Origin of the sequence: Streptomyces sp. NPDC050416, assembly GCF_044458845.1 — a bacterium.
GTDB lineage: Bacteria > Actinomycetota > Actinomycetes > Streptomycetales > Streptomycetaceae > Streptomyces.
On sequence record NZ_JBITII010000009.1, the window covers coordinates 56,897 to 112,944 of the forward strand.

51 protein-coding genes, 1 tRNA gene and 1 riboswitch (1 of these 53 cut by a window edge) are annotated in these 56,048 nt (G+C 71.5%); of the genes, 19 read left to right on the plus strand and 33 right to left on the minus strand.

Translation table 11 applies throughout. The features are described from left to right. Positions 1 to 116 precede the first annotated feature (116 nt). Both ACIBL4_RS26570 and ACIBL4_RS26575 read right to left on the minus strand, forming a co-directional pair. On the minus strand, positions 117 to 671 hold the full coding sequence (locus tag ACIBL4_RS26570; protein ID WP_399414269.1) for an ATP-binding protein: 555 nt from the start codon (positions 669 to 671) through the stop codon (positions 117 to 119). 243 nt (positions 672 to 914) lie between these two features. Continuing rightward, positions 915 to 1,292, minus strand: coding sequence for an STAS domain-containing protein (locus tag ACIBL4_RS26575; protein WP_399414271.1), 378 nt, complete (start codon positions 1,290 to 1,292; stop codon positions 915 to 917). A gap of 249 nt (positions 1,293 to 1,541) precedes the next feature. On the opposite strand from ACIBL4_RS26575, the gene ACIBL4_RS26580 reads away from it, so the two are divergent. Beyond that, entirely contained in the window at positions 1,542 to 2,456 is a 915-nt protein-coding gene (locus tag ACIBL4_RS26580) for an RNA polymerase sigma factor SigF (RefSeq protein ID WP_399414573.1), read from the plus strand. Positions 2,457 to 2,527: 71 nt separating this feature from the next. Here the strand turns inward: ACIBL4_RS26580 and ACIBL4_RS26585 are convergent, their stop codons facing one another. The 5 genes from ACIBL4_RS26585 to hutU all read right to left on the minus strand — a co-directional run bounded on the left by ACIBL4_RS26585 (position 2,528) and on the right by hutU (position 8,555). After that, positions 2,528 to 2,851, minus strand: a complete 324-nt coding sequence (locus ACIBL4_RS26585; protein WP_399414273.1) for a hypothetical protein — start codon at positions 2,849 to 2,851, stop codon at positions 2,528 to 2,530. Between the two features lie 67 nt (positions 2,852 to 2,918). Beyond that, on the minus strand, positions 2,919 to 4,208 hold the full coding sequence (gene hutI, locus ACIBL4_RS26590; protein WP_399414275.1) for an imidazolonepropionase: 1,290 nt from the start codon (positions 4,206 to 4,208) through the stop codon (positions 2,919 to 2,921). Next, the gene (locus ACIBL4_RS26595; RefSeq protein WP_399414277.1) at positions 4,205 to 5,617 is read right to left on the minus strand and encodes a formimidoylglutamate deiminase; all 1,413 of its coding nucleotides are present in this window, start codon (positions 5,615 to 5,617) and stop codon (positions 4,205 to 4,207) included. The genes hutI and ACIBL4_RS26595 overlap by 4 nt, the downstream gene beginning before the upstream one ends. Beyond that, entirely contained in the window at positions 5,608 to 6,810 is a 1,203-nt protein-coding gene (locus ACIBL4_RS26600; RefSeq protein ID WP_399414574.1) for an allantoate amidohydrolase, read from the minus strand. Before ACIBL4_RS26600 ends, ACIBL4_RS26595 begins: the two co-directional genes overlap by 10 nt. Positions 6,811 to 6,890: 80 nt before the next feature. Then, a complete protein-coding gene (gene hutU / locus ACIBL4_RS26605) occupies positions 6,891 to 8,555 on the minus strand; it encodes a urocanate hydratase (protein ID WP_399414279.1) in 1,665 nt (554 codons plus the stop codon). A gap of 149 nt (positions 8,556 to 8,704) precedes the next feature. Here hutU and ACIBL4_RS26610 point away from each other — a divergent pair, with 149 nt between their 5' ends. After that, positions 8,705 to 10,096 carry a diaminopimelate decarboxylase gene (locus tag ACIBL4_RS26610; protein WP_399414281.1) on the plus strand — a complete coding sequence of 464 codons (1,392 nt, stop codon included), beginning with the start codon at positions 8,705 to 8,707 and terminating at the stop codon, positions 10,094 to 10,096. A 500-nt stretch (positions 10,097 to 10,596) separates the two neighbouring features. Here the strand turns inward: ACIBL4_RS26610 and ACIBL4_RS26615 are convergent, their stop codons facing one another. Next, the gene (locus tag ACIBL4_RS26615; protein ID WP_399414283.1) at positions 10,597 to 11,181 is read right to left on the minus strand and encodes a hypothetical protein; all 585 of its coding nucleotides are present in this window, start codon (positions 11,179 to 11,181) and stop codon (positions 10,597 to 10,599) included. A 102-nt stretch (positions 11,182 to 11,283) separates the two neighbouring features. Continuing rightward, positions 11,284 to 12,126 carry a MurR/RpiR family transcriptional regulator gene (locus ACIBL4_RS26620; RefSeq protein ID WP_399414285.1) on the minus strand — a complete coding sequence of 281 codons (843 nt, stop codon included), beginning with the start codon at positions 12,124 to 12,126 and terminating at the stop codon, positions 11,284 to 11,286. Positions 12,127 to 12,280: 154 nt separating this feature from the next. Between ACIBL4_RS26620 and ACIBL4_RS26625 the strand changes: the two genes are divergently transcribed. Then, positions 12,281 to 13,198, plus strand: a complete 918-nt coding sequence (locus ACIBL4_RS26625; protein ID WP_399414287.1) for a DUF5134 domain-containing protein — start codon at positions 12,281 to 12,283, stop codon at positions 13,196 to 13,198. A gap of 167 nt (positions 13,199 to 13,365) precedes the next feature. On the opposite strand, the gene ACIBL4_RS26630 is transcribed toward ACIBL4_RS26625, so the two are convergent. The 3 genes from ACIBL4_RS26630 to ACIBL4_RS26640 all read right to left on the minus strand — a co-directional run bounded on the left by ACIBL4_RS26630 (position 13,366) and on the right by ACIBL4_RS26640 (position 16,183). Continuing rightward, on the minus strand, positions 13,366 to 14,079 hold the full coding sequence (locus ACIBL4_RS26630; protein ID WP_399414289.1) for a DUF305 domain-containing protein: 714 nt from the start codon (positions 14,077 to 14,079) through the stop codon (positions 13,366 to 13,368). 88 nt (positions 14,080 to 14,167) lie between these two features. Beyond that, complete coding sequence (locus tag ACIBL4_RS26635; RefSeq protein ID WP_399414291.1) at positions 14,168 to 14,620, minus strand: DUF6153 family protein; 453 nt, start codon at positions 14,618 to 14,620, stop codon at positions 14,168 to 14,170. A 126-nt stretch (positions 14,621 to 14,746) separates the two neighbouring features. Beyond that, positions 14,747 to 16,183, minus strand: coding sequence for an MFS transporter (locus tag ACIBL4_RS26640; protein WP_399414293.1), 1,437 nt, complete (start codon positions 16,181 to 16,183; stop codon positions 14,747 to 14,749). A 107-nt stretch (positions 16,184 to 16,290) separates the two neighbouring features. Here ACIBL4_RS26640 and ACIBL4_RS26645 point away from each other — a divergent pair, with 107 nt between their 5' ends. The 6 genes from ACIBL4_RS26645 (at position 16,291) to ACIBL4_RS26670 (ending at position 21,665) form a co-directional block, all read left to right on the plus strand. Then, positions 16,291 to 16,929, plus strand: a complete 639-nt coding sequence (locus tag ACIBL4_RS26645; protein WP_399414295.1) for a TetR/AcrR family transcriptional regulator — start codon at positions 16,291 to 16,293, stop codon at positions 16,927 to 16,929. A 151-nt stretch (positions 16,930 to 17,080) separates the two neighbouring features. Continuing rightward, the gene (locus tag ACIBL4_RS26650) at positions 17,081 to 17,353 is read left to right on the plus strand and encodes a heavy-metal-associated domain-containing protein (RefSeq protein WP_399414297.1); all 273 of its coding nucleotides are present in this window, start codon (positions 17,081 to 17,083) and stop codon (positions 17,351 to 17,353) included. Positions 17,354 to 17,447: 94 nt separating this feature from the next. Beyond that, positions 17,448 to 19,709: a heavy metal translocating P-type ATPase gene (locus ACIBL4_RS26655; RefSeq protein ID WP_399414299.1), complete on the plus strand. Its 2,262-nt coding sequence runs from the start codon at positions 17,448 to 17,450 to the stop codon at positions 19,707 to 19,709. Positions 19,710 to 19,784: 75 nt separating this feature from the next. Continuing rightward, positions 19,785 to 20,177 (plus strand): BlaI/MecI/CopY family transcriptional regulator, encoded by a 393-nt coding sequence (locus ACIBL4_RS26660; RefSeq protein ID WP_399414301.1) that lies wholly within the window; start codon positions 19,785 to 19,787, stop codon positions 20,175 to 20,177. Then, positions 20,174 to 21,157: a M56 family metallopeptidase gene (locus ACIBL4_RS26665; protein WP_399414303.1), complete on the plus strand. Its 984-nt coding sequence runs from the start codon at positions 20,174 to 20,176 to the stop codon at positions 21,155 to 21,157. Before ACIBL4_RS26660 ends, ACIBL4_RS26665 begins: the two co-directional genes overlap by 4 nt. Positions 21,158 to 21,239: 82 nt before the next feature. Further along, positions 21,240 to 21,665 (plus strand): hypothetical protein, encoded by a 426-nt coding sequence (locus ACIBL4_RS26670; RefSeq protein WP_399414575.1) that lies wholly within the window; start codon positions 21,240 to 21,242, stop codon positions 21,663 to 21,665. Positions 21,666 to 21,680: 15 nt separating this feature from the next. Here the strand turns inward: ACIBL4_RS26670 and ACIBL4_RS26675 are convergent, their stop codons facing one another. Next, positions 21,681 to 22,442: an SDR family oxidoreductase gene (locus tag ACIBL4_RS26675; RefSeq protein ID WP_399414305.1), complete on the minus strand. Its 762-nt coding sequence runs from the start codon at positions 22,440 to 22,442 to the stop codon at positions 21,681 to 21,683. A gap of 145 nt (positions 22,443 to 22,587) precedes the next feature. On the opposite strand from ACIBL4_RS26675, the gene ACIBL4_RS26680 reads away from it, so the two are divergent. Beyond that, positions 22,588 to 23,475: a helix-turn-helix domain-containing protein gene (locus ACIBL4_RS26680; RefSeq protein WP_399414307.1), complete on the plus strand. Its 888-nt coding sequence runs from the start codon at positions 22,588 to 22,590 to the stop codon at positions 23,473 to 23,475. A 369-nt stretch (positions 23,476 to 23,844) separates the two neighbouring features. Here ACIBL4_RS26680 and ACIBL4_RS26685 read toward each other — a convergent pair whose 3' ends face one another. Continuing rightward, positions 23,845 to 25,233, minus strand: coding sequence for a cystathionine beta-synthase (locus ACIBL4_RS26685; RefSeq protein WP_399414309.1), 1,389 nt, complete (start codon positions 25,231 to 25,233; stop codon positions 23,845 to 23,847). Positions 25,234 to 25,461: 228 nt separating this feature from the next. Here ACIBL4_RS26685 and ACIBL4_RS26690 point away from each other — a divergent pair, with 228 nt between their 5' ends. The 3 genes from ACIBL4_RS26690 (at position 25,462) to ACIBL4_RS26700 (ending at position 28,915) form a co-directional block, all read left to right on the plus strand. Further along, positions 25,462 to 26,487, plus strand: a complete 1,026-nt coding sequence (locus tag ACIBL4_RS26690) for an SGNH/GDSL hydrolase family protein (RefSeq protein ID WP_399414311.1) — start codon at positions 25,462 to 25,464, stop codon at positions 26,485 to 26,487. A gap of 154 nt (positions 26,488 to 26,641) precedes the next feature. Beyond that, positions 26,642 to 27,859 (plus strand): acetyl-CoA C-acetyltransferase, encoded by a 1,218-nt coding sequence (locus ACIBL4_RS26695; protein ID WP_399414313.1) that lies wholly within the window; start codon positions 26,642 to 26,644, stop codon positions 27,857 to 27,859. Positions 27,860 to 28,132: 273 nt separating this feature from the next. Further along, a complete protein-coding gene (locus ACIBL4_RS26700; RefSeq protein WP_399414315.1) occupies positions 28,133 to 28,915 on the plus strand; it encodes a hypothetical protein in 783 nt (260 codons plus the stop codon). 82 nt (positions 28,916 to 28,997) lie between these two features. On the opposite strand, the gene ACIBL4_RS26705 is transcribed toward ACIBL4_RS26700, so the two are convergent. Further along, the gene (locus tag ACIBL4_RS26705) at positions 28,998 to 29,303 is read right to left on the minus strand and encodes a hypothetical protein (protein ID WP_399414317.1); all 306 of its coding nucleotides are present in this window, start codon (positions 29,301 to 29,303) and stop codon (positions 28,998 to 29,000) included. Between the two features lie 101 nt (positions 29,304 to 29,404). Between ACIBL4_RS26705 and ACIBL4_RS26710 the strand changes: the two genes are divergently transcribed. Further along, positions 29,405 to 29,635 carry a DUF4287 domain-containing protein gene (locus tag ACIBL4_RS26710; RefSeq protein WP_306966512.1) on the plus strand — a complete coding sequence of 77 codons (231 nt, stop codon included), beginning with the start codon at positions 29,405 to 29,407 and terminating at the stop codon, positions 29,633 to 29,635. A 70-nt stretch (positions 29,636 to 29,705) separates the two neighbouring features. Here ACIBL4_RS26710 and ACIBL4_RS26715 read toward each other — a convergent pair whose 3' ends face one another. From ACIBL4_RS26715 to ACIBL4_RS26725, 3 genes are all read right to left on the minus strand, one after another. Then, complete coding sequence (locus ACIBL4_RS26715; RefSeq protein ID WP_399414320.1) at positions 29,706 to 30,599, minus strand: Bax inhibitor-1/YccA family protein; 894 nt, start codon at positions 30,597 to 30,599, stop codon at positions 29,706 to 29,708. Positions 30,600 to 30,825: 226 nt separating this feature from the next. Further along, complete coding sequence (locus ACIBL4_RS26720; RefSeq protein ID WP_399414322.1) at positions 30,826 to 32,001, minus strand: 4-hydroxybenzoate 3-monooxygenase; 1,176 nt, start codon at positions 31,999 to 32,001, stop codon at positions 30,826 to 30,828. Positions 32,002 to 32,147: 146 nt separating this feature from the next. Then, positions 32,148 to 32,231 (minus strand) — tRNA-Leu (locus ACIBL4_RS26725). Positions 32,232 to 32,671: 440 nt separating this feature from the next. Here ACIBL4_RS26725 and ACIBL4_RS26730 point away from each other — a divergent pair. Both ACIBL4_RS26730 and ACIBL4_RS26735 read left to right on the plus strand, forming a co-directional pair. Further along, positions 32,672 to 33,472, plus strand: coding sequence for an ABC transporter ATP-binding protein (locus ACIBL4_RS26730; protein ID WP_399414324.1), 801 nt, complete (start codon positions 32,672 to 32,674; stop codon positions 33,470 to 33,472). A gap of 39 nt (positions 33,473 to 33,511) precedes the next feature. Beyond that, positions 33,512 to 36,040, plus strand: a complete 2,529-nt coding sequence (locus ACIBL4_RS26735; RefSeq protein WP_399414326.1) for an ABC transporter permease — start codon at positions 33,512 to 33,514, stop codon at positions 36,038 to 36,040. 228 nt (positions 36,041 to 36,268) lie between these two features. Here ACIBL4_RS26735 and ACIBL4_RS26740 read toward each other — a convergent pair whose 3' ends face one another. From ACIBL4_RS26740 to ACIBL4_RS26805, 14 genes are all read right to left on the minus strand, one after another. Beyond that, a complete protein-coding gene (locus ACIBL4_RS26740) occupies positions 36,269 to 37,561 on the minus strand; it encodes a class I SAM-dependent methyltransferase (RefSeq protein ID WP_399414328.1) in 1,293 nt (430 codons plus the stop codon). Positions 37,562 to 37,805: 244 nt separating this feature from the next. Next, the gene (locus ACIBL4_RS26745) at positions 37,806 to 39,194 is read right to left on the minus strand and encodes an NAD(P)/FAD-dependent oxidoreductase (protein ID WP_399414330.1); all 1,389 of its coding nucleotides are present in this window, start codon (positions 39,192 to 39,194) and stop codon (positions 37,806 to 37,808) included. A 420-nt stretch (positions 39,195 to 39,614) separates the two neighbouring features. Further along, on the minus strand, positions 39,615 to 40,556 hold the full coding sequence (locus ACIBL4_RS26750; RefSeq protein ID WP_399414332.1) for an exopolyphosphatase: 942 nt from the start codon (positions 40,554 to 40,556) through the stop codon (positions 39,615 to 39,617). After that, positions 40,553 to 41,083 (minus strand): DUF501 domain-containing protein, encoded by a 531-nt coding sequence (locus ACIBL4_RS26755; protein ID WP_399414334.1) that lies wholly within the window; start codon positions 41,081 to 41,083, stop codon positions 40,553 to 40,555. Before ACIBL4_RS26755 ends, ACIBL4_RS26750 begins: the two co-directional genes overlap by 4 nt. 45 nt (positions 41,084 to 41,128) lie before the next feature. Continuing rightward, positions 41,129 to 41,605: a septum formation initiator family protein gene (locus ACIBL4_RS26760; RefSeq protein ID WP_399414336.1), complete on the minus strand. Its 477-nt coding sequence runs from the start codon at positions 41,603 to 41,605 to the stop codon at positions 41,129 to 41,131. Between the two features lie 104 nt (positions 41,606 to 41,709). Next, complete coding sequence (gene eno / locus ACIBL4_RS26765) at positions 41,710 to 42,990, minus strand: phosphopyruvate hydratase (RefSeq protein ID WP_356028655.1); 1,281 nt, start codon at positions 42,988 to 42,990, stop codon at positions 41,710 to 41,712. A 278-nt stretch (positions 42,991 to 43,268) separates the two neighbouring features. Beyond that, entirely contained in the window at positions 43,269 to 43,949 is a 681-nt protein-coding gene (locus ACIBL4_RS26770; protein WP_399414338.1) for a transglycosylase family protein, read from the minus strand. Positions 43,950 to 43,953: 4 nt separating this feature from the next. Further along, a riboswitch (cyclic di-AMP (ydaO/yuaA leader) is annotated at positions 43,954 to 44,119 on the minus strand. Positions 44,120 to 44,347: 228 nt separating this feature from the next. Beyond that, positions 44,348 to 45,274 (minus strand): transglycosylase family protein, encoded by a 927-nt coding sequence (locus tag ACIBL4_RS26775; protein WP_399414341.1) that lies wholly within the window; start codon positions 45,272 to 45,274, stop codon positions 44,348 to 44,350. Between the two features lie 128 nt (positions 45,275 to 45,402). Continuing rightward, positions 45,403 to 46,701 carry a cytochrome P450 gene (locus ACIBL4_RS26780; RefSeq protein WP_399414343.1) on the minus strand — a complete coding sequence of 433 codons (1,299 nt, stop codon included), beginning with the start codon at positions 46,699 to 46,701 and terminating at the stop codon, positions 45,403 to 45,405. Positions 46,702 to 47,124: 423 nt separating this feature from the next. Then, on the minus strand, positions 47,125 to 48,093 hold the full coding sequence (locus ACIBL4_RS26785) for a nucleoside triphosphate pyrophosphohydrolase (protein WP_399414346.1): 969 nt from the start codon (positions 48,091 to 48,093) through the stop codon (positions 47,125 to 47,127). 86 nt (positions 48,094 to 48,179) lie between these two features. Further along, positions 48,180 to 48,827 carry a SurA N-terminal domain-containing protein gene (locus tag ACIBL4_RS26790; RefSeq protein WP_399414348.1) on the minus strand — a complete coding sequence of 216 codons (648 nt, stop codon included), beginning with the start codon at positions 48,825 to 48,827 and terminating at the stop codon, positions 48,180 to 48,182. Positions 48,828 to 49,200: 373 nt separating this feature from the next. Continuing rightward, complete coding sequence (locus ACIBL4_RS26795) at positions 49,201 to 49,944, minus strand: N-acetyltransferase (protein WP_399414351.1); 744 nt, start codon at positions 49,942 to 49,944, stop codon at positions 49,201 to 49,203. Positions 49,945 to 49,984: 40 nt separating this feature from the next. Beyond that, positions 49,985 to 51,193 (minus strand): MFS transporter, encoded by a 1,209-nt coding sequence (locus ACIBL4_RS26800; RefSeq protein WP_399414576.1) that lies wholly within the window; start codon positions 51,191 to 51,193, stop codon positions 49,985 to 49,987. Positions 51,194 to 51,228: 35 nt separating this feature from the next. Beyond that, positions 51,229 to 52,005: an HNH endonuclease family protein gene (locus tag ACIBL4_RS26805; RefSeq protein ID WP_399414353.1), complete on the minus strand. Its 777-nt coding sequence runs from the start codon at positions 52,003 to 52,005 to the stop codon at positions 51,229 to 51,231. 161 nt (positions 52,006 to 52,166) lie between these two features. On the opposite strand from ACIBL4_RS26805, the gene ACIBL4_RS26810 reads away from it, so the two are divergent. The 3 genes from ACIBL4_RS26810 (at position 52,167) to ACIBL4_RS26820 (ending at position 53,625) form a co-directional block, all read left to right on the plus strand. Beyond that, entirely contained in the window at positions 52,167 to 52,352 is a 186-nt protein-coding gene (locus ACIBL4_RS26810) for an antitoxin (protein ID WP_399414355.1), read from the plus strand. 113 nt (positions 52,353 to 52,465) lie between these two features. After that, positions 52,466 to 53,227, plus strand: a complete 762-nt coding sequence (locus ACIBL4_RS26815) for an SDR family NAD(P)-dependent oxidoreductase (protein WP_399414358.1) — start codon at positions 52,466 to 52,468, stop codon at positions 53,225 to 53,227. A gap of 26 nt (positions 53,228 to 53,253) precedes the next feature. Beyond that, positions 53,254 to 53,625 carry a MerR family transcriptional regulator gene (locus tag ACIBL4_RS26820; RefSeq protein WP_399414577.1) on the plus strand — a complete coding sequence of 124 codons (372 nt, stop codon included), beginning with the start codon at positions 53,254 to 53,256 and terminating at the stop codon, positions 53,623 to 53,625. 13 nt (positions 53,626 to 53,638) lie between these two features. Here ACIBL4_RS26820 and mfd read toward each other — a convergent pair whose 3' ends face one another. After that, positions 53,639 to 56,048 carry the 3' portion of a transcription-repair coupling factor gene (gene mfd, locus ACIBL4_RS26825; RefSeq protein WP_399414361.1) on the minus strand. 1,124 nt of this gene lie beyond the right edge of the window, so the window shows 2,410 of its 3,534 coding nt (coding positions 1,125-3,534); the start codon falls outside the window, past its right edge — the gene reads right to left on this strand; the stop codon is at positions 53,639 to 53,641.

Sequence of the window (56,048 nt, forward strand, 5' to 3'; positions counted from 1 at the left end):
CGGACGGGCGCCCAGGAAACAGCCCGAGCTCGCCCCGGACGGGCATCCAGGAACAGCCGAAGCCACCGCCACCCGGCGCGCTCGCAGCGCCCCGGATCGGCCAAGGCGGCTCCGGATCAGGCAGGAGCTCCCAGTTCGGCCCACACCGTCTTGCCGGCGAGGCCCGGCGTGCGGACGACGCCCCAGTCCAGGCACAGCCGCTGGACGATGAACATGCCGTGACCGCCGGGGCGGCCGGCCCGGTGCGGGGTGCGGGGCGACGGCTGACCCGTACCCCGGTCGGCGACCTCGATGCGGATCACCTTGTTGTCGCAGGTGATCCACAGCTGGTCCGGCCCCTCGGCGTGCAGACAGGCGTTGGTGACCAGCTCGGAGACGACGAGCAGGACGTCCTCGGCGGCGGCCCGCTGGTCGGCCGAGGCGGCCGGCAGCCAGCCCCACGCGTACAGCGCCTGGCGGGCGAAGTCGCGGGCGAGCGGGACGACACCGCTGGCACCGTCGAAGCTCAGCCGCCGCACCTGCCGGCCCCCCGGCGGTGCCGCGGCTCCGGACGGCGCGGCCACGCCCTCGCCGGACGCATCGCCCGCCGGTACGCCACCCTGGGACGCCCCGGAAGCGCCGCTGGGCTCCGGCCCGCGGTCGCCCGGCGAGTAGGGCCGGGTGGTGCTCATCAGCGCTTCACCTCACCGATTCACCAGTTCACGATTCAGAAAATTCACTGCACAGTCAGTCACGCAGTGCGCGGCACGACGGTTTCGCGGCGCCCCCGCCGCCCTGGCGGCCGACCGTTTCACGATGTCTCCTGCCCGGGCGGCTCGGGGGAACACCCCCGTATTCGGCGCGAAAGACGCGACGGGGGCGGGATACCGGTCACAGAGGGATGGCCGAGGCTCGGCGCGCCGACACACCGCGGCTCAGCCCGACTCGTCGGCCAGGGCCGCCTCGAGCGTGTCATGGACGCGGAAGACCGCATCCGCGCCAGTGATCTCGAACACGCGCGCTACCACCGGCTGCATCCCGGCGAGTGTCACGCCACCGCCCGCGGCCTCGGCCTTCAGGCGGGCGCCCAGGAGCACGTTGAGCCCCGTGGAGTCGCAGAACTCCAGCCGCGCGCAGTCGATGACCAAGCGCTTGAATCCCTTGGAGAGGCAGTCGTCGAGTGGCTCACGCAACAGATCGGCGGTGTGGTGATCCAACTCACCCGCCGGGGTCACGACGGCATTAGAGCCCTCTTCCCGCACCTCCACCAGAAGCCGGCCAGACTGTGCGCTGCCGACTGTCCCGCGGTCCATGCCGTCTCTCTCTCCCGACGTCGTGACTGCTACTGACGCCCACGAACACTACGCCTTCCCTCCACGCTTCGACACCCGAACAACCGCACACAAACGGACATATGCCCACAGAACGCACTTGCGGTGGGCTCAGGGAAGCGGGTAGGCCTAGTAGGACACGTAACCGACACGGCCGGCTTTGGAGGCGCCGCACACCGCAGTGCACGTACTGGCTCCGGCAGCCATATGCCGAGAACGATGGAGGACACCATGTCACCCCGGCTCGACGCATCGCGTACCCACAAAGCGACGTCGACACCCCCTCCGGAACATCTGGATCCCATCGAGCAGGTTGAGATGCTCGTCACACAGGACGACCTTCTCGCCGGACTTCCGGACATCCCCCCGTACGAGGAAGTCGACGCGGTCGACGCACGGGCCCTGTCCAAGACCCTCTTCGAGCGCCTGGAGTCGCTGGAGGAAGGCACCCACGAGTACTCGTACGTCCGCAACACACTCGTCGAACTGAACCTCGCGCTGGTCAAGTTCGCCGCCTCCCGGTTCCGCTCCCGCAGCGAGCCGATGGAGGACATCATCCAGGTCGGCACCATCGGCCTGATCAAGGCGATCGACCGCTTCGAGCTGTCCCGGGGTGTCGAGTTCCCCACGTTCGCGATGCCGACCATCGTCGGCGAGATCAAGCGCTTCTTCCGCGACACCTCGTGGTCCGTGCGCGTTCCGCGGCGGCTCCAGGAGCTGCGGCTCGACCTGGCCAAGGCCGGTGACGAGCTGGCCCAGAAGCTGGACCGCGCCCCGACGGTGACGGAACTGGCCGAGCGCCTCGGCATCTCCAACGACGAGGTCGTCGAGGGCATGGCCGCGTCGAACGCCTACACCGCCTCCTCGCTGGACGCCCAGCCGGAGGAGGACGACTCCGAGGGCGCGCTCGCGGACCGCATCGGCTACGAGGACCACGGGCTCGAAGGCATCGAGTACGTCGAGTCGTTGAAGCCGCTGATCGCCGAACTTCCGCCGCGCGACCGGAAGATCCTGTCGCTGCGCTTCGTCGCGGGCATGACCCAGTCGGAGATCGGCGAGGAACTGGGCATCTCCCAGATGCACGTGTCGCGTCTGCTCTCCCGGACGCTGGTACGGCTGCGCAAGGGGCTCACTGTCGAGGAGTGATCCTCACCGGGTGATCGTGTCCTTCGGGGGCGGGCCGCAGGGCCCGCCCCCAGGCGCGTGCCGCCGGCCCCCTACCAGGGGTTCAGGATCAGCGCGGCCGTCGGGGCGAGCGGGGCCGCCAGGCTCAGCAGCCAGTACCTGCGCGGAGTGAGGGCCGTCCGGCGCCGCAGCGGCAGGTTGGCGAGCCACCAGATCAGGCCGTACAGCGTGACGACGGGGACGACGATCACGAGCCAGAGGGCCATGCCGTCGTTCTCCGTCGGTTCCCGCACGGTCCAGCCGAGCTCGGCGAGCGGCCAGTTCACCACGAGGTACCACAGCAGCCAGAACGGCACCACGCCCGGGACTCCGAGCAGCACGTTCACCAGCAGTGGTGCCGACCAATGCCTCGCCATCCGTCCCCGCCCTCCGCCGGTGCCGGTCGTCCGCCGGCGCCCCGCCGCATTGTCCCGGAGCCGACGGTCACACCACCCGCTCTCCGCGCCGCCAGACTCCGGTGACCAGCGGGACACCCGGCCGGTAGGCCAGGTGGACGTGGCTCGGGGCGTCGAGAAGCGTCAGGTCGGCGTACGCGCCCGGGGTGAGGCGGCCGACGTCGGTGCGGCGGAGGGCCGCGGCGCCGCCCGCCGTGGCCGACCAGACGGCCTCGTCCGGGGTCATGCCCATGTCCCGTACGGCGAGCGCGATGCAGAACGGGACGGACGAGGTGAACGACGAGCCCGGGTTGCAGTCCGTGGACAGGGCCACGGTCACGCCCGCGTCGAGGAGACGGCGGGCATCCGGCCACTCGGCGCGGGTGGAGAACTCGGCGCCGGGCAGGAGGGTGGCGACCGTGCGGCTGTTCGCCAGCGCGTCGACGTCCTCGTCCGTCAGGTGGGTGCAGTGGTCGGCGCTGGCCGCGTCGAGTTCGACCGCCAGTCGCACGCCGGGGCCGTAGGAGAGCTGGTTGGCGTGGATACGGGGGTGCAGGCCGCGTGCCTTGCCGGCGGTGAGGATCGCGCGGGCCTGGTCGCCGTCGAAGGCGCCCCGCTCGCAGAAGACGTCGATCCAGCGGGCGTGCGGGGCGCAGGCGTCGAGCATCTCGCCGGTGACGAGGTCGACGTAGGCGGCCGGGTCGTCGGCGAACTCGGGGGCGACGATGTGGGCGCCGAGGTAGGTGACCTCGTCGGTGTGGCGGGCGGCGACGCGCAGGGCGCGGGCCTCGTCGCGGGTCGTGAGGCCGTAGCCCGACTTCGTCTCGAACGTGGTGGTGCCCTGGCGGAGGGCCTCGGCGAGGTAACGGGTGACGTTGGCTTCGAGTTCCTCGTCCGTCGCGGCGCGGGTGGCCGCGACGGTCGTGCGGATGCCGCCCGCGCTGTACGGCCGCCCCGACATCCGGGCGTTGAACTCCTGCGTCCGGTCGCCCGCGAAGACGAGGTGGGAGTGGGAGTCGACGAAGCCGGGGAGGACCGCGCGGCCGCCGGCGTCGACCCGATTGTCAGTGGCGGGTGCTTTGCTTTGATCACCGGTCCACGCGATGCGGTCGCCTTCGATGACGACGGCCGCGTCCTGGACCAGTCCGAGGGGGGATCCGTCACCGAGGGAGGGGTCGTTGGTGACCAGGGCGGCGATGTTGGTGATGAGCGTGCTTGCGGTGCTCGCGGAGTGGGCGGGGCTGACGGTCGTCGCGTTGCTCATGGCGTCCTTGGTGGCCTGGTCGGCGGTGGGTTCGGGTGCGGGGGCCGGCCGCTCGCAGGAGCGGTCCGGGGTCATCCGCGCAGGGCGTCGACGGCGTCCGCGAGGGCTCGTGGCACGTCCGGTACGAGCGAGTGGACCCCGTCCCGTACGACGTGCCGGCCTGCCACGACCGTATGCGACACGTCTGCTGCCGACGCGGCGAATACGGCCGTCTCGGCCCCGAGCCGCGGAAGCGGCCCTGCCGTCCTGACCGAGTCGAGCGCGATCGTCGTGAAGTCGGCGAGCGCGCCGGGCTCCAGGGCCCCCGCGTCCTGCCAGCCGAGTGCCGCGTGCCCGTCCGCCGAGGCCGCCCGCAGGAGCGCCGCCGCCGTCCAGTGGCCTCGGGTACGGGTGCGCAGGCGCTCGTTCAGCTCCATGGCCCGCGCCTCTTCGAGCAGGTCGATCACGGCGTGGCTGTCGGAGCCGAGACAGAGCGGCGAGCCCGCCTGCTGCAGGGCGACGGCGGGCCCGATGCCGTCGGCGAGGTCCCGCTCGGTGGTGGGGCACATGCAGGTGCCGGTGCCGGTGCCGCCGATGAGGGAGATGTCCTCGGCGGTCAGGTGGGTGTTGTGGACGCCGGTGGTGCGCGGGCCGAGCACGCCGTGGTCGGCGAGCAGCCGGGTGGGGGTGCGGCCGTGGGCCTCCCGGCAGGCGTCGTTCTCGGCCGTCTGTTCCGACAGGTGCACATGGAGCGGGGCCCGCCGCTCCTCGGCCCACCGGGCGACGGTCGCCAGCTGGTCGGCGGGCACGGCCCGCACGGAGTGGATCGCCGCTCCGATCCGCGCGTGATCCCGTTCCTTGAGAACTGAACAGCGTTCGGCCCAGGCGTCCGCCGTGCCGTCGGAGAAGCGGAGCTGAGGGGTAGTGGGCGGCTGCCCGAAGCCGGAGGAGAGGTAGGCGGTGTCGAGGAGGGTGATGCGGATCCCGGCTTCGGCGGCGGCCGCGATCAGGGCCTCGCCCATCGCGTTGGGGTCGGCGTAGGGGGTGCCGCCGGGGGCGTGGTGGACGTAGTGGAACTCGCCGACCGCCGTGATGCCGGCCAGGGCCATCTCGGCGTATGTCGCACGGGCCAGCGAGAAGTACGTGTCGGGGGTGAGTCTGTCGGCAACGGCGTACATGACGTCTCGCCAGGCCCAGAATGATTCAGGCGCCCGCTCGCCGTCTTCACCGCTTTGTCCCTGCCGACGCGGGGGTTGTCCGGTGCCCGAGCCCACCTGCACGGTGCCGCGAAGAGCGCGGTGGAAGGCGTGGCTGTGGGCGTTGGCGAGGCCGGGGAGGGTGAGGCCGCGCAGGACCTCGGCGCCCGGGGTCGGGGCGGGGGTGCCCGCGTGGACGGCGGCGATGCGGCCGTCCCGGACGTCCAGGGCCACGCCCGGCTCAACGTGCGTGCCGAGCCAGGCGTGCTCCAGCCAGTACGTGCGCGTGGCTGCTGTGGTCACCTGCACGCCAGTCCTTCCAGTACGTCGGCGAGTGCGAGTACCCCGGCGACGCAGTCGTCCTCGGTGGCGGACTCGGCCGGTGAGTGGGAGACGCCGGTGGGGTTGCGCACGAACAGCATGGCGGTCGGGATGCTCCCGGACAGGATCCCGGCGTCGTGTCCGGCACCGGTGCCCAGGACGGGGACGGTGAGGCCGGTGTCCTTGCCGAGGATGCGGCCGAGTTCGTCGCGCAGGGCGTGGTCGAACTCGACGACGGGCGTGAACGACTCGCGCACGACGGCGAGATCGACACCGTGGGCGGCGGCGTACTCCCCTGCCGCCTTCTCGACGCCGGCGACCACGGCGTCCAGGCTGTCCTGGTCGGCGGCGCGCGAGTCGAGCCAGCCGCGCACCAGGGAGGGGATGGCGTTGACGCCGTTCGGCTCGACGGCGATCTTCCCGAACGTGGCGACCGCACCGGCCAGTTCGGCCTCGCGGCGGGCGGCGAGGACCGTCTCCGCGTAGGACAGCATGGGGTCGCGCCGGTCGGCGAGCCGGGTGGTGCCGGCGTGGTTGGCCTCGCCCCGGAAGTCGAACCGCCACCGGCCGTGCGGCCAGATCGCGCTGGCGATGCCGACCCGGTCGCCGGACAGGTCGAGGGCCCGGCCCTGCTCGACGTGCAGTTCGACGAAGGCGCCGATGCGGGCGAGCCGCTCGGGGTCGGGCCCGATGGCCTCCGGGTCGTATCCGGCGGCCTCCATGGCCCGGGGCAGAGTCACGCCCTCGCCGTCGGTGAGCCGGTGCGCCTGTTCGCGGGTGAGCTGCCCGGCGGTGAGCCGGGACCCTACACAGGCGAGCCCGAACCGGGCGCCCTCCTCGTCACCGAAGTTCACGATGCCGAGGGGGCGGGTGAACTGCGCGCCCCGGGCGCGCAGTTCGTCCAGCGCGGCGAAGGCGGACACGACTCCGAGGGGGCCGTCGAAGGCGCCGCCGTCCGGCACGGAGTCCAGATGCGACCCGGTGACGACGGCGTCCCCGACGGCGGGGTCACCGAGCCAGGCCCACTGGTTTCCGTTCCGGTCGACCTCGTGGATGAGGCCTCGGGTCTGCGCCTGGGTTTCGAACCAGGCCCGGCAGTCACCGTCGACACCGGTCCAGGCGAATCGGCGGTAGCCGTCGGAGGCGGGGTGGCGGCCGATGGGGAGCAGGTCGCGCCACATCTGGTGGAAGGAGGAGCCACCAGTCGAACCCGCACGCGGCGACGATGCGCCCGCCCCCACCGGAAGGTTGCCGTCACGAGTCACGCCGAGTCACCTTCACGCATCGGAACACGGACGCCCTTCTCCTGCGCCACCGTCTCCGCGATGTCGTACCCGGCGTCCACATGCCGGATGACCCCCATGCCCGGGTCGTTCGTCAGCACCCGCCGGATCTTCTCACCGGCCAGCCTTGTGCCGTCGGCCACCGTCACCTGCCCCGCGTGGATCGACCGCCCCATACCGACGCCGCCTCCGTGGTGCAGGGATACCCAGGACGCCCCGGACGCCACGTTCACCATCGCGTTGAGCAGCGGCCAGTCGGCGATCGCGTCGGACCCGTCGAGCATGGCCTCGGTCTCGCGGTAGGGGGACGCGACGGAGCCGCAGTCGAGGTGGTCGCGGCCGATGACGACCGGCGCGGCCAGCTCCCCGCTCGCGACCATGTCGTTGAACCGCTCGCCGGCCTTGTCCCGCTCGCCGTAGCCGAGCCAGCAGATGCGGGCGGGCAGGCCCTGGAAGTGGACCCGCTCCCCGGCCATGCGGATCCAGCGGGCCAGGGACTCGTTCTCCGGGAACAGGTCGAGGATCGCCTTGTCGGTCTTGGCGATGTCGGAGGCCTCACCGGACAGGGCGGCCCAGCGGAAGGGGCCCTTGCCTTCGCAGAACAGCGGGCGGATGTAGGCGGGGACGAAGCCGGGGAAGGCGAAGGCCCGGTCGTATCCGGCCAGTTGCGCTTCGCCGCGGATGGAGTTGCCGTAGTCGAAGACCTCCGCGCCGGCGTCCATGAAGCCGACCATGGCCTCCACGTGCCGGGCCATGGACTCGCGGGCTCGGGTGGTGAAGCCGGCCGGGTCCTTGGCGGCGGCGTCGGCCATGTCCTCGAAGGCGGTACCGAGGGGCAGATAGGCCAGCGGGTCGTGGGCGGAGGTCTGGTCGGTGACGATGTCGATCGGGGCGTCCATGGCGAGCAGTTGCGGCACCAGCTCGGCGGCGTTGCCGAGGACGCCGATGGACAGCGGACGGCGGGCGTCCCGGGCCTCCACGGCGAGCCGCAGCGCGTGGTCCAGGGAGTCGGCCTTGACGTCGAGGTACCGGTGCTCGATGCGCCGCTCGATCGCACGCGGGTCGCAGTCGACGCAGATCGCCACACCGTCGTTCATCGTCACGGCGAGCGGCTGGGCGCCGCCCATCCCGCCGAGACCGGCGGTCAGCGTGATCGTCCCGGCGAGGGTGCCGCCGAACTTCTTCGCGGCGACGGCGGAGAAGGTCTCGTAGGTGCCCTGGAGGATGCCCTGGGTGCCGATGTAGATCCAGGAGCCGGCCGTCATCTGCCCGTACATGGTCAGGCCGAGGGCCTCCAGGCGGCGGAACTCCTCCCAGTTCGCCCAGTCGCCGACGAGGTTGGAGTTGGCGATGAGGACGCGCGGGGCCCACTCGTGGGTCTGCATGACGCCGACGGGCCGGCCGGACTGGACCAGCATGGTCTCGTCCTGCTTCAGCCCCCGCAGCGTCCGCACCATCGCGTCGAAGGAGCGCCAGTCGCGGGCCGCTTTGCCGGTGCCGCCGTAGACGACGAGTTTGCCGGGGTGCTCGGCGACCTCCGGGTCGAGGTTGTTCTGGAGCATGCGCAGGGCGGCTTCCTGCTGCCATCCCAGGGCGCTTCGTTCCGTACCGCGCGGTGCTCGGACGGGGCGGGGTCCTGACATGGTCTGCCTCCTGGTGGGTGCGTGGTGCTCCCGGCGCGTGGTGCTGCGGTCATTGTTGCTATGGCTATTCACATCCTGGCCTTCTGAATAGAGCTAGTCAATACGTCCGAGGTTCGGCGCGGCGCCGGCGTGGATGTTTGGCTGGATGCATGGGCGCACACATCGAGGCAGAAGAAGCACACGACTCCGCCGCCGGGCGGGCGACCCGGCGGCACGAGGCGGTACGGGCCGCCGTCGAGCAGGGGCTGCTCGGGCCCGACAGCCCCATCGTCGGGCTGCTGGACGTCACCGGCATCCGCGAGTCGGCGGCGGAGCTGCGGGCCGCGTTCGACGCGGTCGTGACGCCCGGCACGCCGGTGCTGCACGCCTTCGCGGTGAAGGCGACCCCGCTGGTGCCGGTGCTGCGGCTGCTGCGCGAGGAGGGCATCGGCGCGGAGGTGGCGAGCCCGGGCGAGCTGGCACTGGCGCGGGCGGCGGGGCTGGGCCCGGAGATGACGGTGCTGGACTCGCCGGCCAAGACGCCCGGGGAGCTGCGCGAGGCGCTGGCGCTGGGCATCGCCGTCAACGCGGACAATCCGCAGGAGCTGGACCGCATCGACGCCCTGATGAGGTCCGCCGCCAGCCGGTCCCCGCTCGGGATCCGGGTGAATCCGCAGATCGGCGGGGGTTCCATCGAGTCGACGTCCACGGCCACGGCGACGTCGAAGTTCGGGGTGGCGCTGCGCGACGAGGGCGCCCGGGAGTGGGTCGTGAGGGCGTATCTGGACCGGCCGTGGCTGACCCGGCTGCACGCGCACACCGGGTCCCAGGGGGTCCCGCTGTCCCTGATGGCGCGGGGGGTGACGGAGACGTACGAGCTGGCGGAGGAGATCAACCGGCGGGCGGGGCGGCGGCAGATCGACACGCTGGACATCGGCGGCGGACTGCCGGTGAACTTCGCGTCGGACGCGACGACGCCGACGTACGCGCAGTACGCGCGGATGCTGGCCGAGGAGGTGCCCGGGCTGTTCGACGGGCGGTACGGACTGGTGACGGAGTTCGGGCGGTCCCTGCTGGCGAAGCACGGCACGGTCGTGGCGCGGGTCGAGTACGCCAAGAGCGCGGGCGGCCGGCCGGTGGCGGTCACGCACGCGGGCGTGCAGGTCGCGACGCGGACGGTGTACGCGCCGGGGGTCTGGCCGCTGAGGATCGCCGCGTACGACACCAAGGGGCGTCCGAAGGAGGGTCCGGCCGTGGTGCAGGACGTGGCCGGACCGGCGTGCTTCTCGGGCGACCTGCTGGCCGAGGGATGTGCGCTGCCACTGCTGGAGCAGGGGGACTTCGCGGCGGCGCTGGACACGGGGGCGTACTACTTCGCGCACCACTATGCGTACAACTCGCTGGTCAGGCCCGCGATTTACGGCTTCGGGCCGGGCGGGGAGGGGCGCGTCTCCTTCGCGGTGGTGCGCCGGGCGCAGACGGTGGAGGAGGTCGTGGCGGAGTCCGGCGGGGCGCAGGCCGATGCGCTGGTGGGCGGCCGGACGCCGCGGGGGCTTCCGTAGCGCGCCAGCGACCCCGGTGGCGGCCGGAGTCACGACGGGGCGCAGGCCGATGCGCTGATGGGCGGCCGGGAGCGTGGGGGCTTCCGTAGCGCGCCAGCGGCCCCGGTGGCGGCCGGAGTCACGGCGGGGCGCAGGGCCGATGCGCTGATGGGCGGCCGGACGCCGCGGGGGCAGCCGTAGCGCGCCAGCGACCCCGGTAGCGGCCGGGGATGGGGCGTCGGGGCGCAGGCCGATGCGCTGATGGGCGGCCGGACGCCGCGGGGGCTTCCGTAGCGCGCCGGCGGCCCCGGTGGCGGCCGGAGACAGGAGCGGCGGGGGCTTGCGTAGTGCGCCGGCGGCACCCGGTGGCGGCCGGAAGCGCCGCCGGAGTCACAGCGGCGGCGCGGTAGGCGATGCCCGCTGCCGCCCATTGCGGGTTCGTCGTAGCCGGTCGCCCCCCACGCGGCGGGGCCGCATGTCGCATGCGGCCCCGCCCTGAGTCGCTCGCTCTCCCTGCCCGGTTACACGAGCGCCGGCGTCTTCTTCCTCGCCCCGCCCGGGGCCGCGTCACCGGCCGCGATGCCCGTGCTGCGGTAGCCCTTGACCCGCTTGCCCGCGGGGCCGCCCGCGCCCCCGCGCAGCCAGTCCACGCGCACCCACAGCAGCACCTCGTCCGCACGCTCGCGGCGGCCGAGCCACGCGGCCTTCAGCCACAGGCCCGCCCCGCAGCCGGCCAGGAGCAGACCCGCCGCGGCGGGCACGGCGAAGGCGCTGCCCAGGGCGGCGAGGAAGGCGAGCAGGAGCCACCAGCGGTGGTGGCGGCGCCAGTTGCGTACGGTCACATGGCGGTCCTGGAGTACGTCGTGCTTGCCGGCGCGGGCCGCGGACGCGGCCAGGGCGACGTACCGCTTGCGGCGTCCGTACGCCACGACGGCCGTCGCCAGGACGAACAGTGCCGCGCCGGCCAGGACGCCGATGCGGCGCCCGGTCAGCCCCGGCGCCAGCAGGCCGATGCCCGCCGCGCACACACCCAGCCACCACAGCGGGGCCGCCCCCGCCCGTACGACGACGGCCACCCGGGCCAGCCCTTGTCCTCCGCGCGTCACGTTCAGCCTCCGTTCACTCTCCGAAGCGTCTGAAGGGCGTTTCAGGACAGGCACATTAGCGACACAACGTGAGACGAGTCTGAGAATGCGGTGCCCGTGCCGTCAGTCGACGAACAGGCCCCGCGCCGCCGCCTTCACGTCGAACTCCTCCAGGCGGGACTGGGCCTCCGGCAGGTCGTCGCACATCGCCTCCAGCAGGACCCGGCCGAGCAGCATGGGGGCGCAGGCCGTGTCGAAAGCCAGGCCGGTGCCGACGGCGGCGGGCAGCAACAGGTCGGACACCTTGGCCACCGGCGCGAAGGCGGAGTCGGCGACCGTGACGACGGTCAGCCCGGCCTGTCTGGCGTAGTCGAGGGCGTCGACGACCTCGCGGGGATGCCGGGGCAGCGCGAAGCACAGCAGTGCGGTCGCGCCGGCCCGGACGGCGGCGTCGATGCGGTCGTGGAGCATCGTGCCGCCCTCGTTGAGGAGCCGTACGTCGGGGTGGACCTTGGCGGCGAAGTAGGCGAAGCCGTGCGCCTGGGCGGCCGCCGCCCGCAGTCCGAGGACGGGAAGCGGCCGGGATGCCGCGAGGAGGCGCCCCGCGCGCTGCACAGGCCGGGGGTCGGCCAGGACCTCCGCCAGGTGCCGCAGGTTCTCGATCTCGGCCTCGACGGCCTGCTGGTACTCGTTGGCGGACCCGGCGTCCGCGGCGGGTTCGGCGGGGGCGACCTCGCGCAGGTGGCGGCGCAGAGCCGGGTAGCCGTCGAAGCCGAGGGCGACGGCGAAACGGGTCACGGACGGCTGGCTGACCCCGGCCAGCTCGGCGAGCTCCACGCTCGACAGGAAAGGCACCTCGGCGGCGCGCCGCACCATGCTGTGCGCGATGCGCCGCTGGGTCGGTGTGAGCCGGTGGCCCTCGAAGAGCGCCTGCAACCGCGCGGCAGGGCTGTCGGTCACGCTCATGAGGTGCTCCCCCTCGCTTATTCAGTAGCTGAGGATTCTGCATGAGCATATGCAGACCGGCAAGCGCGGGTCTTCCGCTGAACGCCTCTCGGCGCCCCGACGTACTAAGGACATCCGTAGACAGCAGTCGGCGACGGTCAAGACGGAGGCAGCGATGGGAAGTCCGGCCCTGAACGGGACGCTGGCGGCGGTCGCCGCACTCGTGGCCGTCGTGAGCTCGGCCAGGCTGGCCGCCGCCGAGAACAGAGAGGCCCGGTTCGCGGCCGGAGGCGACCTCGTCATGGCCGGCGGCATGGCCGCGATGTTCCTGCCCGCGACGGCGGCCGGCTTCGGTGACCACAGCCTGTGGTGGGTGGCGGCGTTCACCGCCGTCGGCCTGGTCGGCGTGGCCCTGGCCGTGCACCACGCCCGTCTGCACGGCTGGCGACACGGCCGCCGCTGGACGCATCACGTCATCGGCAGTGCCGCCATGGTGATCATGACGCTCGCCATGCCGGGTACCGACTCCGCGCCGGTCCTCGCCCTGGGCGGGCATTCGATGGGCGGGACGACTCACGGGCACGGGCACGGATCCGACCCCGCGGGGGCGGCGGGCATGGAGGGCATGGCCGGGACGGAGGGCATGGACCACTCCTCGGGGATGTCCTCCCACGACCTGACGACCGGCGCCGCTGCCCATGGCTCCGCGTCTGCGGGCTCCACGGGCTCCACGTCTGTGTGGCGTGTCGTCCTGATCGCCCTCGCCGTGTACTTCCTGCTCTCGGTCGTCGCGTCCGTGCGGGCGCGGCTCCGCGGCACCGGCCGGCGAGCGGGCTCGGGCCGCGCCGCGGGCAAGAGCAGCTGGGCCAGGCGGCTCCTCGCCCTGCCCGACGCGATCGTGGTCTTCGCCGCGTCCCTGGCCGTCTCCGTCTGGGACAAGGCCCGCCCGGGAGGCGACAGGCACCGCACACACGGGGCAGCGGGCAACCGGAGCCGCCGTCGCCCGCCCGGTACGTCACCGGGTGCGGCGCTGGCGGCCCACGTCGGCATGGGCGGCACCATGTGCGCCATGCTCGTCATGATGGCCGCCTGATCGCCCCGTCGTCGGGGATCAGTGCCCGCCGCCGGACGTGACGGCCAGGCGTCTGTTGAACGTCCGGGCGGCCGGCCTCAGGCGCTCACCGCCTTCGGCGGAAGACGACCGCCCGGGCTCCTCGGTGCGCGCCTCGGAGCCCTGGGCGGTCAGTGGGTGACGCTGGATCAGAGGCGGTCGAGGATCTTCTCGAACTTCTCGACCTCGGCGGTCTGAGTCCTCACCACGTCGGCGGCGAGCTTCTTGGCCTTGGCGTTGCGGCCGTTCTTCTGCTCGTCCTCCGCCATGGTGATCGCGCCCTTGTGGTGCTCGATCATCATCTCCGCGAACATCCGGTCGAACTCGGTGCCCTTGGCGGCCTCGAGCTTCTTCATGTCCTCTTCGGACATCATTCCGGACATCCCGGACCCGTGGTCCATGCCGCCTGAACCCTGCTCCTTGCCGCCGGACCCGTGGTCCATGCCGGGCATGCTCTCCCCCGCGGACTCCGGCTTGCCCCAGGACTTCAGCCAGGACTTCATGGTCCGGATCTCGGGATCCTGGGCCTTCTCGATGTCCGCGACCAGGGTCTTGATCTCCGCGTCTGAGGCCCGGCCGTCGGCGAGCTCGGCCATCTCCAGGGCCTGCTCGTGGTGCGGGATCATCATCTGGGCGAACATGACGTCCGCGTCGTTGAACGCGCCGGACGCCGGCTTCTCACCCGTCGCCCGGCTCGGCGAGGCGGACGCGGAGGCGGAGGCGGAGTTGCCGCTCCCGTGGTCCATGCCCTCCATGTCGTTCCCGCCGCAGGCGGCGAGCAGCAGCCCGCCCGCTGTGACGGCGCCCACCACCGCGAGACGGCGGCTCGGGCGGCGGTTGAGGGCGTGCTCGTAGGCAGTCATGTGCGAGATACCTCTTGTCGTCAGTCACTGGCTGTGCGGAATCGGCGGCTGCGCGGGCGGCACTGCGTGCGCCGCGCCACGGTTCGGCCTATATCCGCAGAACCGACAACTGGGAGAGGAGCGGTCTCGGTGGTGGAGTGCCGGGGCGCGCCAAGGCCGTCGACCGGGCGAGAAGGGCGGTCAGCCGCTCCTGCCGGCGAACCACCAGCGCATACAGGAACAGCCCGAGCAGCCACACGGTGAGAACCGCCAGGCACACGGACATCGGGTCCATGCCGCCCGGAGGCTCGTGCACCGGTGACTTGGCGGCCGACGCCTCGGTCCCGGGCCCGTCCGTCACCTCGGGCCCGGTCAGGGCCGTGGCGTTCGGGATCATGGCGTAGTGGTGCACCCCTGCGGCAGCGGGAACGGCAGCACTCATGCCGTGCCCGGACGACTCCTCCGGGTGACCCAACGTGTGCATGGCGAACACGCCCAGGGTGAGCATGACGACCAGCAGGAGGTACCCGAAGGCCCCGCCTGCCCGCAGCCGCCCGCTCATGCCGACCTGCCTTCCGTATTCGACCACCGCGCCACCGCGATACTACTAAGTGAGTTGGTACTTCGTCGCCGAAACCCGGATCCCGGGTGTCGCACCGCCGGTCAGCGCGAGTCGGTGACCACCCCGTCAGTGCACGTGCGGGCCGCCGGTCGGGCGGGGTTTGCCGCGCGGTACGAGGCCCAGGGACAGCACGGCGCCGACGGCTGCCGTCACGGCACAGACCGTGAACGCGTCACCGAACCCGCCTGCCGAGCCCCGCCCGAAGCCGGAGGCCGCGACGGTGGAGACGACGGCGACGCCGATCGAGCCACCCACCTCATGGAAGGTGTTGACGACCCCGGAGGCCAGCCCCGCCTCCCTGTGCTCCACCATCGCCAGGGCGGTCGTCGTGGCGGTGACGAAGACCGCGCCGATGCCGAGGGAGGCGATCACGAAGCCCGGCAGGAGCCCGGCGTACACGCTGCCGGTCTCCGACAGCCGGGTCAGCGGGACGGTGCCGGCGGCCGCGACGGCCATACCGGCGACGGCCGTCGGGCGGCTGCCGATCCGGCCGACGAGCCGGGAGCCGAGGTGGGCGCCGATGCCGGTGGCCACGGCGACGGGGAGGAACACCAGTCCGGTCCTCAGGGGGCTGAAACCGCGGATGTGCTGCAGGTAGACGGATCCCAGGAAGAAGAACGCGATCAGCATGGCGGTGGCGATCAGCATCAGGAAGGCCCCGGCGAGCACCGGCCGCCGGGTGAACATCCGCAGGTCCATCAGCGGCGCCCGGCCGGCCCGTTCGACCGCCGCGAAGGCCGCGTACGCGACCGCCGCACCGGCCAGCGGCAGCAGCGTCGAGGCGTCCGCCCAGCCGGCGCCCCCCGCCTCGACCAGGCCGTAGATCAGGGCGGCCGTGCCCGTGGTGACGAGGAGCGCGCCGGGGACGTCGAGCCGGGCGGGCTGCGGGGCCCGGGCCGGAACGAGGGCGGGCAGGGCGAACAGCAGGAGCAGCCCGACGGGCACGTTGATGTAGAACACCCACTGCCAGCCGGGCCCGCCGGTCAGGGCCCCGCCGAGGAGCACGCCGGCCGCGGAGCCGGTGCCGCCGATCGCCGCCCAGACACCGAGCGCCTTGTTGCGTTCGGCGCCGTGGAAGGTGGTGGTGACGATGGACAGCGCGGCCGGGGACAGCAGGGCCGCGCCGACGCCCTGGCCGATCCGGCCGCCGAGGAGCGTCGGCGCGTTCCCGGCCAGACCGGTGACCAGTGACGCGGCCGTGAAGAGGACGAGTCCGGCGAGCAGGGTGCGGCGCGCGCCGAGGACGTCGGCGAGCCGGCCGCCGAGCAGCATCAGCCCGCCGAAGCAGAGGGTGTAGGCGGTGACGACCCAGGTCAGGGCCTCCCTGCCGAGGTCGAGGTCGGCCGCCATGTCGGGCAGGGCGACGTTCACGACGGTGACGTCGAGGATCAGCATGAACTGGGCGAGGCAGATCAGGGCGAGGGCCGCCCAGCGGCGGGGGTCGGCGGGCGGCTGGTGGTCATGTTCGGCGGCGTGCTGCGCACCGGCTGCGGAGTGGGTCATGGCGAGTCCTTCTGGCGCGTGACTTCGGTCGACCAGGTAATCTGAACCATACTGTTCAGTTCACATGAACTCAACCGTACAGTTCAGATGGGTGTTAGGGTCGGTCCATGAGCACCGACAGCGTGAAAAGGACCCCCAGCGGACCTCGCGCGGAGCTCAAGCGGCGGGCCATCGTGCGGGCCGCCCGCGAGCTGTTCCTGCGGGAGGGCTTCGGCGTGGGAATGGACACCATCGCCGCCGCGGCAGGCGTGTCCAAGGTGACCGTCTACAACCACTTCGGCAGCAAGGAAGCCCTGTTCACGGCGGTCATCACGGACGCCCTCGACGAGCCGCTCACCGGGGAGTCCGCAGCCGCACTCGACAGCCTGGCGGATGCCGAGGACCTGCGGACCGCCCTGGTCGAGGCGGCCCGCACCTGGGTCCACGCCGTCCGCACCAACCGCGAGGTCACCGCTCTGCGCAACCTCGTCGCCGCCGAGCTCCACCGCTTCCCCGAGCTGGGGGAGGCCTGGAGGCACCGCGGCCCGGAGAGCCACCACCCCGCGGTCGCAGGCGCCCTGCGCACCCTCACCGAGCAGGGCCGACTGGCGGTCCCCGACCTGCAAGTGGCGATCATCCAGTTCTACGGACTCCTGGTCTTCCCCCACATGCTCTTCAGTTCCTACGGCATGGACCTCGACGAAGACCTGACGGACCGTCTCATCACCAGCGGCGTCGACATGTTCCTGGACCACTACGGCAACTAGACGGCTTGCCGGCGGCCCCGCTCAGGATACCCCCGGGGGGTTACTAGTCGAGTCGGAGCGACCCTTGCTCTGAATACGGGTAGGGGGTATATATGGAGGCGTCACAGATACCCCCCGGGGGTATGAGGAGACCACTAGTTGCGGAGGACCCGTGTCGAACTGCTGCACCCCCCACGGAAGCTGCCACACCGCGGCGGAGATCAAGACCACCTACAAGGTCGACGGCGTGGGCAGCGCGCACTGCCAGGGAGTTGTCCAGAAGGCCCTGGGCGATCTGGACGAGGTCACCGCGGTCGAGGTCGAGATCGGCACCGGCCTGGTCACGGTGACGACCGCGGCCGAGCCCGGCGAGGCGCTCGACGCGCTGATCGCCCAGACCGTCGACGAGGCCGGCTACGACTTCGCCGGCCGCGTGACCACCTGACCGGCCCACGAGCCGGGCGGGGGCCGGACGTCCCCGCGGCCCCCGTTCCCCCGTCTCCTTCGCACATCGCGTCCGTGAGCTCCGAGGAGCAGACATGACCACCACCACGCCCGGCGCCGCCGAGGTCGAACTCGCCATCGGCGGCATGACCTGCGCCTCGTGCGCCGCCCGGATCGAGAAGAAGCTCAACCGCCTGGACGGGGTCGAGGCCACCGTCAACTACGCCACCGAGAAGGCGAAGGTCACCTTCCGCGAGGACGTGACGGTCTCGGACCTGATCGCCACGGTCGAGGCCACCGGATACACCGCACGGGAGCCCGAGCCGGTGCGCGCCGAGCCGGAAGCCGGCGGCGGCTCCGCGCAGGAGGAGAGCGACGCGCTGCGGTCACTGCGCCAGCGGCTGACCGCCGCCGTGGCACTCGCCGTTCCCGTGATCGCGATGGCCATGGTGCCGGCGCTGCAGTTCGAGTACTGGCAGTGGCTCTCGCTCACGCTGGCGGCGCCCGTGGTGACGTACGCCGCCTGGCCCTTCCACAAGGCCGCCTGGACGAACGCCAAGCACGGTGCCGCGACGATGGACACGCTGATCTCCGTCGGTACCTCGGCGGCGTTCCTGTGGTCCCTGTGGGCGCTGTTCTTCGGCGCGGCCGGCACGCCCGGCATGACCCACCCCTTCGAGCTCACCATCGCCCGCACCGACGGCGCCGGGAACATCTACCTGGAAGCCGCGGCGGGTGTCACGGCCTTCATCCTGGCCGGCAGGTACTTCGAGGCGCGCTCCAAGCGGAAGGCGGGCGCGGCGCTGAAGGCGCTGCTGGAGCTCGGCGCCAAGGACGTCACGGTGGTGAGGGGCGGCCGGGAAGAGCTCATTGCCGTGGGCGAGCTGAAGGTCGGCGACCGGTTCCTGGTGCGGCCCGGGGAGAAGATCGCCACCGACGGTGTGGTCGTCGAGGGGTCGTCCGCCGTGGACGCCTCCATGCTCACCGGCGAGTCGGTTCCGGTCGAGGTCGGCGCCGGGGACGCCGTCACCGGGGCCACGCTGAACGCCGGCGGCCGCCTGGTCGTCGAGGCCACCCGCGTCGGCGCCGACACACAGCTCGCCCGCATGGCCAAGCTGGTGGAGGAGGCGCAGAACGGCAAGGCCGCCGCCCAGCGGCTCGCCGACCAAATCTCCGCGGTCTTCGTCCCGGTCGTGATCGCCCTGGCGCTCGGCACCCTGGGCTTCTGGCTCGGCAACGGCGCCGGGCTGACCGCCGCCTTCACCGCCGCGGTCGCCGTCCTGATCATCGCCTGCCCGTGCGCCCTGGGCCTGGCCACGCCGACCGCCCTCATGGTCGGCACCGGGCGCGGCGCCCAGCTCGGCATCCTCATCAAGGGCCCGGAGGTGCTGGAGACCACGCGCAAGGTCGACACCATCGTCCTGGACAAGACCGGCACCGTCACCACCGGGAAGATGACCCTGCTCGCCGTGCACACCGCCGACGGCACCGACGAGGACGAGGTCCTGCGCCTCGCCGGCGCCCTGGAGCACGCCTCCGAGCACCCCATCGCCCAGGCCGTCGCCTCCGGCGCCGCCGCCCGCGTCGGCACCCTGCCCGCTCCGGAGGACTTCGCCAACCTCGCCGGCCTCGGCGTCCAGGGCATCGTCGAGGGCCACGCGGTCCTGGTCGGCCGGGAGAAGCTGCTGGACGAGTGGGCCATGTCCCTGCCGGAGGACCTGCGGCGTGCCAAGGACGAGGCCGAGGCGGCCGGGCGTACCGCCATCGCGGTCGCCTGGGACGGCCAGGCCCGCGCGGTCCTGGAGGTCGCCGACGCCGTCAAGGAGACCAGCCCGCAGGCCATCGAGCGGCTGCGCGGACTCGGCCTCACCCCCATCCTGCTGACGGGTGACAACAAGGCGGTCGCCGAAGCGGTCGCCGCTCAGGTGGGCATCGCTCCCGAGCACGTGATCGCCGAGGTCATGCCGCAGGACAAGGTCGACGCCGTCAAGCGCCTGCAGGGCGAGGGCCGTTCGGTCGCCATGGTCGGCGACGGCGTCAACGACGCCGCCGCACTGGCCCAGGCCGACCTCGGCCTGGCGATGGGAACGGGCACGGACGCCGCGATCGAGGCGGGCGACCTGACGCTCGTGCGGGGCGACCTGAGGGTCGCGGCGGACGCCATCCGCCTGTCCCGCAAGACGCTGGGCACCATCAAGTCCAACCTCTTCTGGGCCTTCGCCTACAACGTCGCCGCCCTGCCGCTCGCGGCCGCCGGCCTGCTCAACCCGATGATCGCCGGAGCGGCCATGGCCTTCTCCTCGGTCTTCGTGGTCGGCAACAGCCTGCGCCTGCGCGGCTTCCGGCCCGCGGCATGACCTCCACGTTCCCGGACAGGTTCCCGGACCATACGATGTGAGGCACCTCGGCTACGGGGAGGAAGAGGGGGAAGGGTGCGACGGCTGGGTGACCTCGAAGCCGAAATCATGGACCGGCTCTGGCGCTGGGGCCGGCCTGCCACGGTCCGCGAGATCGTCGACGACATCAACCACACGCGTCCCGTCGCCTACACGACGGTGATGACGGTCGCGGACATCCTCCACCGCAAGGGCCTGCTCCGCCGCGAGAAGGCCGGGCGCGCCTGGCTGTACGAACCCGAGCGCAGCCGTGAGGAATACACCGCCGCCCTCATGCAGGACGCGCTCGGCAACACCGAGGACCGCCAGGCCGCGCTGCAGCGGTTCGTGGAGCACATGTCGCCGGACGACGTGTCCGCGCTGGCCGCCGCACTGCGCGCGATGGGCCGTGCCCCAGGCGGCGCCGAGGGGCCCGGAGCGCCCTCGTGACCGGGCTCCTCGGTCACTCGGGCCCGTCACTCGTCCCCGGCCATCATGCGCTGCCGCCGCTGATCGTCACCCTGGTGGTCGGGGTGCTGCTGCCGAAGGTGCTCGCCCGCGGCGACCGGGCGCACCGGACACCCCGGCTGGCTCTCACGGTGTGGGTCCTGCTCGGGGTGTCCCTCATCGCTTCCGTGTCCCTGACGGTCCTGCATCTCCTGCTTCCGGCAGCGGGCAGCCACCATCTGTCCCGCTTCGCCGAGGCCTGTCTCGTCTCCGTCGGCGCGCACTGGGGGGCCGTGTTCCCGAACGGCCTCGCAGACGTGGACGCCCGCGTGGGGGCGGCCCTTGCCGCGGCGGTCTTCGTGCCCGCCGCGTTCACTGCCGCCCTCGTACGCGAACTGCTGAGCGCGAGGCGCCTGCGGGCACGTCACGCCGAACTGCTGCGCCTCGTCGGCAGCCGGCGACCGGGGTTGCGTGCCACGGTGCTGCAGCACGACACCCCGGCCGTGTACTGCCTGCCGGGCCGCGCACCTCACATCGTGGTCAGTTCCGGGGCACTCCAGGTCCTGACCGGGCAGCAGGTGGCAGCGGTGCTGGAGCACGAGCGGGCGCACATCACCGGCCGCCACCATCTGCTGGTGGCCGCGGCCCGGGCCTTCGCCGCCAGTTTCCGTGAACTGCCGTTGGCCCGGCTCGCTCGTACCGAGGTACCGCTGCTGCTCGAGATGGCAGCCGACGACCGGGCGTTGCGCCGGTGTTCGCGGGACGCACTCGCCACCGCCCTGTACGCGGTGGCGTCCGGTCAGGCACCCCACGCGGCCTTCGCGGCGGGCGGACCGTCGGCGGTGTTGCGCATGCGCCGCATCCTCGCACCGCAGGCCCCGGGCGCTCCGGCACCGCGGACCGTGTGTGCGGCCCTCACGGCGGCGGCGGCCCTGACTCCGCTCGTCCTGGCGTGCTGTTCCGCTCCGGGGCTCACCGGCTGACCGGGACAGCCCCAGCCCGGACAGGGGGGCTAACCCCAGTGCGGCCGGTGCCCCCGCTTTCTACCGTGAGGGCATGACCGGAATGGACGCGCGGGACACCGACCTGAAGAAGGAACTCGACGCCACCCTGCACGCGCGCAGGGAGCTGGGCGAGGAGTACGAGTCCGCGCTGGTCGACTCGTTCCTGGAGAAGGTCGACCAGCGGATCGACGGCGCGGTGGACCGCCGGGTGCGCCGGCAGCTCGCCGAGCAGCAGATGCAGACGGCCCGGGACTCCCGGTCGCCGCGGGCCACGGACTCCTGGGGCGAGCGCTTCGGCTTCGGGATCGTCTCCCTGGTCCTCGCGGTGCCGCTGTCCGCGATCGGCGGCGGCGTGGCCCATCTGCCCGGCCTGCTCGCAGCCTGGGCGGGCATCGTCGGCGTCAACGTCGTACAGGCCGCCCGCACCAACCCGGGCCTGTTCGGCGGCCGCCGCCAGTCCTCCCAGAAGAGCGACTGGGAGGACTGAGCGGGTGCGCGCCGTTCAGGCCTGCCGGGTCGGCAGCGCGACGATCTGCCGCAGGTTGACCCGGCGCGGGCGGCTCGTCACGTAGGCGACCAGGTCGGCGAGTTCCTCGGCGGACAGCGCGCCCACCTCGTCCAGCATTCCCTCCACCTGCCGGGAGAGTTCCGCGTCGGCGATGTGCGTGCGCAGCTCGCTCTCGACGAACCCGGGCTCGATGTTGGTGACCCGGACGTCCCGCGGCCCGAACTCGCCGCGCAGGGACTCCGACAGATAGGTGACGGCCGCCTTGGTCGCGCCGTACACCGCGTAGTTCGGGAAGCTGATGTGCGCGGCGATGGACGAGATGTTCACAATGTCGGCGGTACGGCCCTCCGCGGCGGCGCCCACCAGGTCGCCGGTGAAAGCGCCGATCATCCGCAGCACGCCGGCGACGTTCGTGTCGAGCATCCGCTGCCACTCGTCGGCGCGCCGGGCGTCGACGGGGTGCGGCAGCATGACGCCGGCCGCGTTCACGACCAGGTCGACCGCCCCGTACTCGGCGTGGATCCGGTCGGCGGCGTCGGCCACGGACGTCTCGCCGGTGACGTCCGCGGCGACGGCCAGAGCCTGCCCGCCGTCGGCGCGGATCTTCCCGGCGGTCGCCGCGAGCCGTTCCTCACGCCGGGCCAGCAGCGCCACCCGCGCGCCCTGGGCGGCCAGCAGTACGGCGACGGCCTCACCGATCCCGCTCGCGGCTCCCGTGACGACGGCGGTACGGCCGGCCAGGTTCTCGTACGGCATGGAGTGTCCCCTCGATGGTGGCCGAGGCGTCTCCCCGGCGTCGTCCACCACCCTCGGCCTCCCCGGCGGCCGTACCCAGGGCGGCGCTTTTCCTGGGTCTGGCAGTACCAGGTTCGCCGGCCCCGGGCCGCCTAGGCTCAAGCCCATGGACGGAGAACTGGGAGACTTCCTGCGCTCGCGCCGCGCCCGTATCCAGCCGGAGGACGTGGGGCTGGCCTCGTACGGCCGCCGCCGGGTCCCGGGACTGCGTCGTGAGGAGGTGGCGCAACTGGCCGGGGTGAGCGTCGACTACTACATCCGCCTCGAGCAGGGCCGGAGATCTGGGGGCACCTCCCGGACGAAGTCTGGGGGAGTTTCGGACGCCGTGCTGGACGCGATCGCGCGGGTACTGCGGCTGGACGAGGCGGAGCACGCGTATCTGCTGGCGGTCGCCCGGCCCCGTCGGCGGACCGAGGGCGGTCCGGCCGCGTCCCGGGAATCCGCGCACCGGGAGGCCGCGTCCCGGGTACGCCCGGGTGTCCAGCTGCTCCTGGACGGCCTGGACCGCAACCCGGCGTACGTCCTGGACCACCGCATGGACGTCCTCGCCTGGAACGCCCTCGGCGACGCCGTGATCGGCTTCAGCGACCTGGCCCCCGGCGAGCGCAGCATGCCCCGCCGCGTCTTCCTCGATCCCGCCGCCCGCGACCTGTACCCGGACTGGGCGGCGATCGCCTCCCAGACGGTCGCCCACCTCCGCCTCAACGCGGGACACCACCCCGACGACCCCGCCATGGGCAGGCTCGTCGGTGAACTCTCCCGCGCCAGTGACGACTTCCGCCGCCTGTGGGCGGACCACCTGGTCAAGCCCTGCGACCACGGGGTGAAGCAGCTCCGGCACCCGGTCGCGGGCCTGCTGACCCTCCCGTACGAGACCCTCACCATCCCGGCCGCCCCCGACCAGACGATCGTGGCGTACACGCCCCAACCGGGCTCGGAGACGGCGGAGCGGCTCGCGCTGCTGGGGAGCTGGGTGACGAGCCGGGTCGGCTAACGCCCGGGAAAGAAGCAGGCCGGCTGCCCGCTCCCCGCACAAAGAAAAGCGCGGGGACCGCCGCACCCCCGTGAACGGGGGGCGGGACGACGGCGGTCCCCGCGTAAGACGCGGGCCTGGTCAGGCCGGGTCCTCGCGTCTGTGACGTCGGTGGAGGTCCGGGAGCCGCTCCGGAGGTCCTTGACGCCAACGGCGCCGGCCGGGGCGGGGAGCCGCTCCCGCCCTGCCGACACCTCTAATGTGCAGGACTCGTGTTAAGCGGGTGCTGCGCGAACGTGTCGCGCTCGTACCACTTCCGCGAAGTCCACGAAGATCGCGGACGAACGGCAAGTGCACCCGGTTCACGGGTGCTTCACCGGCCGTTCGCCGTCACTTCGCGGAGCGGGCGAGGAAGGACAGCAGGTCCTGCCGGCTGACCACCCCGGTCGGCTTGCCCTCGACGAGGACGATCGCCGCGTCCGCCTTGCCGAGGACGGCCATCAGGTCGGCGACGGGTTCGCCGGAGCCGACCTGGGGCAGCGGCCCGGACATGTGCTTCTCCAGCGGGTCGTCCAGCGAGGCGCTCTTGCTGAACAGCGCGTCCAGCAGCTCGCGTTCCACGACCGAGCCGACGACCTCGGCGGCCATCACGTCGGGGTGGCCCGCGCCCGGCTTGACGACCGGCATCTGCGAGACGCCGTACTCGCGCAGCACGTCGATGGCCTGGCCGACCGTCTCCTCCGGGTGCATGTGGACGAGGGAGGGCATGCGCTCGCCCTCCTTGTCGGCGAGCACGTCACCGACGCGGGCGCTCGGGCCCGCGTCCTCCAGGAAGCCGTAGTCGGCCATCCACTCGTCGTTGAAGATCTTGCTGAGGTAACCGCGGCCGCTGTCCGGCAGCAGGACCACCACGACGTCGTCCGGGCCGAGCCGCTCGGCGACCTCCAGCGCGGCGACGACCGCCATGCCGCAGGAGCCGCCCACCAGCAGGCCCTCCTCCTTGGCCAGGCGGCGGGTCATCTGGAAGGAGTCCTTGTCGGACACGGCGACGATCTCGTCCGCGACGGTGCGGTCGTAGGCGGTGGGCCAGAAGTCCTCACCGACGCCCTCGACGAGGTACGGCCGCCCGGACCCGCCGGAGTAGACGGACCCCTCGGGGTCGGCGCCGATGACCTTCACCCTGCCGTCGCTGACCTCCTTCAGATAGCGGCCGGTCCCGGAGATGGTGCCGCCGGTGCCCACGCCCGCCACGAAGTGGGTGATCTTCCCCTCCGTCTGCTCCCACAGCTCGGGGCCGGTGGAGTGGTAGTGGGAGAGGGGGTTGTTCGGGTTGGAGTACTGGTCGGGCTTCCAGGCACCGGGCGTCTCACGGACCAGCCGGTCGGAGACGTTGTAGTAGGAGTCCGGGTGCTCGGGGTCCACGGCGGTCGGGCAGACGACGACCTCGGCGCCGTAGGCGCGCAGCACGTTGATCTTGTCGGTGCTCACCTTGTCGGGGCACACGAAGATGCACTTGTACCCCTTCTGCTGCGCCACGATGGCGAGACCCACGCCGGTGTTCCCGCTGGTCGGCTCGACGATCGTGCCGCCCGGCTTGAGCGCGCCGCTCTCCTCGGCCGCCTCGATCATGCGCAGGGCGATGCGGTCCTTCACGGAGCCGCCGGGGTTGAAGTACTCCACCTTGGCCAGGACGGTCGCCCTGATGCCCTGGGTCACGCTGTTGAGCCTCACCAGCGGGGTGTTGCCGACGAGACTGATCATCGAGTCGTGGAACTGCACCGTTGTCTCCGGTTGCCGCAGAAGTGGTCGTGGTTGGTGCCGCCAGCCTAGGCCCTGTCGCCGGATTCCCGTCGTCCGCCGAAGGCGGGCATGGCAGGCGGGAATCCGGCGGCAGGGCCTTCGCCCTGCCAGTCATCCGTGACGGTCGTTCACTCCCCGTTGAGATTGGGCGACGGTCTGTACGGGGCAAGCACTGGGTGTACGGGTTCGAGGAGGTGGCGGCGACGCATGACGAGCATGTCGAGGGCGCGGGTGGCCCGGCGGATCGCGGCGGGTGCCGCGTACGGCGGCGGCGGGATCGGTCTGGCCGGGGCGGCGGCCGCCGGGCTGGTGCTGGCGGAGGTCCAGCTGGCGCGGCGCCGGGTGGGCAACGGCACGTCGGGGCATGTGCCGAACGCGGACGGGCGGTACGGCCATACGTACGCCCATGCCGGTGTGGAGCCGCTGCGGCTGACGATGCTGGGCGACTCCACGGCCGCCGGGCAGGGCGTGCACCGGGCCGGGCAGACGCCGGGCGCGCTGCTGGCCTCGGGCCTGGCGGCCCTGGCGGAACGCCCGGTGGAGCTGCGCACGGTGGCGACACCCGGGGCCCGCTCGGACGACCTGGACCGCCAGGTGGCCCTGGTGCTGGCCGACCCCGACCCGGTGCCGGACATCTGCGTGATCATGGTCGGCGCCAACGACGTCACCCACCGCATGCCCCCGACCCGCTCGGTCCGCCACCTGTCCTCGGCGGTGCGGCGGCTGCGCACGGCCGGCGCGGAGGTGGTGGTCGGCACCTGCCCCGACCTGGGCACGATCGAGCCGGTCCGGCAGCCCTTGCGCTGGCTGGCCCGACGGGCCTCCCGCCAGCTGGCGGCCGCCCAGACGATCGGAGTCGTCGAACAGGGCGGCCGCACCGTGTCCCTGGGCGACCTGCTCGGCCCCGAGTTCGCCGCGAACCCGCGCGAGCTGTTCGGCCCGGACAACTATCACCCCTCCGCCGAGGGCTACGCGACGGCGGCGATGGCGGTGCTGCCCACCGTCTGCGCCTCTCTCGGCCTGTGGCCGGCCGAGGAGGAGCGCCCGGACGCCTCCCGTCGCGAGGGCTTCCTGCCGGTGGCCCGGGCGGCGGCGGAGGCGGCGTCGGAGGCGGGGACGGAGGTCACGGCCGCGATGCCGAGCGGTCCGAGGGGTCCGTGGGCGCTGCTGAAGCGCCGGCGCCGCCGGCGGGTACCCGAGCAGGAGCCGGCTCCCGCCACGCCGTCGAACTGACGAAGAACTGACGAAAGTCCCCGAAGGCCGGAAAAAGCAAGCGCTTAGAAAACTGCGGTCAGGGTCACACCGCCATACCCGTGACCCAGGCCATACGTACGGGTAACTTCCCTGTCAGCCCAGCCAGACCACCCGGTACGTCAATGGAGCCGTGATGCCCGAAGCCGTGATCGTCTCAGCCGCCCGCTCCCCCATCGGCCGCGCCGTCAAGGGCTCCCTCAAGGACCTCCGCCCGGACGACCTGACCGCCACGATCGTCCAGGCCGCCCTGGCGAAGGTCCCCGAGCTGGACCCGAAGGACATCGACGACCTGATGCTCGGCTGCGGTCTGCCCGGCGGCGAGCAGGGCCACAACCTCGGCCGCATCGTCGCCGTGCAGATGGGGATGGACCACCTGCCGGGCTGCACCGTCACCCGGTACTGCTCGTCCTCCCTGCAGACCTCCCGCATGGCCCTGCACGCCATCAAGGCCGGCGAGGGCGACGTCTTCATCTCGGCCGGCGTCGAGATGGTCTCCCGGTACGCCAACGGCAGCTCGGACATGCCCGGCACGCACAACCCGATCTTCGCCGAGGCCGAGGCCCGCACCGAGGCGACCGCCCGGTCCGAGGGCTCCACCTGGCACGACCCGCGCGAGGACGGCCTGCTGCCCGACCCGTACATCGCGATGGGCCAGACCGCCGAGAACCTGGCCCGCGCCAAGGGCGTCACCCGCCAGGACATGGACGAGTTCGGCGTCCGCTCGCAGAACCTCGCCGAAGAGGCCATCAAGAACGGCTTCTGGGAGCGCGAGATCACCCCGGTGACCCTCCCCGACGGCACGGTCGTCTCCACGGACGACGGCCCCCGCGCCGGCGTCACCCTGGAGGGCGTCCAGGGCCTGAAGCCGGTCTTCCGCCCCGACGGCATGGTCACGGCCGGCAACTGCTGCCCGCTGAACGACGGTGCCGCCGCGCTCGTGATCATGTCCGACACCAAGGCCCGCGAGCTGGGCCTCACCCCGCTCGCCCGCATCGTGTCGACCGGCGTCTCCGGCCTGTCGCCCGAGATCATGGGCCTCGGCCCGGTCGAGGCGAGCAACCAGGCCCTGAAGCGGGCCGGGCTGACCATCGACGACATCGACCTGGTGGAGATCAACGAGGCGTTCGCCGCCCAGGTGATCCCCTCCTACCGCGACCTGGGCATCCCGCTGGAGAAGCTGAACGTCAACGGCGGCGCCATCGCCGTCGGCCACCCCTTCGGCATGACCGGCGCCCGCATCACCACTACGCTCATCAACTCCCTCCAGTTCCACGACAAGCAGTTCGGCCTGGAGACGATGTGCGTCGGCGGCGGCCAGGGCATGGCCATGGTCATCGAGCGCCTCAGCTGAGCGCCTGACCGTAGCCGCCATAGCACCCACCGTGAGGTCTTGGCCCAGAACCCCGGAAACTCCGGGGTTCTGGGCTGTTTTGTGATCCAATCTCCCTCAGGATGTGACCTATCTCCCTCTACACGCAGAGAAGCCCAGGTCACAACAGCCCCACCCCCTCCCCCGGCACCGAAGCCCTGTCCGTTTCGTGACGTTACGCACTGACAGCTGGTTAGTCCGCCGTTCAAGCTGATGTAGGAAGTCGGGGGTCGACTTTGAACCGGGAGTACGTCAGTGAGCGCCATGCCGATCGCGTTGCTGGTCACCACGGCCGCCACGGGCGCCGTGGGCGTCGCCGTCCTGCGCACCGTCCTCCAGCTGCGCCGACAGGTCGCGGCCCTGCACACCGCGCTGGCCGAGAACCGCGCCGCCACCACCCGCGCCCTGCTGCCCGCCGCCCGCACGTCGGCCGACACCGACGAGATACGGGCCGCCGTGGCAGCGGCGCTCGCGGAGGAACGCGAGCGGGAGCTCGCCGAGGCACGGGCGTTCTGGGCCGCCCAGGAGGCCCGTGACGCCTCCGACGCGCCGCCCATGCTGGGTCTGCCCGACGTCGACCTGTTCCTGCCCCGGCAGGCCGATTTCGCGGGTCTGGAGCCGGTGTCCGAGCCCGGCGCGGACACCGAGGAGCCGGCCGCGGAGTCCCCGGAGCTGGCCGCGGCCCGCCGCCGCCACCCCTCCCACCCGGATTTCGTGCCGACGCAGTCGCCGGTGGCGAACGACCACGAGCGCACGGTCGCCACGCTGGAGGAGCTGGCCGCCCAGCGCGTGGAACTGACGGACGTCCGCCCGGGCCCCCTGGGCACCCTCGACGTCTACGTCTTCGCCGACGGCACGACCCTGTGCATGACCCCGGGCCACCGGGAAACCGCGGAACGCCTCGCCGCCGCCCTGCGCGCGGGCGAGACCCCGACCCTCCTGGGCGGCTCCGGCATCTCGGGCGCCTACACCCTGACGTTCGAGTGCGGCGAGGAAAACGTCTACATCCTGGCCGACAGGGTCATCGCGTCCCTGTAGTCAGGGGCGCGGGGCTGTATCGATATGCGGCTCCGCCGCGCGGGCGCGACCAGCCACGAACTACCCGCACCCGCGAACGGCGCTAAACCCCCGCCCGCTTCTGCGCCTCCTCAACCAACCGCACCGCCTCATCGACATCGGCACCACTGGGAATCACCACCGCCAGATCATGCCCGGCAACGGTGATCTGATCTGCCGCTGCAAACATCCCCGCATCCGGCATCTCCCGAGGCTCCAGCCCCTCGAGCACCTGCGCCCTCCGGGCCAACTCCCGGGCCAGCCCGAGAGCCTCAGCGGCAGCGCCCCGCTGCAACCGGCTCTGGGGCGCAGCCCTCAAACGATCGGCGAAGTGCTCCACCGCACGGGTCAGAGGCGTCGTATCAACCACGCCGCGAGCGTACGCGTCGCACCGGGACTGTTGCCAACGGGCGAACACTCAGGCACGGTGACCTGAAGGACCGGCTTACATCCCAGCGTCCGGAGGCGCCGATGTCCCAAGTCTTCTCCGAAGAGACCCATCGCAACATGCTCGCCCGCATCCCCCACTGCACCGGTCGTGATATCTCCGACTGGTTGCGCACCGTCGAAGAAGGCCCGGCACTCTTCCGTTTCGAGGAAAAGGTCAGCTGGCTCCGGCACGAACACAACCTCGCGTACGGCCACGCCAAGGCGATCGTGCACGAGTACGACCTGAGGAGGGCCGCGCGCAAACTGCTCTAGGCGCGCACCCACGACGAAGGGCCCCGGCGATGCCGGGGCCCTTCGCGTACGACTGGTCAGTACTAGTCGTTCAGTCGTTGCTGTTGAGGATCGAGATGAGCCTCAGGAACTCCAGGTAGATCCACACCAGCGTCAGCGTGAGGCCGAAGGCCGCGAGCCACGCCTCCTCACGCGGGGCGCCGTAGGCGACGCCGTCCTCGACCTGCTTGAAGTCCAGGGCGAGGAAGCAGGCGCCGAGGATGATGCCGATGACGCCGAAGACGACACCGAGGGCACCGCTGCGGAAGCCGAGGCCGTCACCGCCGCCGAACACCGCGAACAGCAGGTTCACCATCATCAGCAGGATGAAGCCGAGCGCGGCCGCCATCACGAAGCCGTAGAAGCGGCGGTTGACGCGGATCCAGCCGGCCTTGTAGGCGATCAGCACACCGGCGAAGACCGCCATGGTGCCGATCACGGCCTGCATGGCCGCGCCGTCGGCGATGCGGCTGTCGACGATGTTGGACACGACGCCGAGGAAGACACCCTCGAACGCGGCATACGTCAGGATCAGCGCGGGCGAGGCCTTGCGCTTGAAGGACTGCACGAACGCCAGGACCATGCCGATCAGGGCGGCGCCGATGCCGATGCCGTAGCTACGGCTGATGTTGGCGTCGTCGACCGGCAGCAGGGCCCAGGAGAGCGCCGCGGTGACGATGAGCACACCGAGGGTGCTCGCCGTGCGCAGGACGACGTCGTCGATGGTCATCCGGCCGGTGGTGGCCGGGGCCTGCGGCGGCGCGCCGTACTGCAGGTCCTGCTGGGCGTAAGGGTTCTGCGCGTAGGGGTTGCCCGTCGGCTGTGCGTACGGGTTCCCCTGGGTGGCGACAGCGGGACCCCCGGCCTGCGGCGCGGTGTTGAAGCCCGCGTAGCCGTTGTCGCGGCTGAACCCCCGTCGCGAGAAGACCGGGTTTCTGCTCCTCATTTCACTCCTCCATGGCCAACACTGCGTGGCCTTGGCTCAAGAGTAATAGGTAGGCAAAGGAAAGACCCTAGTGCTTGGGGAGGATCTTTCCCTCGTCGTGCTGCGCAACACGCTACGCGGCTTCGTGATTCCCCCCACCGGAGGGGGTCATTCATCACCAAGCTGCGACACGTCCGGAACCGGACGGAGATCACCCGCTGACGCCGCCCCTACATCGACCGGAGCATCACCCGAACGGGAAGCCCGTGTACCCCTCGGCCAGATCGGTCTCGGCGGCGCGGGAGGAGGCGATGCGGTCCAGCCGGGCGAGCTGGAGCCGGTCCTCGAAGCCGGTCGCGCCGGGGGCGCGGTGCAGGAGGGTCGTCATGTCGCAGGAGAACCGCTCGGCCTGCCAGACCCGGCGCAGACAGGTCTCCGAGTAGGCGTCGAGCAGGGCCGACGAGCCGGTCTCCTGCTGGTGGGCCAGGGCCCGCGCGAACGTCACGACGTCGCCGACGGCGAGATTCAGCCCCTTGGCGCCGGTGGGCGGCACGATGTGCGCCGCGTCGCCCGCGAGGAAGAGGCGGCCGTGGCGCATGGGCTCGTGGACGTAGGAGCGGATGGGCGTGACCGACTTCTGGGTGATCGGGCCGCGCTCCAGGCGCCAGTCGTCGGCGGTCTCGAAGCGGCGCTCCAGCTCGTCCCAGATCTCCTCGTCGCTCCAGGCCTCGGCGTCGGTGCCGTCGGGCACCTGGAGGTAGAGGCGGGAGACGGACGGGGAGCGCATCGACAAGAGTGCGAAGCCGCGGTCGTGGCGGGCGTAGACCAGCTCGTCGTGCGAGGGCGGCACGTCGGCGAGGATGCCGAGCCAGCCGAAGGGGTACTTTCGTTCGAATACCTGGGTGAGTTCGGCCGGGATCGCCTTGCGGGCCACGCCCCAGAAGCCGTCGCAGCCGACGACGTACGCGCACTCCAGGACGTCCTCGCGGCCCTCGTGCCGGAAGCGGACGCGCGGGGCGTCGGTGCCGGCACCCTCCACGGCCAGCGCCTCCGCCTCGAACAGCAGCGGTCCGCCCTCGGCGAGCTGGAGGGCGATGAGGTCCTTGCAGACCTCGGTCTGGGCGTAGACCATCACGGAGCGTCCGCCCGTGAGGGCGGGGAAGTCGACGCGGTGGCGCCTGCGGTCGAAGCGCAGTTCGATGCCGTCGTGGCGCAGCCCCTCGCGGTCCATGCGCTGCCCGGCGCCGGCCGCGCGCAGCACGTCCGCGGTGCCCTGCTCCAGGATCCCGGCGCGCTGCCGCCGTTCGACGTAGGCGCGGTCGCGGCTCTCCAGGACGACCGAGTCGATGCCGGCGTTGTGGAGCAGCCGGGCCAGGAGGAGGCCGGCGGGGCCGGCTCCGATGATGCCGACGGTGGTGCGCATCGGGCGACCCCTTCCCATCCGTTCGTCCACGCGTTCGTCAGGTGAAAATTCCTTCACCGTTGTCGGATGTGAGTCTCTGACGGCATGCGACCGCTGTCAACGGTCACGCCGTGAACTTCTCAATGGACCACACAGGGATCGGAAGGTGCCCGGAGCCGGACTCGAACCGGCACGCCCGCGAAGGGGCAGCGAGGTTTAAGCTCGCCGTGTCTGCATTCCACCATCCGGGCAGGCCATGGGCTCCGCATCGAGGTTCCGAGACTATCGGGACGTGTCCCCCGAACAGCGGAAGGGCGGACCGATGTTGTCTTATTTTATTGACGTCTGAGGGTGCATCAGCACACGGAACGCGCCATCCGCACTTGCCAATAGCCTTGCGTGCGACCGTCGGCAGCGCAGCCGGAATGACGGAATTTCACCGCTCGAACGAGGGCACTCCACCTGTTCTTGACACTTGACCGCTCGTTTCCCCGACAACCGGAACGCGCGGTTCCCGACACCCCGTTGCCTCAGGGGCGTTCGTCATCCCCAGGTATGACCCCGCCCCTCCCGGTCAGACTGGAGTCGGCCCCCGGAACCGGAACAACGGGTGACTACAACGGCGGTGTGGGACCCGGACGATGGAACGAGTCCTTCCAAGAACACCGTCGTCCGACAGGAGTGCCATCCCGTGACCACCGCACCGCTCACCGACCGGGCCACCACCGTGGCCGCGCGCGCCACGGATCTGTCGAAGATCTACGGACAGGGTGAGACCCGGGTGGTCGCCCTGGACCGGGTCTCCGTCGACTTCCGGCAGGCCGAGTTCACCGCGATCATGGGCCCCTCCGGCTCCGGCAAGTCGACCCTGATGCACTGCGTGGCCGGTCTCGACACCTTCTCGTCGGGGTCGGTGCGCATCGGCGACACCGAGCTCGGCTCCCTGAAGGACAAGCAGTTGACGAAGCTGCGCCGGGACAAGATCGGCTTCATCTTCCAGGCGTTCAACCTGCTGCCGACCCTGACAGCCCTGGAGAACATCACCCTTCCGATGGACATCGCGGGCCGCAAGCCGGACAAGGAGTGGCTGGATTCCGTGGTCCGGATGATCGGTCTGGCGGACCGGCTCGGCCACCGGCCCTCCCAGCTGTCGGGCGGTCAGCAGCAGCGCGTCGCCGTGGCCCGGGCGCTGGCCTCCCGGCCCGAGATCATCTTCGGGGACGAGCCCACCGGAAACCTCGACTCGCGCTCGGGCGCCGAGGTACTGGGCTTTCTGCGCAACTCCGTGCGCGAACTGGGCCAGACGGTGGTGATGGTGACCCACGACCCGGTGGCCGCGGCCTACTCGGACCGGGTGCTCTTCCTCGCGGACGGCCGGGTCGTCGACGAGATGTACGGGCCGACGGCCGAGTCGGTCCTGGACCGGATGCGTGTCCTTCCTGGGGGAAACCCCCAGGCCCCCGCCTTCGACGCCAAGGGCCGCACCAGCTGATCCCCCGTCAGGACCGACAGGACTGAGAAGAAGAAACCCATGTTCCGTACCGCCTTGCGCAACGTGCTCGCGCACAAGGCCCGGCTCCTGATGACCGTCCTCGCCGTGATGCTCGGCGTGGCCTTCGTGTCGGGGACCCTGGTCTTCACCAACACCATCTCCGACGCCTACCAGAAGAGTTCCGCCAAGGGCTTCGACCAGGTCGACGTCGCCATGACGGCGGACTACCAGGAGGCCGAGGGCGACCGGGTCGGCAAGCCCCACGACCTGACCCGGGCCACCCTCGACAAGAGCGAGCGGGTCCCCGGGGCCGCGTCCGCCATCGGGGTCGTGCAGGGCTTCACCGCCATCGCCGACAAGGACGGCAAGCTCATCGGCGACGGCTTCCAGTCGCAGGGCGGCAACTACTGGGGCGCCAAGGACCCGCGCTATCCCCTGGTCGGCGGCCACGCCCCCAAGGGCCCGGGCGAGATCCTCATCGACTCCGCGACGGCGAAGCGCACCGGGTACAAGGTCGGCGACACCCTACGCATGTCGGTCGACGGGCCGGTCCTGACCCCGAAGATCACCGGCATCTTCACCACCGACGACGGCAACGTCGCGGCCGGCGGCAGCCTCACCCTCTTCGACACGGCGACCGCCCAGAAGCTGTTCGGCAAGGCGGGCGTGTACGACCAGATCGACGTCAAGGCGAAGCCGGGCGTCTCGCAGGCCGCGCTGAAGGCGGAACTGGACAAGGCGCTGCCCGAGGGCACCGTCTCCACCACCACCGGCAAGCAGCTCGCCGACGACCAGGCGCGGACGATCTCCGAGTCGATGAGCGGCATGCGGACGGCCCTGCTGGTCTTCGCCGGCATCGCCCTGTTCGTCGGCACCTTCATCATCGCCAACACCTTCACCATGCTGGTCGCCCAGCGCACCAAGGAGCTGGCGCTGATGCGGGCGGTCGGCGCCTCCCGCCGGCAGGTGACGCGGTCGGTGCTCGTCGAGGCGTTCGTCGTGGGCGCGGTCGCCGCCGTGGCCGGTCTGGTCGCGGGCATCGGCATCGGAGCCGGACTGCGCTCCCTGATGGGGACGTTCGACGCGGCCGTGCCGGACGGGCCGCTGATCATCAAGCCCGCCACGATCCTCACCGCGCTCGCGGTCGGCACCCTGGTCACCATGCTGGCGGCCTGGCTGCCGGGCCGCCGGGCCGCGAAGATCCCGCCGGTGGCGGCCATGAACAGCGTGCACGCCAAGGCCACGACGAAGTCGCTGGTGCTGCGCAACACGCTGGGCGCCCTGGTCTCGGCCGCGGGCGTGGCGGTGGTCCTCGTGGCGACGACCATGGACGGCTCGGACGGCCAGGTGCCGATGGGCCTCGGCGCGGTGCTGCTGATCATCGGTGTGTTCATCCTGACCCCGCTGCTGTCCCGCCCGCTGATCGCCGCCGCCGCGCCGGTGCTGCGCGCCTTCGGGGTCTCCGGCAAGCTGGCCCGGCAGAACTCGGTGCGCAACCCGCGCCGTACGGCCGCCACCGCCTCCGCGCTGATGATCGGCCTGACCCTGATCACCGGCATGACGGTGATGGCGGGCAGCCTCCAGCAGGCCATCGAGAAGATGGCGTCGGCGTCGATCAAGGCGGACTACGTGGTGTCCATGGCGAACGGCAACGCGCTGTCGCCGGACGTCGAGAAGAAGCTGGAGCGGACCGACGGCGTCACCGCCACCAGCCCGATGCTCAACGCCGCCTCCCGGATCGACGGTGAGACCGAGTACCTGACCGGCGTCAACGGCGCCGCGATCGGCGACCTGGCCGGCCCGAAGGTCGACTCCGGTTCCTTCAAGGTCGGCGGCAGCGACATCGTCGTGGACAGCGAGACCGCCGCCTCCCACGGCTGGAAGGCCGGTTCCGCCTTCACCGTCGCCTTCGAGGACGGCAAGAAGCAGAAGCTGACGGTCGCCGGCACGTACGAGAGCAACGACTTCCTGAGCGGCATCCTGCTCGACGAGAAGATCCTCGCGCCGCACGAGTCGGACCCGTACAACATGAAGGTCATGGTGAAGACCGCCGGCGGCACGTCCGGTGCGACCCAGGACAAGCTGGAGAAGGCCCTCGGCACCAACCCGGCCGTCAAGGTCCAGGACAAGCAGGACATCTCCAACGAGATCGCACAGATGTTCACGCTGATGCTGAACATGGTCTACGGCCTGCTCGCCATGGCGGTGATCGTGGCGGTCCTCGGTGTCATCAACACCCTGGCCATGTCGGTCTTCGAACGCTCCCAGGAGATCGGCATGCTCCGGGCGATCGGCCTGGACCGCAAGGGCATCAAGCGGATGGTCCGCCTGGAGTCCCTGGTGATCTCCCTGTTCGGCGCGGTGCTCGGCATCGGCCTGGGCGTGTTCTTCGGCTGGGCGGCCGGTGAACTGCTGGCCACGAGGATGGCGACCTACGAACTGATCCTGCCCTGGGCACGGATGGGGATCTTCCTCCTGCTGGCCGCGACGGTGGGCGTCCTCGCCGCGCTGTGGCCGGCCCGCCGGGCGGCCCGCCTGAACATGCTGGAGGCGATCAAGGCGGAGTAGCGCCGGACACGCGAGGGCCCCTTTCCTCCGGTGGGAAAGGGGCCCTCGACGTCTCGGGTGCGGGGGCGGCCGCGCGGTCCGGAGGGGGATTCGGGGACCGCGTCACCCGTTCGGCAGCCTCGCGGCCCGCCCGGAACGGGCCGCGAGTGCGGTCCCGGTCTTCCCTCTCCCCGGCCACCACACCGCACGGCCCCGGTCCCCTCCGCAGGGACCGGGGCCGTGCCGCGTTCAGTTCCAGGTACGGGCGCGCAGCGGCATGCCCGAGGCCCCGGATTCGGGGGTGCGGACGGCCAGGACCTGGTTGACGCCGATGCGGTTGCGTTCGAAGGCGAGCGCGGAGGCGGCCATGTACAGGCGCCAGACGCGGGCCCGGCCCGGGCTGGTGAGCTGGACGGCACGCTGCCAGCCGGCCTCCAGACGGGCGACCCACTGCCGCAGGGTGAGGGCGTAGTGCTCGCGGATCGACTCGACGTCGCGCACCTCGAACCCGGCGCGCTCCAGCATGGCGACGGTCATGCCGACGGGCTGGAGCTCCCCGTCGGGGAAGACGTAGGAGTCGATGAAGGCGTCGACGTCGTACGCCGTCTCGTCGCGCTGCGGGCGGCGGGCGATCTGGTGGTTGAGGAGCCGGCCGCCGGGCTTGAGCAGCCCGTGCAGATCGGTGGCGTAGTCCAGGTACCGCTCGGCGCCGACGTGTTCGGCCATGCCGATGGAGGAGATCGCGTCGTAGGGCCCGTCGCGGACGTCGCGGTAGTCCTGGACGCGGATCTCGACCTTGTCCGTGAGGCCCTCGTCGGCCACGCGCTTGCGGGCGTACGCGGCCTGCTCCTGGGAGAGGGTGACGCCGACGACGCTCACCCCGTGCTCGCGGGCGGCGTGGATGGCCATGGAGCCCCAGCCGCATCCGACGTCGAGCAGCCGCTGACCGGGGGTCAGGTCGAGCTTGCGGCAGACCAGCTCGAGCTTGTCGTACTGGGCCTGTTCGAGGGTGCTGTCGGGGCTGGGCCAGTAGGCGCAGGAGTACACCATGGACGGCCCGAGGACGATCTCGTAGAAGTCGTTGCCGACGTCGTAGTGGTGGCTGATGGCGCGTCTGTCGCTGCGCTTGGTGTGCAGGTTGCGGCGGGGCCGGCGGGCCTCCTCGCGGGGCGGGGCGGGCGGCAGCGGGGTCCCGGCGAGCTTGACGAGCCCGCGTACGGCGGCGCGGACCTCGGGGTCGCGCAGGGCCTGGGCGAGGGTGCGGGCGTCCTCGTCGCGCTCCCAGATGTGGCCGGCCAGCAGGTCGAGGGTGGTGTAGAGGTCGCCGTCGATGTCGAGATCGCCCGCCACCCAGGCCCGCGCCAGGCCCATTTCGCCCGGCTTCCACAGCAGGCGGCGCAGCGCGCGGCGGTTGCGTACGACCAGGGTCGGCGCGCCCGGCGGGCCCGCCTGCGAACCGTCCCAGGCGCGGATGCGCACCGGTAGTGGTGCTCCCAGCAACTGTGCGAAGAGGCCCTGGAGCCGCGGCGCGGCGTCTGCCATGGTGTACACCTCCGTGACGGGGAATCCCGGAATGTCCGACACCACGTAAACACCTGCGGGGCCTTCGCGCAGTCCCCGGCACGCGTCATGGCTGGGCAAAACCACCACGCCGAAGGAACGGGAACGCCGAAGGACCTCCCGCACCACGGATGGCGGGAGGTCCTTCGGCGGAGATCCTTCAGTCAAGATCCTGCGGCGGACGTCCTTGGCGGACCCCTCCGTCAGGCGGGTGACCGACCGGAGGTCAGGAGGCCTTGGCCTTCTCCTCGGACTTCTCCTTCGGCGCGGCGGCGACCGGGGCCGGCTTGGCGGCCTCGTAGAACTCCTCGCGCGGCGTCTCGATGGCGCCGAGCGAGACGACCTCGCGCTTGAGGAACATGCCGAGCGTCCAGTCGGCGAAGACGCGGATCTTGCGGTTCCAGGTCGGCATCGCCATGCCGTGGTAGCCACGGTGCATGTACCAGGCGAGACGGCCCTTGAGCTTGATCTTCACCTTGCCCATGACGATCATCGCCACGCCCTTGTGGAGGCCGAGTCCGGCCACCGCACCCTTGTTGGCGTGGGAGTAGTCCTTCTGCGGGAAGCCCCGCATGCCGGACAGGACGTTGTCGCCGAGGACGCGGGCCTGCCGCAGCGCGTGCTGCGCGTTCGGCGGGCACCAGGCGTTCTCGTTGCCCGCCTTGCGGCCGACGAGGTCCGGGACCTGGGCGTTGTCGCCCGCGGCCCAGATGTAGTCGGTGCCCTTGACCTGGAGCGTGGTCTCGCAGTCCACGTGACCGCGCGGCCCGAGGGGCAGGCCGTAGCGGGTCAGGACCGGGTTCGGCTTGACGCCGGCGGTCCAGACGATGGTGTTGGAGTCGACCTCCAGGCCGTTCTTCAGCACCACGTGGCCGTCGACGCAGGAGTCCATGGAGGTGGACAGGTAGACCTCGACGCCGCGGCTCTCGAGGTGCTCCTTGCCGTACTTGCCGAGCTTGGGACCGACCTCGGGGAGGATCTTGTCGGCGGCGTCGACCAGGATGAAGCGCATGTCCTCACGGGACACGTTCTTGTAGTACTTCGCCGCGTCCCGGGCCAGGTCCTCGACCTCGCCGATGGTCTCCGCACCGGCGAAACCGCCGCCCACGAAGACGAAGGTGAGCGCCTTGCGGCGGATCTCCTCGTCGGTGGTGGAGTCGGCCTTGTCGAGCTGCTCGAGGACGTGGTTGCGCAGGCCGATGGCCTCCTCGATGCCCTTCATGCCGATGCCCTGCTCGGCGAGGCCGGGGATCGGGAAGGTGCGGGAGACCGCGCCGAGCGCGACGACCAGGTAGTCGAAGGGCAGCTCGTACGCCTCGCCCACCAGCGGGGCGATCGTGGCGACCTTGCGGTCCTGGTCGATGGTGGTGACCCGGCCGGTGAGGACCTCCGCCTTCGGCAGCACGCGTCGCAGCGGGACGACGACGTGGCGCGGGGAGATGTTGCCGGCGGCGGCTTCGGGGAGGAAGGGCTGGTAGGTCATGTACGACCGGGGGTCGACGACCGTGACGGTCGCCTCTCCGTAACGCATCTTCTTGAGGATGCGCCGAGCTGCGTACAGGCCTACGTACCCACCGCCTACTACGAGGATCCTGGGACGCTCCGTGGTGCTCATGCCATCGAGTATCCACCCGCCTGAGGGGGGTGGCTCGTGCGCCCCTTCACAAGCTCGGGTGGGGTGTGTGTTATCCTTCGCGGCTCACGTGATCCATGTCATGGTGACAACCGGGAGCGTTTGTGCACCCCGGACCGTTGTCAATGCCGCGTGAGCTGCCTCTCTGCATCCGAGGAGCCTCCGTGAGGCCCTTCCGGAGCGCCCCTTCGCACACCTCCCCGGACACCTCCATACCATGCTTCTGAACATGTTCAAGGGCCTGTTCAGCCCCCGGACGGGTCAACCGGGCCCCTCTGATCGCTCGGGAGGGCCGAATTCCTTGTGAAGAACTTCACGAACTTTTCCGACGGGCTGTCGCCGGGGGGTCACCGGAGCCCCCCGGACGCGCTCATTCGTGATCCATGCCTGCTCAGAAGCGGGCTAGGCGACCGACCAGGCGATGCCGTCGAGGATGTCGTGCTCGCTGACGACGACCTCCTCCGCGCCGATCCGCTCCATGATCGACAGCAGGACTAGGGCCCCCGCCCCGATCACGTCGACCCGGCCCGGATGCATGGAGGGCACGGCCGCGCGCTCGGCGTGCGTGGAGCGCAGCAGCCACTCGGTGATCTCGCGGACCTTCTCGCGGGAGACACGGGAGTGGTGGATGGCGGCCGAGTCGTACTCGGGCAGATCCTGCGCGATCGCCGACACGGTCGTCACGGACCCGGCCAGGCCCACCAGTGTGCGGGCCTCGCGCAGCGGGACCGTCTCCTCGGCGAGGTCGAGGGCGGCCTCGATGTCCGTCCGCATCGCCGCGATCTGCTCCGTGGAGGGCGGGTCGCTCACCACCCCGTCCCGGACCAGGTGCCGCTCGGTCATGCGGACACAGCCGATGTCCACCGAGCGGGCCGCACGGACGTGGTCGTCGCCGACGACGAACTCGGTCGAGCCGCCGCCGATGTCCACGACGAGGTAGGGCTTGGGCAGGTGGTCCCGCCCGGCGAGCTCCTTGGTGGCGCCGGTGAAGGAGAACTCGGCCTCCTGGTCCCCGGAGATCACCTCGGGCTCGACGCCCAGGATGTCCAGCACGCCGCGCACGAACTCGTCCCGGTTCTCGGCGTCCCGGGAGGCCGAGGTCGCCACGAACCGCAGCCGCTCCGCCCCGTGCTCCTTGATGATCCCGGCGTACTCGCGGCAGGCCGTGAACGTCCGCTGGAGCGCCTCGGGGGCGAGCCGGCCGGTGCGGTCGACACCCTGCCCGAGCCGCACGATCGTCATCCGGCGGTTCAGGTCGACCAGCTCGCCGGTGACAGGGTCGGCGTCGGCGACCAGGAGCCGGATGGAGTTCGTACCGCAGTCCACGGCGGCGACACGGGTCACTGGGCGTCCTCCTCGACGGTCGTCACACACGCGCCCTTGCGCCACCACTCCGGCAGCATGGCCAGCGCCTCGTCGCCCAGCGGGTTCACGCCCGGCCCCGCGGCCAGGGAGTGCGCCACCAGCACGTGCAGGCACTTCACCCGGTCCGGCATGCCGCCCGCGCTCGGGAAGTTCTTCAGCTCCTCGATCTCGTCACGGCGCCGGATGTAGTCCTCGTGCGCCGTCCGGTACGCCGCCGCAAGTTCCGGGTCCGCGGCCAGCCGCTCGGTCATCTCCTTCATCACACCGTTCGCCTCCAGCGTGCCGATCGCCGAGTTCGCCTTCGGGCACGTCAGGTAGTACAGCGTGGGGAACGGCGTGCCGTCCGGCAGCCGCGGGGCCGTCTCGACGACGTCGGGCTGCCCGCACGGGCACCGGTGCGCGATCGCGCGCAGGCCGCGCGGGGGCCGGCCGAGCTGCTGCTTGAAGGCCTCGACGTCCGCGTCGGTGGGCTCGGTGCGCGGAGTGGTCGGCGGGGGCGTTTCCATGACTGTGTTCAGGCTGTCTTTCTCTGGGTGTTCTCTCGGGTCACTTCACTGGTCGGAGGCGTCGGCCTTGTCGACCCCGTCCCAGACGTTCGAGTACCAGGGGCGGTCGGCCGCCCCGAGGTCGGCGTGCGACTGCTCCGCCGCGTGCGGGTCGACGACGATGAATCCCGTCTCCCCCGGCATGACGTAGTGCAACCGCTTCCGGATCTGCTGCTCCGCGTACGCGTCGTCCTGCCAGCGCGCCTTCTGATCGCGCAACCGTTCGACACGCTGCCGGGCCCGCTGCTGTTCGCGCTGGAGGTCGTCGATCTCGGCGCGCTGCGAGACGTACTCCCGCATCGGGTAGGCCAGGGCCACGATCAGCGAGCACATCACCAGGGCGAGCAGCGCGGCACGGCCGGTCAGCCGCGAGCGGCGGGCCTGGCGCTTGGTCTGGGAGCGGTAGACCCGGGCCGCGGTCTGCTCGCCGAGCAGCCGGATCCTGGTCGCGGTGGAGAACCGGTCCCGGTCCTTCACGGCCATGTGTGTCCGCCTCCCGCTCCGCCGTCATACGCGCGTACGTCCCCGGACACGGTACGGGACCGGGTACGGGGACGTACGTACGACGCTGCTACTTACGGGCCGGGTCAGCCCTTGAAGCGCGGGAACGCCGAGCGGCCGGCGTACACCGCCGCGTCGTCGAGGATCTCCTCGATGCGCAGGAGCTGGTTGTACTTGGCGACGCGCTCGGAGCGGGCCGGAGCGCCGGTCTTGATCTGGCCGCAGTTGGTGGCGACGGCCAGGTCGGCGATGGTGACGTCCTCGGTCTCGCCGGAGCGGTGGGACATCATGCACTTGAAGCCGTTGCGCTGGGCCAGCTCGACGGCGTCCAGGGTCTCGGTCAGGGAGCCGATCTGGTTGACCTTGACCAGGAGCGCGTTGGCCGCGCCCTCCTCGATGCCGCGGGCCAGGCGCTCGGGGTTGGTGACGAACAGGTCGTCGCCGACGAGCTGGACCTTGTCACCGAGCTTGTCGGTGATGGTCTTCCAGCCGTCCCAGTCGTCCTCGAACAGCGGGTCCTCGATGGAGACGAGCGGGTACGCGTCGACGAGCTCCGCGTAGTACTCGGTCATCTCGGCCGCCGAGCGCTCCTTGCCCTCGAAGGTGTAGACGCCGTCCTTGTAGAACTCGGACGCGGCCACGTCGAGGGCCAGGGCGATCTGCTCGCCGGGGGTGTAGCCGGCCTCGTTGATCGCCTCGAGGATGAGGTCGAGGGCCTCGCGGTTGGAGCCGAGGTTCGGGGCGAAGCCGCCCTCGTCGCCGAGGCCGGTGGCCAGGCCCTTCGACTTCAGGACCTTCTTCAGCGTGTGGTAGACCTCGGCGCCCCAGCGCAGGGCCTCGGAGAAGGACTCCGCGCCGATCGGGGCGATCATGAACTCCTGGATGTCCACGTTGGAGTCGGCGTGCGAGCCGCCGTTCAGGATGTTCATCATCGGCACGGGCAGCAGGTGCGCGTTCGGGCCGCCCAGGTAGCGGAACAGCGGCAGGTCGCTGGCCTCGGAGGCGGCGTGGGCGACGGCGAGGGAGACGCCGAGGATGGCGTTGGCGCCGAGGGAGCCCTTGTTGTCGGTGGCGTCCAGGTCGAACATGGCCTGGTCGATCAGGCGCTGCTCGGTGGCGTCGTAGCCGACGAGCTCCGGGCCGATCTGCTCGATGACCGCGAGGACGGCCTTCTCCACACCCTTGCCGAGGTAGCGGTTCGAGTCGCCGTCGCGCAGCTCGATGGCCTCGAAGGCGCCCGTGGAGGCGCCGGACGGGACGGCGGCACGACCGGTGCTGCCGTCGTCGAGGCCGACCTCGACCTCGACCGTGGGGTTGCCTCGGGAGTCCAGGATTTCCCGGGCTACGACGACGTCGATGGACGGCACGAGCATCTCCTTCTTCATGTGACGCGGGTACGCGGGCCGCGGGGCCCGGCGAGGCGCGGGCCGCGGTGGCTCGCGACATGAGCCTAACCGGCTCCGGGCGATCGGCCACCGGGTCGCCCACCCCATGGACAGAACCGAGAGTAAATTGTTTCCGAACGGAACAAAGCCGGTTCGCAAAGACCGGCAGAAAAGACCGGCAGAAAAAAACCCCGCCCCGGCGCGCACGGGGGATGACGCACCGGGGCGGGGAGCCCGTGGGGACGGGGGTGGGCCGCTGCTTACTTCAGGTGCAGCTGCTGGCCCGGGTAGATCAGGTTGGCGTCCGTGATGATGTCCTTGTTCAGCTCGAACAGCTTCTCCCAGCCGCCCTCGACCTTCTGCTCGGTCGCGATGGAGCTGAGGGTGTCACCCTTGACGACCTTGTACTCGCCGTCGCCCTTCTTGACCTTCTTGCCGGTCGGGGTGGTGACGGTCTTCTGGGTCTTCTGGGTCTGGGCCGGGCGCTCGTCGGAGCGGGAGGCCGGCTGCTGCTCGGTCTGGCGGGTCTCGGTGGAGCCGCTGCTCTGCTCGGAGCCGCCGCTGTAGCCGGCGCTCGACAGGCCCTTGCCACAGACCGGCCAGGCACCCTTGCCCTGGCTCGCGAGGACCTTCTCGGCGATCTGGATCTGCTGGTCCTTGGTGGCCTGGTCGGCGGTGGAGGCGTACTGGGTGCCGCCGTACGCGGACCAGGTGGAGGCGGAGAACTGCAGACCGCCGTAGTAGCCGTTGCCGGTGTTGATGGACCAGTTGCCGCCGGACTCGCACTGGGCGACGGCGTCCCACTCGGAGGCGGTGGCGGCGGAGGCGTTGCCGGCCGCCATCAGCGGGGCGGCGACGGCGGCACCGGTGACACCGGCGATGGCGATGACCCGAGAGGCCTTGGACGGACGGCGGTGCGTGCCCTTGCCGGAAAACAGCATGGAGAGATCCCCTCACCGACGCCTGCGAGGTGAGCTGTCGGGTTCGGGCCGGTTGAGTTGCCCGGCCGCGTCCCTCCCGGGACGCGGCTTCACCCCAAGCCCTTCCGGCCAACTGGCCGGTCGGACACCTACCTTGGGTCCCCCGCTCCTGCCTACGGCGCTTGACGCGACGACTGTTCCCGTGCGGCCGCTGGCAGGATTCGGCGTTGCGGCAGCCGGGGCTCGCGGTGGCGAGCGGTCATGACCGTAGACATGCGATCGGCGGAATTTCAAAGACGATCAGGGCTTCTGAGATCTATCTCTCACCGCACCGATAAGGGACATTAGCCACGAACAGTGACGTGAACTCGCACGGTTTCGGGGTGACTTCCGCCCCCGTTTCCGTACTGCCCCACCGCCTACCGCTCGTCCGCTTCGACCCCTACCGTGAGCTTCTGACCGGGGCGGATGAGGTTCGGGTCGGTGCCGACAGCCGTCTCGTTCCCGACGTAGAGCGTGCGCCATCCGCCGCTGAGATCAAGAGAGTTCGCGATGGACCAGAGGCTGTCGCCGGGGCGGACGGTGTAGGAGCCGTCCGTCGCCTCCCGGGCGGCCTCGCCGTCGCGCGAGGCGTGCCGTCCGGCGGACCCGGACGGGCGGCCGTCCTCGGCCTTGGCGTCCTCGTCGGCGCTGGGGCCGCGGTGGCGGCCGGAGGTGGTGTCGGTCGGGGCCGAAGAACCCCCGTCCTGAGGCGACTTGGCGGGCTCGTCACTCTCGGGAGTGGGCGACGGGGAACTGCCGGGCTCCTGGTCCTGCGACTGATCCTGTGACTGTTCCTGCGACTGGTCGTGTGTCGAGGAATCGGCAGAATCAGATGACTTGTCGGAATTGGCGGTTTCGTCCGACTCGGAGGAGTCGAGCAGTCCGGGTGAGTCCGTCGGAGCGGAGGAGTCGGACGTGTCCGAGCCCTTGTCCTGTTCGAGGCCGGAGAGCAGACCGCAGGTACGCCAGGCGCCGACCCCCTGGTCGGCGAGGATTCTCTCGGCCACGGCTATCTGCTGGGAGCGGCTGGCCAGGTCGGCACTCGGGGCGTAGTCGAGGCCGCCGTGGTTCTCCCAGTCCTCCTGGGACAACTGGAGGCCGCCGAAGTATCCGTTGCCGCTGTTCTGGCTCCAGGCGCCGCCGGTCTCGCAGTCCGCGACCCGGTCCCAGGTCGCGCCGTCGGCCGCGCTGGCACCGGAGGCCCCGAGGAGCGGGATCGCGATGGCGGAGCCGGTGACCCCGGCCGCGACGAGGAGAGCCGGAGCCTGGCGGGGGCGACGGTGCCGACCGTTCCCGGAGAGCATACGGAGACCTTTCGCGAGACAGCAGTGACCGGCGCGGCGCAGGGTCTCCCGGGCCGCGCTGATGATGGGTGAACGTATCGGCAGACGATCACTTGTCACAAGTTCATGCCGCGCAGATCACGTGAAGATCACAGGTCTGACGGCGTGTCATGTTTAGCCGGTGAGAACTCCACCGGCAGCGTGCGCAGACCGCGCATGATGAGGCCGCCGCGCCATCTCAGCTCGGCCGGATCCGCCGCCAGCCGCAGGTCCGGGAGGCGGGTGAGGAGCGTGGCGAGCGCGGTCTGACCCTCCAGGCGGGCGAGCGGGGCGCCGAGGCAGTAGTGGATGCCGTGGCCGTAACCGAGGTGCTGGTTGTCGCGGCGGGCGAGGTCGAGCACGTCCGGATCGGCGAACCGCTCCGGGTCCCGGTCCGCGGCGGCCAGCACGACGAGGACCGGGTCGCCGGGCGAGATGTGCTGCCCGCCGATGGTGAGGGGCTGGGTGGCGAACCGCCAGGTGGCGAGTTCGACGGGGCCGTCGAAGCGCAGGAGTTCCTCGACGCCGGTCTCCAGGAGGCTGGTCTCCCCGGCGGCGAGGGACGACTGGAGGCGCGCGCGCTGCTCGGGGTGGGTGAGCAGGGCGTAGGTGCCGTTGCCGATCAGGTTCACGGTGGTTTCGAAGCCGGCGAACAGCAGGATGAAGGCCATGGCCGCGGCCTCGTTCTCGGTGAGGTGCTCACCGTGGTCGGAGGCGCGGATCAGGCCGGAGATGAGGTCCTCGCCGGGGGCGGGCTCGTCGGGCAGCGCCTCCCGCTTGCGGTGGATGAGGTCGGCGAGGTAGCCGCGCATCTTCTTCACGGACCGCGCCACGCCGCCCCTGGGGCCGCCCTGGTGACGGATCATCATCCCCGCCCAGTCGCGGAAGTCGTCCTGGTCCTCGCGGGGGACGCCGAGCAGGTCGCAGATGGCGTAGATGGGGAGCGGGAACGCGAACTCGTGGATGAGGTCGGCGGACCCCTTCCGCGCGAACCCGTCGATGAGGGTGTCGGTGAGCTCCTGCACCCGCGGCGCGAACTCGGCGACCCGGCGGGGTGTGAACGCCTTGGAGACGAGCCGCCGCAGCCGGGTGTGGTCCGGCGGGTCGATGTTGAGCAGATGCGTCATCAGCTCGGCCTTGCGCTCGCCGGGGATCCCGGTCTTGCCCTTGGCGTGTGCGGGCTCGTCGTGATGCGCCGGGTTCTTGGAGAGCCGGTGGTCGGCGAGCGTCTGCTTGGCGTCGGCGTACCGCGTGACCAGCCAGGCCTCCACGCCGCTGGGCAGCTTGGTCCGGTGCACGGGGGCGTGCTCGCGGAGCCAGGCGTAGGCGGGGTAGGGGTTGCTCGCGAACTCCCAGGTGAAGAGGTCGGGAGCGGCGGCCGGGGTGCTGGGCTGGGGCTGGTCGGTCACTCCCCGACGGTATCCGGCTCCCGGCCCCCTCCCCTTCCCCGGCCGGTCCCAGCGGTCCTCCGCCTCTCGGCCCGGCCCTGCCTCGGCCGGTCCCAGCCGTCCTCCGCCCCCAGTGCCCTGCCCCCGGCCGGTCCCAGCGGTCCTCCGCCTCTCCGCCCGGCCCTGCCTCGGCCGGTCCCAGCCGTCCTCCGCCCCCGGTGCCCTGCCCCCGGCCGGTCCCAGCGGTCCTCCGCCTCTCCGCCCGGCCCTGCCTCGGCCGGTCCCAGCCGTCCTCCGCCCCCGGTGCCCTGCCCACGCCCCGTCTCAGCTCTGCTCCCCTCGTGGGCCTTCCCCGGCCGGTCCCAGTCGTCCTCCGCCCCCCCCCGTGCCCTGCCCCCGGCCGGTCTCAGCCACCTCCGCCTCTTGTGCCTCCCCCGGCCCGTCTCAGCCCTGCTCCGCCTCCCTGATCGCGTCCCGGTACGCGCGGGCCGCCGCTCGCAGGGCCGCCTCCGGGTCGACGCCCTCCGCCTCCGCGCGGACGGCCAGGGCCAGCAGGTCGTAGCCGATGCCCTCCACCGGCGGGAGCGGTATGTCCAGGCCGGCGGTGCGGGCCCGGGACGCCAGCTTGGCGGCGAGGGCCAGGCCGGGCTGGCCGAGGGGGATGCCCTCGGTGATCGAGCTGCGCTGTTTCTCGACCGCCTTGGTGCGCAGCCAGTGCGCCTTGACCTCCTCGGGCGTGGTGGCCGTCTCGTCGCCGAAGACATGCGGGTGGCGGTGGATCAGCTTGGCGACGATGCCGGCGGCGACGTCGTCGACGGAGAAGGGGCTCTCCGGGTCGTCCTCGGCGATCCGGGCGTGGAAGACGACCTGGAGGAGAACGTCACCGAGCTCCTCGCGCAGTTCGTCACGGTCGCCCTCCTCGATCGCCTCGACGAGTTCGTACGCCTCCTCGATGCCGTACTTGGCCAGGCCCTTGTGCGTCTGCTGGGACGACCAGGGGCACTCGGCGCGGATACGGTCCATGACCTGGACGAGATCGAGCAGGCGGGCGCCCGGCAGGTCGTAGGACGCGGGGAGCAGCTCCAGCTCGGGCATGGCGACGCGGCCGGTGCCGGCCAGGCGGGCCAGGCCGTCCGTCAGGGCCGGCTCGCCCTCGCCCGTCGCCACGACGACCAGCGTGCGTCCGCCGGCGCAGGCGTCGACCAGTTCCTCGGCCGTCGGGGACGCCTCGTCGACGGTGATCCCCGCCTCGCGCAGATACGGCAGCTGCGGATGCGCGCCGTCCGCGCACAGCACCTGGTCGGCCGCGTGCAGCGCCTGCCAGGCGGGCCAGGACAGCAGGCCGGGGGCGACGCGGTGGCTGGTGGTGAGCAGGACGATGCGGCCGGGGGCTTCGGGGCTGTTGGCGTTCACGATTCGAAGCTATCCCACGGCGCCGACAACCCCGGAAGTTATCCACAGCCCCTGGACAGGACCCCTGGGCACCCGGGGCGGTACTCCTACATGTTCTGCTGCGCCTGCGCCGCCGACACGTCCCGTACCCACGGCGTCTTCGCGTCGGCTCGGCTGCTCTTCTGGACGTCCCAGGTGCCGTAGCGCGGGTTGAGGTCGACGTTCAGGTCCTTGGAGGCCTCGGACAGGGCCTTCCAGAACTCGGGACGGTTGGTGTCGGTGCCGAGCTTCCGAGCGAGCTTCTGCGCCTCCAGCTGAAGGCGGAGGTTCTCCTCCAGGCGCTGCGGCGGGATGCCGTACTGCTGGAGCCAGGTGGTCTCCAGCGCCTTGGCGCCGCCGGCCTGCTCCTCCAGGCCGGACCGCATCTCCTGGATCTCCCTGCGGGTGACGGTCACACCGGCGTCCTGGGCCGCGCGGTGCAGCACCCGGTCGAGGACCATGGTGTGCAGGGTGTCGCGGGTGAGCGTGCCGGTGCCGGCGATGGCCTGCTGGTACTGGGCGTCGTCCCGCACGGCCGCCCGCTGGGCCGCGCGTACCTCGCCGACCCGGTCCTCCAGCTGCGAGACGGTGATCCGCTGGCCGCCCACCACGGCCGCGGCGCCGGGATGCGCGTCGTTGCCGCAGGCGGTGAGAAGGGGCGCCGCGGCGGCGATCGCGGCGGTGAGGAGGAGCGCGGTGCGACGGCGGCGGTGCAAGGAGACCTCCCGAGGAGATTGTGCGACGGTGCACAAGGTCTTGCGGTGATCGATGGTAGGCAGTGGCCAAGCTCTGGCCAACCCATTCGACCAACGATTCACCGGGACTTCCGGCACCGCCGCGCGGACCGGGCCGGGAGGGGAGTCGCGCCGGGGGGGGTCGGCGCGGTCCCGTCCCGGGGTCTCCGGGCCGGTCAGGGCTCCCCGCGTTCCTGGACCCGGATCGCCGCTGCCGGCAGCCCGGCGGCGAGGAGTGTGACGTAGAGACCCGCCGTGTAGGGGCCGCCGGGGAAGTCCGATCACCGCGCTGATCGCGAACGCCACGGGCACCCGGCCTACGGTCGTAGGGGAACTCCGGTTCGGGCCCGCCCGGTCACAGGGGATGCCGCATCCACACGTTGGGCTCGACGTACACGGCGTAGCCGCGCTCCGGTTCGCAGCGCACCGGCACCAGGGCGCCGGGTACCTCGATGTCGCCCCGGGTGTCGAAGGGCAGCCCCGTCCAGCGGCGCCAGTCCGCCAGTGAGGCCGCCACCGTCATGGACGCCGGTGCCACGGAGTCGATGGTGGCACCGGCCCGGGCGTGGACCCGCAGCCACGGGTCCTGGGGCAGGCCGTCGGGGCGGACCCGGTGGGCGTACTCCTCGATGGGGGTGTGCGGTTCCAGGTGCTTGGCGTTGGGGCGGACCGGGGCGACGACCTCCCGGAAGCCGTACGCCCGGGCGTTGTCGCGCATGGCCGAGAGCATCAGCGCGGACAGGCCGCGGCCCTGGGCGTGCGGGGCGACGGAGATCGAGATCGCGCTGACGGTGTCCGGGCGGACGCCGCGGCGCAGGTCGGAGAACGCCCACACGAGGACCGTGTCCCAGCCGTTCCCGGGCAGTCGGCCACGGCCCTCGGCCTGGAGGGCGAAGGGCACGCTGTAGCCGTTCGCGACGACCTCGCCCTGCTCGTCCTCGGCGAACAGGACGTAGTCCGGGAGTTCGGCGGCGATCCGCGGGAAGTGCGCGGCACCGACGAGGTCCTGGATCGTGAACTCCGGCCAGCTGTCCGCCATCCCGACGACCCGCTCCCGCATGTCCGGGCGGTCGGCGAGGCTCGATATCTTCCGCTGCATGCGGTCACGGTAGGCGTGCCGGGGCGGGGCCGGAACCGAATTACCGCGTGGGGACACGGTCTTCCACCTGCGAAGACCTGGCCTGCCGTGCGGCGATGACCATGACGACCGTGGCCAGCAGGGCGATGCCGGCGCCGACGTAGAGCGGTGAGGCGTAGCCCAGGCCCGCGGTGATGGCCAGGCCTCCGAGCCAGGCGCCGAGGGCGTTGCCGACGTTGGACGCGGACACGTTGGCGCTGGCGGCCAGTGCCGCGCCGTGCGCGTAGTCGGTGACACGCGTGATCATCCCGGGCACACTGGCGAACCCGGTCACGCCCATCACGAACACGAGGACGACCGAGGCGGTGGCGCTGCCGGCGAGCAGCCCGAACAGCGCCAGGGTGAGGGTGAGTCCGGACAGGGCGAGGACCAGCGCACGGTCACGGTCGCGGTCGGCCGCGCGCCCGCCGACCAGGTTTCCGACGACCAGTCCGACGCCGTAGACCATCAGCAGCCAGGCGACGTCCGCCGGGGCGAAGCCGCTGACCTCGGTGAAGGTGTAGGCGATGTAGCTGAAGGCACCGAACATCCCGCCGTAGCCGAGCGCGGTGGCCGTCAGGGTCAGCCAGACCTGCCAGGACCGGAAGGCCCGCACCTGCGCCCGCAGGCCGCTGGGCGGCACCGGTTCTCCGTCGGCCGGCCCGGTGGGCGGAGGTGTCCGGCCCGCCCACGCGGGCACCAGTGCGGCGATTCCCGCCAGGGCGAGGACGCCGATCGCGGTGACCGCCCAGAACGCCGCCCGCCAGCCCCAGCGCTCACCGACCAGCGCGCCGAACGGCACACCGAGCACGTTCGCGACCGTCAGCCCGGCGAACATGACCGCCACGGCCTGGGACTTCTTCTCCGGCGCGACCAGACGGCGCGCGACCAGCGAGCCGATGCCGAAGAACGAGCCGTGGCACAACGCCGCGACGATCCGCCCGAGCAGCATCACGGCGTAGTTCGGCGCGACGGCCGACAGCAGGTTGCCGAGGACGAACAGCGCCACCAGGCCGACCAGGACCTGCTTGCGGGGCAGCCGTGCCGTCGCCGCGGTCAGGGCGATCGCTCCCACCGCGACACTCAGCGCGTATCCGGAGATCAGCCGGCCCGCGGCCGCCTCGGACACCGCGAAGCTCGACGCCACCTGCGGCAGCAGCCCGGCGATGAGGAACTCGGTCAGACCGATGCCGAACCCGCCGAGCGCCAGCGCGACGAGCCCGCTCGGCATCCGGGCCGCTCCGGCCGGGTTCCCCTCGTCCGGTTTCAACTGCCGCACTGCTTCAGCATCATCCGCTTGTCCGCCGCCGTGACGGGAAGCTCGTACTTCAGTGACACCTGGGCGAAGCGCACCGCGTAGGCGCAGCGGATCCGCTTGTTCGGCGGCAGCCAGGACGCCGGACCGGAGTCGCCCTTGGAGCCGTTGGTCGGCCCGTCCACCGGGACGAGGTTGAGCGGGTCGTTCGCGATGGCCTCACGCTTGTCCTTCGTCCAGCGCGAGGCGCCCATCTGCCAGTCGTAGGACAGCGGCATGACGTGGTCTATCTGAACCTTCGTCGCACGGGACTTGGTCCACTCGATGACCTTCCCGGTGTAGGGGTCGTGCAGCGTCAGCGCCATGACGACGCAGTCCGAGCCCGAGCGGAAGCGGAGGTCCTCCCCGTCGCGCTTCAGGAGGTCGTTGCGCGAGTCGCACCCGTTGCGGGCGAAGGGGACGTCGGCCGGTGCCGAGTCCATCCAGGCGTAGCCGAACTTGTCCCGTTCGTAGCCCGTCCTGGGCCCGCGTCCCTTCGTCTGCACCTTCTCGATGACGGCACGGGCCCGCGCCTTGTCCTCGGTGGAGGTGATCGCCGCCAGGCCCGGCTTCGTGCCGTCCGGGTTGTCCAGCGGGCTCACGGCCCGTCCGTCACCGGCCGTCGGGACGCCGGAACCCGAGGGTCCACCGCCGTCCGCGGGCGGGGTCAGGCCTTCACAGCCGGCCAGTGCCGGGCCGGCGAACATCATCGCGACGGCCAGTGCCGCCCCGCGCCTCAGACGCCTCACCGTACGCCCCTCCCCTGCTTGCCTTCCGCCTCCGCACGGGCGGCGTGTGCCTGGTCCCACCGTAGCGAGGATGAGGTCCAGACCACATCGGCCCTAAACGGGCATTCATCGCATGCCGCGCGTATCGTCGGTTCTGAGCCATCCCCGGAGGGAGTTTCTGAATGGGCATCTTCGACAAGTTCAAGAGCCAGGGGCGGAACAAGGGCAAGCAAGGCTCCGACGCCGCGGAACAGAAGATGAACGAGAGGACCGGCGGCAAGTACGAGGACCAGATCGACGCCGGGCAGCAGCGGGTCGAGGGACAGCTCGGCATGGACCGCGACCGCGAACGGCCCGACCAGCAGTAAGGCCTCCGCCCTCAGAGGCCGTCCGCGGCCAGAAAGCTCCTGCGGGCGGCTTCGCTCGGCCGTGACGCGTTCGCTTGACCTTGACACTGACGTCAGGGTCCGACGATCCCCGCATGGCATTCCCACATTCGAAGACCCCGCGCACCGTAGTCGTCACCGGCGCCGGAACCGGTATCGGCCGGGCAACCGCCCAGGCGTTCGCCGACGCGGGGGGACACGTCGTGGCGGTGGGCCGCCGCGCGGCGCCCCTCACCGAGACCGCCGCCCACGACCCGGCCCGCATCAGCCCGCTCGTCGCCGACATCACGGCCGACGACGGTCCCGAACGCATCGTCCGTACGGCACTCGACCGGCACGGCCGCATCGACGTGCTGGTGAACAACGCGGGCATCGTCAACACCCAGTCCCTGCGCACCTACACGCGTGCCGCCGTCGAGCCCCAGCTCGCGACGAACCTCCTCGCTCCCGTCCTGCTCGTGCAGGCCGCGCTTCCGGCACTGGAGGACAGCCGGGGTGTGATCGTGAACGTGACGACGGCCGTCGGGCAGCGCGGCTGGCCGGGCAACTCCCTGTACGCGGCCGGGAAGGCCGCCCTGGAGGTGCTCACGCGCAGTTGGGCGGTGGAGCTCGCCCCGCTGGGGATCCGGGTCGCCGCCGTGGCGCCGGGCGCGATCGGCACACCGATCGGCGAACACGCGGGCCACACTCCCGAGCAGGCGGCGGCGATCCGCGCGTGGCAGCTCGCGCACACACCGCTCGGCCGGATCGGACGCCCCGAGGAGGTGGCGTGGGCGATCACGCAACTGGCCTCGCCGCAGGCCTCGTTCGTTACCGGCGTGATCCTTCCGGTGGACGGCGGCGCGGTCGTCACATGAGACTGAGGCACATGGCGGAACCACGTATGCGGATCGGCGAACTCGCCGAGGAGACCGGCACGACGCCGCGCGCCCTGCGCCACTACGAGCAGGCGGGGCTCATCACCTCCGAACGCGCCGCGAACGGCTACCGCCTGTACGACGCCGGTACGGCCGTCCGCGTCCGCAACGTCCGCCGTCTGCTGGACGTGGGCTTGACGCTCGACGACGTAAGGGTGTTCCTGCCGTGCCTGGACGGCGACGTCACGGCCGGACCCGCCTCCGAGGAGGCGCTCCGGATCGCCGCCGGCCGTCTCGCGGTGCTGGACGCGCGCATCGCCGCGCAGGTCGAGGTCCGCGACCGGCTGGCGGCGGCGCTGCGCGAGGCCACCGGCGCTCGCGTACGACCGGTGGCCTGACAGGGCGTCAGCGTCAGGAGCCCAGTACCGACGTCAGGAACTCCCCGACCCACGCCAGCAGATCGCGCCCGACCAGCGGCTTGCCGCCGACCTTCGCGGTCTTGGGGCGCGGGATCAGCACCTGGTGGACGGCCGGCTTGATGACGACGCCGGGGTACAGCCGCTTGACCCGCAGCTCCTGCGACTCGCGCAACTCCACCGGCGCGAAGCGGATGTTGGTGCCCTGGAGCACGATCTCGCCGACGCCGCACGCCCGCGCGAGCATCCGCAGGCCGGCCACGAGCAGCAGGTTCTCCACCGGCTCGGGCAACTTGCCGTAGCGGTCGACGAGTTCCTCGCGCACGGCCTTGATGTCCTCCTCCGTGTTGGCGGAGGCGATGGCGCGGTACGCCTGGAGCCGGAGGCGCTCGCCGGGCGCGTAGTCGTGCGGGACGTGCGCGTCGACGGGCAGCTCGATCTTGACCTCGAGCGGCGGCTCCTCCTCGATCTCGCCGGTCTCCAGCTGGCGGCGGTAGTCGGCGACGGCCTCGCCGACCATCCGCACGTACAGGTCGAAGCCGACGCCCGCGATGTGCCCGGACTGTTCGCCGCCGAGCAGGTTGCCCGCGCCGCGGATCTCCAGGTCCTTCATCGCCACGTACATGCCGGCGCCCATCTCCGTGTGCTGGGCGATGGTCGCGAGCCGCTCGTGCGCGGTCTCGGTCAGGGGCTTCTCCGGCGGGTAGAGGAAGTACGCGTACCCGCGCTCGCGGCCACGGCCCACCCGGCCGCGCAGCTGGTGCAGCTGGGACAGGCCGAAGGTGTCGCCGCGCTCGACGATGAGGGTGTTGGCGTTGGAGATGTCGATGCCGGACTCGACGATCGTCGTGGACACCAGCACGTCGAACTTCTTCTCCCAGAAGTCGACGACGACCTGTTCAAGCGCCTGCTCGGACATCTGGCCGTGGGCGGTGGCGATGCGCGCCTCGGGGACGATCTCGCGCAGCCGGGCGGCCGCCCGGTCGATGGACTCGACGCGGTTGTGGATGTAGAAGACCTGGCCCTCGCGCAGCAGCTCGCGGCGGATGGCGGCGCCGATCTGCTTCTCCTCGTAGGGGCCGACGAAGGTCAGCACCGGGTGCCGTTCCTCCGGCGGTGTCGTGATCGTGGACATCTCGCGGATGCCGGTCACCGCCATCTCCAGCGTCCTGGGGATCGGGGTGGCGGACATGGTCAGCACGTCGACGTTGGCGCGGAGCTTCTTCAGCTGCTCCTTGTGCTCGACGCCGAAGCGCTGCTCCTCGTCGACGATGACCAGGCCCAGGTCCTTGAACTTGGTCTCGGACGAGAACAGGCGGTGGGTGCCGATGACGATGTCCACCGAGCCCTCGCGCAGGCCTTCCAGCACCGCCTTGGCCTCCGTGTCGGTCTGGAAGCGGGACAGCGCCTTCACGCTCACCGGGAACTGCGCGTACCGCTCGCTGAACGTCCCGAAGTGCTGCTGCACCAGCAGGGTCGTGGGCACCAGGACGGCGACCTGCTTGCCGTCCTGGACGGCCTTGAAGGCGGCCCGGACCGCGATCTCGGTCTTGCCGTAGCCGACGTCGCCACAGATCAGGCGGTCCATCGGGACCGACTTCTCCATGTCCTCCTTGACCTCGGCGATGGTGGTGAGCTGGTCGGGCGTCTCCGCGTAGGGGAAGGCGTCCTCCAGCTCGCGCTGCCAGGGGGTGTCCGATCCGAAGGCGTGGCCGGGGGCCGCCATGCGGGCGCTGTAGAGCTTGATCAGGTCGGCGGCGATCTCCTTGACTGCCTTCTTCGCGCGGGCCTTCGTCTTCGTCCAGTCGGCACCGCCGAGGCGGTGCAGGGTGGGGGCCTCGCCGCCGACGTACTTGGTGATCTGCTCCAGCTGGTCGGTGGGGATGTACAGGCGGTCGCCGGGCTGGCCGCGCTTGGCGGGCGCGTACTCGACGACCAGGTACTCGCGGGTCGCGCCCTGCACGGTGCGCTGCACCATCTCGATGTAGCGGCCGACGCCGTGCTGCTCGTGGACGATGTAGTCGCCCGGCTCCAGGGTGAGCGGGTCGATGGTCTTGCGGCGCCGGGCCGGCATCCGGGCGCCCTCGCGGCCCGCCGCCCGCTGGCCCGTCAGGTCCGTCTCGGTCAGCACGGCGAGTCTGAGGGCCGGGTCGACGAAGCCGTGCTCGATCGAGCCGCACGCCACGTGCACGACCGACGGGGAGATGTCGGCGAGGTCCGCGTCGAGGCGGGCCGCGATGCCCTCGCCGCCCAGCACCTCGACCGTACGGGCCGCCGGGCCGTGCGCCTCGGTGACGAACACCGCGCGCCAGCCGTCGGCGAGCCAGCCCTTGGTGTCGGCGAGGGCCTTGGCGGTGTCGCCGCGGTAGGTCTCCGGGGCGTGCATGCCGAGCTTGAGCGTGTCC

Excerpts from the sequence above, each read along its gene's own strand:
- ACIBL4_RS26570 (WP_399414269.1), bottom strand. The coding sequence starts at position 671 with ATGAGCACCACCCGGCCCTACTCGCCGGGCGACCGCGGGCCGGAGCCC.
- ACIBL4_RS26575 (WP_399414271.1), bottom strand. The coding sequence starts at position 1,292 with ATGGACCGCGGGACAGTCGGCAGCGCACAGTCTGGCCGGCTTCTGGTG.
- ACIBL4_RS26580 (WP_399414573.1), top strand. The coding sequence starts at position 1,542 with ATGTCACCCCGGCTCGACGCATCGCGTACCCACAAAGCGACGTCGACA.
- ACIBL4_RS26585 (WP_399414273.1), bottom strand. The coding sequence starts at position 2,851 with ATGGCGAGGCATTGGTCGGCACCACTGCTGGTGAACGTGCTGCTCGGA.
- hutI (WP_399414275.1), bottom strand. The coding sequence starts at position 4,208 with ATGACCCCGGACCGCTCCTGCGAGCGGCCGGCCCCCGCACCCGAACCC.
- ACIBL4_RS26600 (WP_399414574.1), bottom strand. The coding sequence starts at position 6,810 with ATGTGGCGCGACCTGCTCCCCATCGGCCGCCACCCCGCCTCCGACGGC.
- hutU (WP_399414279.1), bottom strand. The coding sequence starts at position 8,555 with ATGTCAGGACCCCGCCCCGTCCGAGCACCGCGCGGTACGGAACGAAGC.
- ACIBL4_RS26610 (WP_399414281.1), top strand. The coding sequence starts at position 8,705 with ATGGGCGCACACATCGAGGCAGAAGAAGCACACGACTCCGCCGCCGGG.
- ACIBL4_RS26620 (WP_399414285.1), bottom strand. The coding sequence starts at position 12,126 with ATGAGCGTGACCGACAGCCCTGCCGCGCGGTTGCAGGCGCTCTTCGAG.
- ACIBL4_RS26625 (WP_399414287.1), top strand. The coding sequence starts at position 12,281 with ATGGGAAGTCCGGCCCTGAACGGGACGCTGGCGGCGGTCGCCGCACTC.
- ACIBL4_RS26630 (WP_399414289.1), bottom strand. The coding sequence starts at position 14,079 with ATGACTGCCTACGAGCACGCCCTCAACCGCCGCCCGAGCCGCCGTCTC.
- ACIBL4_RS26635 (WP_399414291.1), bottom strand. The coding sequence starts at position 14,620 with ATGAGCGGGCGGCTGCGGGCAGGCGGGGCCTTCGGGTACCTCCTGCTG.
- ACIBL4_RS26640 (WP_399414293.1), bottom strand. The coding sequence starts at position 16,183 with ATGACCCACTCCGCAGCCGGTGCGCAGCACGCCGCCGAACATGACCAC.
- ACIBL4_RS26645 (WP_399414295.1), top strand. The coding sequence starts at position 16,291 with ATGAGCACCGACAGCGTGAAAAGGACCCCCAGCGGACCTCGCGCGGAG.
- ACIBL4_RS26655 (WP_399414299.1), top strand. The coding sequence starts at position 17,448 with ATGACCACCACCACGCCCGGCGCCGCCGAGGTCGAACTCGCCATCGGC.
- ACIBL4_RS26670 (WP_399414575.1), top strand. The coding sequence starts at position 21,240 with ATGGACGCGCGGGACACCGACCTGAAGAAGGAACTCGACGCCACCCTG.
- ACIBL4_RS26675 (WP_399414305.1), bottom strand. The coding sequence starts at position 22,442 with ATGCCGTACGAGAACCTGGCCGGCCGTACCGCCGTCGTCACGGGAGCC.
- ACIBL4_RS26680 (WP_399414307.1), top strand. The coding sequence starts at position 22,588 with ATGGACGGAGAACTGGGAGACTTCCTGCGCTCGCGCCGCGCCCGTATC.
- ACIBL4_RS26690 (WP_399414311.1), top strand. The coding sequence starts at position 25,462 with ATGACGAGCATGTCGAGGGCGCGGGTGGCCCGGCGGATCGCGGCGGGT.
- ACIBL4_RS26695 (WP_399414313.1), top strand. The coding sequence starts at position 26,642 with ATGCCCGAAGCCGTGATCGTCTCAGCCGCCCGCTCCCCCATCGGCCGC.
- ACIBL4_RS26710 (WP_306966512.1), top strand. The coding sequence starts at position 29,405 with ATGTCCCAAGTCTTCTCCGAAGAGACCCATCGCAACATGCTCGCCCGC.
- ACIBL4_RS26715 (WP_399414320.1), bottom strand. The coding sequence starts at position 30,599 with ATGAGGAGCAGAAACCCGGTCTTCTCGCGACGGGGGTTCAGCCGCGAC.
- ACIBL4_RS26720 (WP_399414322.1), bottom strand. The coding sequence starts at position 32,001 with ATGCGCACCACCGTCGGCATCATCGGAGCCGGCCCCGCCGGCCTCCTC.
- ACIBL4_RS26735 (WP_399414326.1), top strand. The coding sequence starts at position 33,512 with ATGTTCCGTACCGCCTTGCGCAACGTGCTCGCGCACAAGGCCCGGCTC.
- ACIBL4_RS26740 (WP_399414328.1), bottom strand. The coding sequence starts at position 37,561 with ATGGCAGACGCCGCGCCGCGGCTCCAGGGCCTCTTCGCACAGTTGCTG.
- ACIBL4_RS26745 (WP_399414330.1), bottom strand. The coding sequence starts at position 39,194 with ATGAGCACCACGGAGCGTCCCAGGATCCTCGTAGTAGGCGGTGGGTAC.
- ACIBL4_RS26755 (WP_399414334.1), bottom strand. The coding sequence starts at position 41,083 with ATGGAAACGCCCCCGCCGACCACTCCGCGCACCGAGCCCACCGACGCG.
- ACIBL4_RS26760 (WP_399414336.1), bottom strand. The coding sequence starts at position 41,605 with ATGGCCGTGAAGGACCGGGACCGGTTCTCCACCGCGACCAGGATCCGG.
- ACIBL4_RS26770 (WP_399414338.1), bottom strand. The coding sequence starts at position 43,949 with ATGCTGTTTTCCGGCAAGGGCACGCACCGCCGTCCGTCCAAGGCCTCT.
- ACIBL4_RS26775 (WP_399414341.1), bottom strand. The coding sequence starts at position 45,274 with ATGCTCTCCGGGAACGGTCGGCACCGTCGCCCCCGCCAGGCTCCGGCT.
- ACIBL4_RS26795 (WP_399414351.1), bottom strand. The coding sequence starts at position 49,944 with ATGCAGCGGAAGATATCGAGCCTCGCCGACCGCCCGGACATGCGGGAG.
- ACIBL4_RS26800 (WP_399414576.1), bottom strand. The coding sequence starts at position 51,193 with ATGCCGAGCGGGCTCGTCGCGCTGGCGCTCGGCGGGTTCGGCATCGGT.
- ACIBL4_RS26810 (WP_399414355.1), top strand. The coding sequence starts at position 52,167 with ATGGGCATCTTCGACAAGTTCAAGAGCCAGGGGCGGAACAAGGGCAAG.
- ACIBL4_RS26815 (WP_399414358.1), top strand. The coding sequence starts at position 52,466 with ATGGCATTCCCACATTCGAAGACCCCGCGCACCGTAGTCGTCACCGGC.
- ACIBL4_RS26820 (WP_399414577.1), top strand. The coding sequence starts at position 53,254 with ATGCGGATCGGCGAACTCGCCGAGGAGACCGGCACGACGCCGCGCGCC.